The sequence below is a fragment of the Streptomyces sp. CBMA152 genome (assembly GCF_014596475.1).
GTDB lineage: Bacteria > Actinomycetota > Actinomycetes > Streptomycetales > Streptomycetaceae > Streptomyces.
Genome location: NZ_MECJ01000018.1, coordinates 56,242 through 98,212, shown reverse-complemented (window position 1 = coordinate 98,212; position 41,971 = coordinate 56,242). Strand labels below are relative to the sequence as shown.

The 41,971-nt window shown below is 71.2% G+C and carries 36 protein-coding genes and 1 pseudogene (1 of these 37 cut by a window edge); 15 read left to right on the top strand and 22 right to left on the bottom strand.

What is annotated here, in order from left to right:
• The 12 genes from BG418_RS17770 to BG418_RS17715 all read right to left on the bottom strand — a co-directional run.
• The coding region (locus BG418_RS17770; RefSeq protein WP_188274886.1) for a non-ribosomal peptide synthetase at nt 1–3,067 on the bottom strand (3,067 nt) is incomplete at its 3' end.
• A 24-nt stretch (nt 3,068–3,091) separates the two neighbouring features.
• The gene (locus BG418_RS17765; protein ID WP_188274885.1) at nt 3,092–4,765 is read right to left on the bottom strand and encodes a condensation domain-containing protein; all 1,674 of its coding nucleotides are present in this window, start codon (nt 4,763–4,765) and stop codon (nt 3,092–3,094) included.
• Between the two features lie 40 nt (nt 4,766–4,805).
• Nucleotides 4,806–6,311, bottom strand: coding sequence for an AMP-binding protein (locus BG418_RS17760; protein WP_188274884.1), 1,506 nt, complete (start codon nt 6,309–6,311; stop codon nt 4,806–4,808).
• 34 nt (nt 6,312–6,345) lie between these two features.
• Nucleotides 6,346–7,650: a PLP-dependent aminotransferase family protein gene (locus tag BG418_RS17755; protein WP_188274883.1), complete on the bottom strand. Its 1,305-nt coding sequence runs from the start codon at nt 7,648–7,650 to the stop codon at nt 6,346–6,348.
• Nucleotides 7,647–8,738, bottom strand: a complete 1,092-nt coding sequence (locus BG418_RS17750) for an alpha-hydroxy acid oxidase (RefSeq protein WP_188274882.1) — start codon at nt 8,736–8,738, stop codon at nt 7,647–7,649. Before BG418_RS17750 ends, BG418_RS17755 begins: the two co-directional genes overlap by 4 nt.
• Nucleotides 8,735–9,796, bottom strand: a complete 1,062-nt coding sequence (hppD, locus tag BG418_RS17745) for a 4-hydroxyphenylpyruvate dioxygenase (protein WP_223185006.1) — start codon at nt 9,794–9,796, stop codon at nt 8,735–8,737. Before hppD ends, BG418_RS17750 begins: the two co-directional genes overlap by 4 nt.
• A gap of 14 nt (nt 9,797–9,810) precedes the next feature.
• Complete coding sequence (locus BG418_RS17740) at nt 9,811–10,581, bottom strand: thioesterase II family protein (protein WP_188274880.1); 771 nt, start codon at nt 10,579–10,581, stop codon at nt 9,811–9,813.
• Nucleotides 10,578–12,290: a non-ribosomal peptide synthetase gene (locus tag BG418_RS17735; RefSeq protein ID WP_188274879.1), complete on the bottom strand. Its 1,713-nt coding sequence runs from the start codon at nt 12,288–12,290 to the stop codon at nt 10,578–10,580. The genes BG418_RS17740 and BG418_RS17735 overlap by 4 nt, the downstream gene beginning before the upstream one ends.
• Nucleotides 12,283–13,293: a TauD/TfdA family dioxygenase gene (locus BG418_RS17730; protein WP_188274878.1), complete on the bottom strand. Its 1,011-nt coding sequence runs from the start codon at nt 13,291–13,293 to the stop codon at nt 12,283–12,285. Before BG418_RS17730 ends, BG418_RS17735 begins: the two co-directional genes overlap by 8 nt.
• Nucleotides 13,290–14,123 carry a dimethylargininase gene (gene ddaH / locus BG418_RS17725; RefSeq protein WP_188274877.1) on the bottom strand — a complete coding sequence of 278 codons (834 nt, stop codon included), beginning with the start codon at nt 14,121–14,123 and terminating at the stop codon, nt 13,290–13,292. Before ddaH ends, BG418_RS17730 begins: the two co-directional genes overlap by 4 nt.
• A 3-nt stretch (nt 14,124–14,126) precedes the next feature.
• On the bottom strand, nt 14,127–14,339 hold the full coding sequence (locus tag BG418_RS17720) for an MbtH family protein (protein ID WP_188274876.1): 213 nt from the start codon (nt 14,337–14,339) through the stop codon (nt 14,127–14,129).
• A gap of 16 nt (nt 14,340–14,355) precedes the next feature.
• Nucleotides 14,356–14,688 (bottom strand): hypothetical protein, encoded by a 333-nt coding sequence (locus tag BG418_RS17715; RefSeq protein WP_188274875.1) that lies wholly within the window; start codon nt 14,686–14,688, stop codon nt 14,356–14,358.
• Nucleotides 14,689–15,046: 358 nt separating this feature from the next.
• Here BG418_RS17715 and BG418_RS17710 point away from each other — a divergent pair, with 358 nt between their 5' ends.
• Together BG418_RS17710 and BG418_RS17705 are read left to right on the top strand one after the other, a co-directional pair.
• Nucleotides 15,047–16,024, top strand: coding sequence for a LuxR family transcriptional regulator (locus tag BG418_RS17710; RefSeq protein WP_188274874.1), 978 nt, complete (start codon nt 15,047–15,049; stop codon nt 16,022–16,024).
• Between the two features lie 204 nt (nt 16,025–16,228).
• Entirely contained in the window at nt 16,229–19,183 is a 2,955-nt protein-coding gene (locus tag BG418_RS17705) for a BTAD domain-containing putative transcriptional regulator (protein WP_317453686.1), read from the top strand.
• A gap of 76 nt (nt 19,184–19,259) precedes the next feature.
• Here the strand turns inward: BG418_RS17705 and BG418_RS17700 are convergent, their stop codons facing one another.
• Entirely contained in the window at nt 19,260–19,448 is a 189-nt protein-coding gene (locus tag BG418_RS17700) for a hypothetical protein (protein ID WP_188274873.1), read from the bottom strand.
• Between the two features lie 109 nt (nt 19,449–19,557).
• On the bottom strand, nt 19,558–20,382 hold the full coding sequence (locus BG418_RS17695; RefSeq protein ID WP_188274893.1) for an alkaline phosphatase family protein: 825 nt from the start codon (nt 20,380–20,382) through the stop codon (nt 19,558–19,560).
• A 393-nt stretch (nt 20,383–20,775) separates the two neighbouring features.
• Here BG418_RS17695 and BG418_RS17690 point away from each other — a divergent pair, with 393 nt between their 5' ends.
• The gene (locus BG418_RS17690; protein WP_188274872.1) at nt 20,776–22,212 is read left to right on the top strand and encodes an alkaline phosphatase family protein; all 1,437 of its coding nucleotides are present in this window, start codon (nt 20,776–20,778) and stop codon (nt 22,210–22,212) included.
• A 37-nt stretch (nt 22,213–22,249) separates the two neighbouring features.
• Complete coding sequence (locus BG418_RS17685; RefSeq protein ID WP_188274871.1) at nt 22,250–22,876, top strand: hypothetical protein; 627 nt, start codon at nt 22,250–22,252, stop codon at nt 22,874–22,876.
• 40 nt (nt 22,877–22,916) lie between these two features.
• Here BG418_RS17685 and BG418_RS17680 read toward each other — a convergent pair whose 3' ends face one another.
• A complete protein-coding gene (locus BG418_RS17680) occupies nt 22,917–24,341 on the bottom strand; it encodes a serine/threonine-protein kinase (protein WP_188274870.1) in 1,425 nt (474 codons plus the stop codon).
• 136 nt (nt 24,342–24,477) lie between these two features.
• Here BG418_RS17680 and BG418_RS17675 point away from each other — a divergent pair, with 136 nt between their 5' ends.
• The gene (locus BG418_RS17675) at nt 24,478–24,852 is read left to right on the top strand and encodes a PadR family transcriptional regulator (protein ID WP_188274869.1); all 375 of its coding nucleotides are present in this window, start codon (nt 24,478–24,480) and stop codon (nt 24,850–24,852) included.
• Complete coding sequence (locus BG418_RS17670) at nt 24,849–25,937, top strand: hypothetical protein (RefSeq protein ID WP_188274868.1); 1,089 nt, start codon at nt 24,849–24,851, stop codon at nt 25,935–25,937. Before BG418_RS17675 ends, BG418_RS17670 begins: the two co-directional genes overlap by 4 nt.
• Before the next feature lie 65 nt (nt 25,938–26,002).
• Here the strand turns inward: BG418_RS17670 and rph are convergent, their stop codons facing one another.
• The gene (gene rph, locus BG418_RS17665) at nt 26,003–28,600 is read right to left on the bottom strand and encodes a rifamycin-inactivating phosphotransferase (RefSeq protein WP_188274892.1); all 2,598 of its coding nucleotides are present in this window, start codon (nt 28,598–28,600) and stop codon (nt 26,003–26,005) included.
• 384 nt (nt 28,601–28,984) lie between these two features.
• On the opposite strand from rph, the gene BG418_RS17660 reads away from it, so the two are divergent.
• Together BG418_RS17660 and BG418_RS40910 are read left to right on the top strand one after the other, a co-directional pair.
• A complete protein-coding gene (locus BG418_RS17660) occupies nt 28,985–29,515 on the top strand; it encodes a phospholipase A2 (protein ID WP_188274867.1) in 531 nt (176 codons plus the stop codon).
• Between the two features lie 242 nt (nt 29,516–29,757).
• Nucleotides 29,758–30,417 carry a double zinc ribbon domain-containing protein gene (locus BG418_RS40910; RefSeq protein ID WP_188274866.1) on the top strand — a complete coding sequence of 220 codons (660 nt, stop codon included), beginning with the start codon at nt 29,758–29,760 and terminating at the stop codon, nt 30,415–30,417.
• A 155-nt stretch (nt 30,418–30,572) separates the two neighbouring features.
• Here the strand turns inward: BG418_RS40910 and BG418_RS40905 are convergent, their stop codons facing one another.
• Nucleotides 30,573–31,703: a TerD family protein gene (locus BG418_RS40905; protein ID WP_188274865.1), complete on the bottom strand. Its 1,131-nt coding sequence runs from the start codon at nt 31,701–31,703 to the stop codon at nt 30,573–30,575.
• A 369-nt stretch (nt 31,704–32,072) separates the two neighbouring features.
• On the opposite strand from BG418_RS40905, the gene BG418_RS39945 reads away from it, so the two are divergent.
• Nucleotides 32,073–32,375 (top strand): hypothetical protein, encoded by a 303-nt coding sequence (locus BG418_RS39945; protein ID WP_223185015.1) that lies wholly within the window; start codon nt 32,073–32,075, stop codon nt 32,373–32,375.
• 66 nt (nt 32,376–32,441) lie between these two features.
• Here the strand turns inward: BG418_RS39945 and BG418_RS41220 are convergent.
• A pseudogene (locus BG418_RS41220) lies at nt 32,442–33,159 on the bottom strand (transposase); the annotation flags it as partial.
• Nucleotides 33,160–33,380: 221 nt separating this feature from the next.
• On the opposite strand from BG418_RS41220, the gene BG418_RS17635 reads away from it, so the two are divergent.
• Together BG418_RS17635 and BG418_RS17630 are read left to right on the top strand one after the other, a co-directional pair.
• On the top strand, nt 33,381–33,521 hold the full coding sequence (locus BG418_RS17635) for a hypothetical protein (protein WP_188274864.1): 141 nt from the start codon (nt 33,381–33,383) through the stop codon (nt 33,519–33,521).
• Between the two features lie 222 nt (nt 33,522–33,743).
• Nucleotides 33,744–34,034 (top strand): hypothetical protein, encoded by a 291-nt coding sequence (locus BG418_RS17630; protein ID WP_188274863.1) that lies wholly within the window; start codon nt 33,744–33,746, stop codon nt 34,032–34,034.
• On the opposite strand, the gene BG418_RS17625 is transcribed toward BG418_RS17630, so the two are convergent.
• The 3 genes from BG418_RS17625 to BG418_RS17615 all read right to left on the bottom strand — a co-directional run bounded on the left by BG418_RS17625 (nt 34,010) and on the right by BG418_RS17615 (nt 36,646).
• On the bottom strand, nt 34,010–34,576 hold the full coding sequence (locus tag BG418_RS17625) for an SMI1/KNR4 family protein (RefSeq protein ID WP_188274862.1): 567 nt from the start codon (nt 34,574–34,576) through the stop codon (nt 34,010–34,012). The two genes, BG418_RS17630 and BG418_RS17625, sit on opposite strands and share 25 nt — an antisense overlap.
• A 129-nt stretch (nt 34,577–34,705) precedes the next feature.
• Nucleotides 34,706–35,446 carry an ATP nucleotide 3'-pyrophosphokinase gene (locus BG418_RS17620; RefSeq protein WP_188274861.1) on the bottom strand — a complete coding sequence of 247 codons (741 nt, stop codon included), beginning with the start codon at nt 35,444–35,446 and terminating at the stop codon, nt 34,706–34,708.
• A 294-nt stretch (nt 35,447–35,740) separates the two neighbouring features.
• Nucleotides 35,741–36,646 (bottom strand): alpha/beta fold hydrolase, encoded by a 906-nt coding sequence (locus BG418_RS17615; RefSeq protein WP_188274860.1) that lies wholly within the window; start codon nt 36,644–36,646, stop codon nt 35,741–35,743.
• Nucleotides 36,647–36,799: 153 nt separating this feature from the next.
• Here BG418_RS17615 and BG418_RS17610 point away from each other — a divergent pair, with 153 nt between their 5' ends.
• A complete protein-coding gene (locus tag BG418_RS17610; protein ID WP_188274859.1) occupies nt 36,800–38,047 on the top strand; it encodes a glycosyltransferase in 1,248 nt (415 codons plus the stop codon).
• A gap of 28 nt (nt 38,048–38,075) precedes the next feature.
• Here the strand turns inward: BG418_RS17610 and BG418_RS17605 are convergent, their stop codons facing one another.
• Complete coding sequence (locus tag BG418_RS17605; RefSeq protein ID WP_188274858.1) at nt 38,076–39,641, bottom strand: FAD-dependent monooxygenase; 1,566 nt, start codon at nt 39,639–39,641, stop codon at nt 38,076–38,078.
• Between the two features lie 130 nt (nt 39,642–39,771).
• Here BG418_RS17605 and BG418_RS17600 point away from each other — a divergent pair, with 130 nt between their 5' ends.
• The 3 genes from BG418_RS17600 to BG418_RS17590 all read left to right on the top strand — a co-directional run.
• Complete coding sequence (locus tag BG418_RS17600) at nt 39,772–39,975, top strand: helix-turn-helix domain-containing protein (protein ID WP_188274857.1); 204 nt, start codon at nt 39,772–39,774, stop codon at nt 39,973–39,975.
• 43 nt (nt 39,976–40,018) lie between these two features.
• The gene (locus BG418_RS17595) at nt 40,019–40,447 is read left to right on the top strand and encodes a Clp protease N-terminal domain-containing protein (RefSeq protein ID WP_317453685.1); all 429 of its coding nucleotides are present in this window, start codon (nt 40,019–40,021) and stop codon (nt 40,445–40,447) included.
• A 690-nt stretch (nt 40,448–41,137) separates the two neighbouring features.
• On the top strand, nt 41,138–41,971 hold the 5' portion of the coding sequence (locus tag BG418_RS17590) for a hypothetical protein (protein ID WP_188274855.1). Its footprint extends 243 nt past the window's final position; only the first 834 of its 1,077 coding nucleotides appear in the window; it begins with the start codon at nt 41,138–41,140; its stop codon lies off the right edge, out of view.

Genomic DNA, 41,971 nt, shown 5'->3' with positions numbered 1-41,971 from the left:
GGGCGCCGTCGAGGCGGGCGGCCAGCGCAGCGACCGTGGGCGCGCCGAAGATCTCGCGGATGCCCAGCTCCACACCGAGCGCGCCGCGGATCTGCGCGACCAGGCGCATGGCGAGCAGGGAGTGGCCGCCCAGTTCGAAGAAGTCGTCGTCGACGCCGACTTCGGGCAGGCCGAGGACGGCGGCGAACAGGCCCGCCAGGATCTCCTCGTGGGCGGTGCGCCGGGCGCGGCCGCCCGCGCGGTGGCCGGGGGCGGGCAGGGCGCGCCGGTCGAGCTTGCCGTTGGGCGTCACCGGCAGGGCGTCGAGGAGGACGACCGCCGGGACCATGTGCGCGGGCAGGGTCTCGGCGAGGGCGGCGCGCAGGGCCGCCGGGGTGGGCTCGGCGCCGGGGGCGGGCACGGCGTAGGCGACCAGGCGCGGGTCGCCGGGCCGGTCCTCGCGGACCACGGCGGCGGCCTGGGCGATGCCGGCGCAGGCGGCCACGGCGCTCTGCACCTCGCCGAGTTCGATACGGAAGCCGCGGATCTTGACCTGGTCGTCGGTGCGGCCGAGGTATTCGAGGACGCCGTCGGCCGTCCAGCGCACCAGGTCGCCGGTGCGGTACATCCGCTCGCCCGGTGCGAAGGGGCAGGCCACGAACCGTTCGGCGGTCAGGGCGGGGCGGCCGAGGTAGCCGCGGGCAAGCTGCACACCGGCGAGGTAGAGCTCACCGGCCACGCCGGGCGCGGTGGGCTCAAGCCGGTTGTCGAGGACGTACGTACGGGTGTTGGCGGCGGGGCGGCCGATGGGCACGGTGGTGGCGCCGGGGCGGCAGGCCCACAGCGTGACGTCGACGGCGGCTTCGGTGGGGCCGTACAGGTTGTGCAGCTCGGCCGTGGGCAGGGTGCGGAAGAACGCGTCCTGGGTGAGCGGGGACAGTGCCTCGCCGCTGCTGATGACGCGACGCAGCGAGTGCGCCTTCGCCGCGTCCGGCTCGCGCAGGAAGACGTCCAGCATGGACGGCACGAAGTGGGCGGTGGTGACGGACTCGCGGGCGATGAGGTCGGCGAGGTAGGCCGGGTCCTGGTGTCCCTCCGGCCGGGCGACCACGAGGGTGGCGCCGTTCAGCAGCGGCCAGAAGAACTCCCAGACAGACACGTCGAATCCGCACGGGGTCTTCTGGAGCACCCGGTCGTCGGAGGTCAGGCCGTATTCACGCTGCATCCAGGCGAGCCGGTTGACGATGGCGCGGTGGGAGATCAGGGCGCCCTTGGGGCGGCCGGTGGAGCCGGAGGTGAAAATCGCGTACGCGGGGTGGTCGGGGTCGAGGGCGGGCCGGGGTGCGCCGGGCGCCGCGGGGAGCGGGGCGTCCAGGCGCAGGGTCTGCACTCCGGGCGCCTGCCAGTCAGTGCCGATCAGCAGCGCGGGCCGGGCGTCGGCGAGGATGCCGTGGTTGCGGGCCTCCGGCTGGCCCAGGTCGACGGGCAGATAGGCGGCGCCCGCCTTGAGGACGCCGTAGAGGGCGACGACGAGGTCGAGCGAGCGGGGCAGCGCGACCGCGACCAGGCTCTCGGGGCCGATGCCCCGAGCGGCCAGGACGGACGCCAATCGGCCGGCCCGCTCGTCGAGTTCGCGGTAGCTCAAGCTCTCGCCCTCGAAGACCACGGCGGTGGCGTGCGGGGTGCGGGCCGCCTGGGCTTCGAAGAGCTCGGGCAGGGTGGTGGCGGGCAGGTCGGCGGCGGTGTCGTTCCACTGCGTCAGGACGCGGTGGCGCTCGTCGTCGGTGAGGGTGTCGAGCGCGGCGAGGGGGGCTGCGGGGTCGGTGGTCCAGCCGTCGAGGAGCCGCACCAGGCGGGAGCCGAGGTCGGCGGCGCGGTCGCCGTCGAGGAGTTCGGGGTGGTGGCTGAGCCGCAGGCCCAGCGTGGCGCCCGGCTCCACCACCAGGGTGAGCGGGAAGTGGGTGGTGTCGCGGAACGAGATCCGGGTGTCCAGGTCGAGGCCGGGCACATCCAGCCGGTAGTCGCCGAGGGGGAAGTTCTCGAAGACCAGGTTGGTGTCGAAGAGCGCGGCCGGGGAGCCCGCCAGGCGCTGGATCTCGGTGAGTGCGAGGTGGTCGTGGTCGAGCAGGTCGGTGCGCTGGTGCTGGAGGCGGCCGCACAGGTCGGCGAGGGAGGCGGTGGCCTCGATACGGGCCCGGACCGGCACGGTGTTGATGAGCATGCCGATCATGTCGTCGGCGCCGGGCAGTTCGGCCGGGCGGCCGCTGACGGTGCAGCCGAAGACGATGTCGTCCTGGCCGGTGGTCCGGGCCAGCAGCAGCGCCCAGGCGCCCTGGACGACGGAGGTGAGCAGCAGGCCCTGCTCGCGGGCCCGCGCGGTCAGCGCCGCCGTCTGCTCCTCGGTCAGCCGGAAGGTGACGTCCTCGGGGGTGGCACCGGGCGAGATCGGACCGCCCGGGGCGAGCCGGGTGGGCTGGCCGAGGCCGTCAAGGGCGGTGCGCCAGGCCGTCTCGGCGGCCGCCCGGTCGCGTGAGGCGAGGTGGTTCAGATAGGCGCGGTAGGGCCGGACCGGGGGCAGCTCCCCGGTCCCGTACAGCGTGAACAGCTCCTTGAAGAGCAGAGCGAACGACCAGCCGTCCAGCAGGATGTGATGGGCCGTCACCAGCAGCCGGTGGCGCTCTGCTCCCAGCCGCAGCAGGGTGAAGCGCAGCAGCGGGGGCCGACGGCTGTCGACGCCCGACTCCCAGTCCTGCTGGGTCAGTTCGGCGGCGCGGGCCTCGGCCTCCTCGTCCCCGAGGTGGCCGAGGTCGCTCTCCTGCCAGGCCAGCGGCATGTCGCGGCGGACCACCTGGACCGGGTCGCCGTTCTTGCGGTGGGTGAGGGAGACCCGCAGGTTGGCGTGGCGTCGCAGCAGGGTGTCCGCCGCCTCGCGCAGCCGGGCCGCGTCGAGCGCGCCCCGCAGGTCGACCGAGAACTGGGCGATGTAGAGGTGCCGGGAGTCCTGGTCGTACCCCGAGTGGAAGAGCATGCCCTCCTGGAGCGGGGACAGGGGCAGGATGTCCTCGACCGCCGACTGGCTGGTGTTCATGGCTGGTTCACTTCCGGTAGTTCGTCAGAGGGCTTCGAGGGAGGCCGCGAGGTCGTCCAGTTCGTCCTGGTCGATCGCGGCGAGGGTGAGGTCGGCGGCCACCGTGCCGCCGACGTCGGGCCGTTCGGCGTGGGCGACGAGCGCGGCGAGCATCCGGAACCAGGTCCCGGCGAGCGCGCGCACCTCCGCCTCGTCGAGCACGCCGGGCGCCCAGGCCCAGTCGGCGTGCAGGACCGGCCCGTCCGCCGTCTCCAGGACGATGGCGTTGACCTCGACGGCGTGCGCCATGGGCATGCCGGGTCCGGGGGCGTCCAGGCGGGCGCCGTACTCGGGCAGCATCTGCCAGTCCGCGTCGCTGGAACCCGGGAAACGGCCCAGGTAGTTGAAGCCGAGCCGCGGGCGGTCGGCGGCGGCCAACGGCCCGCCCGCCGGGTGCAGATGGCGCAGCAGCCCGTGGCCGAGGCCCTTGCCGGGGATCCGGCGCAGCTGCTCCTTCACCCGCCGCAGCGCGAGGCCTGCGGTGGGGCCGCCGGTCTCGGCGTCGGGGGCGGCGAGCCCGGCGAGGTCGAAGCGGGTGGGGAAGAGGGTGGTGAACCAGCCGACGGTACGGGAGAGATCGGCCTCTTCGGCGATCTCCTCGCGGCCGTGGCCCTCCAGGTTCACCAGGATGTCGCCCGGCTGCTCCAGCCAGTGGGCCAGCGCCAGCGCCAGGCCGGTCAGCAGGATCTCGTTGGCGTCGGCGCCCAGCCGCTCGGCCGTTGCGGTCAGCAGAGGCCGGGTGGTGGCGGCCGGCAGGGCGAGGGCGAGGTGTCCGGCGCGGTCCTCGTGGTCGCGGGCGGGGTCGAGCTCCCGGCGGCCGATCACCGCCGTGCCCGGGCGTACCACCTCGTTCCAGTACGGGAGTTCGCCCTGGCGCCGGTCCGCCTCCGCGACCAGCAGCTGGGACCAGCGGCGGAACGAGGTGGGGACGGCGTCGAGAACGGGTGCCCGCCCGTCGGCGACGGCCTGCCACGCCCGGGCCAGGTCGTCCGTCATGACCCGCCAGGAGATGCCGTCGACCACCATGTGGTTGACGACCAGGGCGAGACGGCCGGGCACGGTGGGCCCGGCGTCGCACCAGACCGCCTGCACCACGTTGCCGTCCGCGAGACGGAGCCGGTCGCGGGCGGCGTGCACCTCCCGCTCGATGTCCCCGGCCGTTTCCGCGACGGCCCGGGTCAGGCACTGTTCGGCCCGTACCGCGCCGACGGGGAGCGTGTGCGGCCCGTCGTCGCTCACGCGCAGCCGCAGCATGTCGTGGCGGTCCAGGAGCGCCTGGAGCACGGCGTGGGCGCCGTCGAGCGTGAGCCCGGCCGGGGTGCGCACCACCATGAACTGGTAGTAGCGGTCGGCCGGTCCGCCGCGCTCACGCAGCCAGTGCATGATCGGCGTGGGCACGACGGCGCCGACGCCGTCCTCCTGAAGGGGGCGTGCGGGCCGGGTCACGGGCCGGGCGGTCGCGGCCAGTCGTGCCACGTCCGGCTGGGAGAGCACGTCGCGGACGCTGACGGCCCAGCCCGCGCGGCGCACGGCCCCGACCACCTGGACCGCGATGATGCTGTCGCCGCCCAGCCGGACGAAACTGTCCTCGGGGCCGATGCCGGGCCTGGCGAACAGATCGGCCAGTACGCCGCACAGGACCTGCTCCTGCGGTGTCACTCGATTCTTCCCTTTCCTCGGGTGGTGGTGTCTTCGGGTCTCAGACGGTCGGGCCGGCGCCGAACAGCGTGCGCAGCCGGGCCCGGTCGACCTTTCCGTTGGCGGTCACCGGCAGCTCGTCAAGTGCCTGGAAGTGCTTGGGGACCATGTACGCGGGCAGGTGGGCCGCGCAGGCCGCGGCGAGCGCCTCGGCGTCGGTTCCACCGGCCCCGGTCCGGGTGTAGGCGGCGGCCAGCCGGGTGGAGCCCGCGACCGTCACCGCCACCACCACGGCCCGGCGCACGCCCGCCACGGCGTCGAGGACGGCTTCGACCTCGCCGGGCTCGACCCGGTAGCCGCTCACCTTCAGCTGGTCGTCGGCGCGGGCCACGAAGTGGAGGTCGGTGCCGTCGAACCGGACCAGGTCGCCGGTGGCGTAGCAGCGGCGCTCGGTGCCGTCCAGATGTGCCAGGGTGCGGAACTTGGCGTCGGTGAGCTCCTGGTCCCCGAGGTATCCAAGGCCCACCGACCCACCGGCGACGAACAGTTCGCCCTCCTCGCCGGGGGTGAACGGCCGCAGCACGCCGTCGGCGTGGGTGAGCAGCTCCGCCCCGGCGACCGCCCGGCCGATCGGCGGGTGGTCGGGCCAGTGGGCCGCGTCCTGGGGCGCCATCCGGTACTCGGTGACGACATGGGTCTCACTGGGCCCGTACTCGTTGACCAGCGTGACGCCGCCGACCGCGCAGAACTCCCGTACCTCGGCGTTGACCACCAGCCGCTCGCCGGCCACCGCGATCTCCCGCAGGTCCGGCATCGGGCGGTCCTCGAAGACCGCGGCCATCGCCAGCGCGTGCAACCCCACGACCGGCAGGAACAGCCGGGCCACCCGGTGTTCGCGGACCACCTCCATCAGCGTGAAGGGGTCCTGGCGCTGCTCGTCGTCCACGACCACCAGGCGGGCCCCGGCGAGCCAGGTGGCGACCAGTTCCTCGTAACCGACGTCGAAGCCGATGGAGGCCGCCTGCAAGGTGTGCGGCGGGCGGTCGTGGGACCAGCGGGTGCGGTGCCACTCGCCGAGCGCGGCCAGGATGCCGGGCGGCACGGCCACCGACTTGGGCTCCCCCGTCGAGCCGGAGGTGGGGATGACATAGCCGACCGGTCCCTCCAGCGGCTCCTCCAGCGCGGTGCCACGTACCTCGTCGATGGTGCACTCGGCCGGGCCGAGACCGGTCGGGGCGGTGTTGTCGGCGCGTACCACCAGATCGCTGAAGCGGGCGATCTTCGCGGCGCGGGGGGCCGGCATGGCGGGGTCGACGCTGACCACGCCCGCCCCGGCCCGCCAGGCGCCGAGCACTGCGGCACAGCGCGCCCACGAGCGGTGGGCGTGGACGGCGACCACCGTGCCCGGCCCGAGGCCGCGGGCGGCGAGTCCGCCCGCGATCTCGGCCGAGAGCTGGTCGAGTTCGGCGTAGGTGTGGTGGACGCCCTGGTCGACGACGGCGACCGAGGCGTGGTGGCGCCGTACGGCGGCGACCAGGAGATGACTCAGGCTCGCGTCGGTGGACATGGAGCTTCCTTCGTGTCGGTCCCGGTACGGGCGGTCAGGCATCCGGCGCTCCCTGGGTGTGCTCGGCGATCAGGGCGGCCAGCCGGTCGAGCCCCGACTCGATCTGATCAGTGGTCAGATAGCTGCAGGAGAGGCGGAGTTGGCGGCCAGAGCGGGCGTCGTCGCCGAAGTGGCGCATCGGAGTGAAGAGCACGCCGTGCCGTACGGCCGCCTCTTCCAGGAGCGCGTCGGTGACGGGGAACGGCACGGTCACCACCACGAAGAACCCACCCGCCGGGGTGTTCCAGGAGACGCCGGGCACCTCCGAGAAGCGGTGGTCGAGGCCCTTCAGGAGGCAGTCGAGGTTGCGGCGGTAGACGGCGATCGGCCGCTCGTTGGCGCGCAGCAGGCTGCCGCCGTGCTCCAGGAGCATGCCGCCGACCAGGGCCTGGCTCACCGGTGAGGTGTTGACGGTGACCATGCTCTTGGCTCGGGCGAGTTCGTCGGCGAGCAGGCCGCCGTCCGCCCCCGCGATCTTCTGGTCCGCCACCGCGAAGCCCACCCGGGCGCCGGGGAAACAGGTCTTCGCCAGCGACCCGAGGTAGACCACCCGCTGTTTGGTGTCGAGCGCCTTGAGCGTCGGCGGCCGCTCGCCCTCGGCTCGGAAGTAGCCGTAGGGGTTGTCCTCCAGGAGCAGGATGTCCTCCTCGGCGGCGATCTCCAGCAGGCGGTGGCGGGTCGTCAGGTCCAGCGAGTGGCCGCTGGGGTTGGAGAAGTCGGGCACCAGATACAGGGCCCGGGGCCGCTCCCCCGCGGCGCGCACGGCCCGGATCCGCTCGATCAGGTCCTCGGGCCGTACGCCGTCGGGGCCTTCGGGGACGGGCCGCACCGGCAGGTCGAGCAGCCGGGCCGCGCCGGTCAGTCCGACATACGTGGGCGTCACCGCGAGCACCACGTCGCGCTCGGAGGCCTTCAGGGCGCGCAGCACCAGCCACAGCGCCTCCTGGGCCCCGACGGTGACCACGACGGCCTCCGGGTCGACGGTGATGCCCTCGTCCAGTTCGAGCTGACGGGCGATCAGCTCGTGGACGACGCCCTTGGTCCGCCCGTACTGGAACAGCTCGCGGCGCACCCGCGCCTCGTCGTAGCCCTTGTGCTCGGCGAGGTGGCGCGCGTAGGCGTCCAGGTAGCGGTGGAGGTCGGCGAGGTCGAAGGTCTCCTCGGTGGGCCGGCCCGGCGCGAAGGAGATCGCGTCGGGGTAGCGGCCTGCCACCTCGTTGAGGAAGGTCATCGACACAAGCGCGGGGTCGGCGAGCGAGGCGTGCAGATCCGCGCGGTCGAGCAGTACGGGTGAGGTCATCGGACCGCTCCCCGCACGTCAAGGCGCCGGGCGTCGGTGGGTCCGGCGCAGCCGGAGAGCGTCAGCGCGGCCCGCAGTTCGCTCTCCACCAGCCGCAGCACGTCTCGTACGCCCTGCTCGCCGTCGACGGCCAGGCCCCACAGGACCGGACGGCCCAGCAGCACCCCGTCCGCGCCGAGCGCCAGCGCCTTGAGGATGTCGGTGCCACCGCGGATGCCGCTGTCGAGCAGCACCCGGCAGCTGTCGGGGACGGCTTCGCGGACGGCGGGCAGCAGCTCGATCGAGGTTGCCGCGCCGTCCAGTTGGCGGCCGCCGTGGTTGGAGACCACCACGGCGTCGGCGCCGAGGGCTGCGGCGCGGGCGGCGTCGCGCGGGTCCAGGACGCCCTTGACGATCAGCGGCAGCCGGGTCTCGGCGCGCAGCCGGGCCAGGTCGTCCCAGTCGAGGTCGTCCGCGAACGCCTCGGCGGTGTGCTCCGCGACGGCGGAGCTGCCGGCGTGCGCCTCGTGGGCCCGGCCGGTCGCGTCCCGGCCGAGATGGGCGGGCGCCACCTCGGGCGGCAGGGCGAAGCCGTGGCGCAGGTCCCGCAGCCGGCGCCCCATCACGGGGACGTCCACGGTCACCATCAGCGCCGAGCAGCCCGCCCGTTCGGCCCGCCGGACCAGTTCGGTGGTGGCCGCGCGGTCCCGCAGGCAGTAGAGCTGGAACCAGGTGTCCGCGCCGAGAGCGGTGATCTCCTCGACGGGCACGCTGCTGAGTGTGCTGAGCACGAACGGCACCCCGGCCGCCTTGGCCGCGCGGGCCGTGGCCACCTCGCCGTCGGGGTGCAGCAGCCGCTGGTACGCCATGGGGGCGACGGCGAGGGGCAGCGCCGCAGCTCGGCCGAGCAGGTCGGCCCCGGTGGTGCGGCCCGCGCCGCCGGTCAGGACCCGGGGCACCAGGCTGACGCGGTCAAGCGCGGCGCGGTTGGCGGCGAGGGTCAGCTCCTCGCCGCTGCCGCCCGCGAGGAAGTCCCAGATGTGCGCGGGCAGGCTCCGCTCGGCGAGGGCGGCGAAGTCCTCGGTGCGCACCGGTGCGTCGACGCTCACCGCAGCACGTCCTCGGTGCTCAGGCGCTCGGCCTCCACCGCCTCGTACAGGGCCTTGATGTTGCCGTTGCCGAACGTGCGGGCGCCGAACCGCTCGATCACCTCGTGGAAGAGGGTGCGCCTGGGGTGGGTGGAGCGGGTGAAGATCTGGAAGAGCTGGCCGTCGTGGTCCTCGTCGACCAGGATGTGCAGGCCGTGCAGTTCCTCGGTGGTGTGCCGGGTCAGCTCCAGGCGGTCGGCGAGCATGGCGTAGTAGGTGTCGGGCACGGAGAGGAACTGCACGCCGCGCTCGCGCAGGGTGCCCACCGCGTGGATCACGTCGCGGGCGGCGAACGCCAGGTGCTGGACGCCGGAGCCGCCGCGCTCGTCCAGGAAGCGGTCGATCTGCCCGGGCTGGGCGCTGGTGTCGGGCTGGATCAGGGTGAGGGTGACCTCTCCGGTGGCGCTCTGCACCACCTGGGACTCCATCGCCTGCGCGCCCACCTTGATCAGCTCGCTGAAGATGTTCCGGAAACCGAGCACCTGGGTGTAGAAGTCGACCGTGCGCTCCAGCTCCCCGGCGCGCAGACAGACCGCGAAGTGGTCGAGCTCCTCAAGGAGTTCATCGGCGGGGGCCACTGCGGCGTCCGCCAGGAGGGTGAAGCCCGGCGGCAGCGCGTCGGGGCCGGGCTCGACGAGGGTGTGCACGACGTCGCCGAAGCCCGCGATGACCGCGCTGGTGCGGCCGTCCTCATGGCGTCTGGGCACGGCGAGCGGCACCGCTCCCCGCGAGACCGCCTCGGCGAAGGCGGCCGGGACGTCGGCAACGGTGAGCGCGATGTCGGCGACTCCGTCGCCGTGGGCCAGGACGTACTCGGCGCCCCGGTGGTGCGGCGAGCGGGCCTGGGTCAGTACGAGGGTGATACGGCCCTGGCGCAGCGCCAGGGACTCGGCCTCCTCGGAGGCCGCGCGGGCCACCGGGCGGAAGCCGTAGGCCTCGGTCAGCTCGGCGGCGGCCGTCGTCAGGTCGGCGACGTAGTGCTCGACATGGCTGATGCCGAAGGCGGGTGCGTAGGTCATGGTGGTGCCGTTCATCAGTGGGTGGCGGTGGCGGGAGTGCCGAGCGCGGCGATCCGGGTGGGCAGGGCGTTCCAGACGGCGGGGGTGTAGAAGTGCCCGCCGGGCAGGACGTCATGGCGGAATCCGCCGGTGGTCAGGCCCGCCCAGCGCGGGCCGAGGTCGTCCCCGATCACCGGGTCGTCCGCCCCCGAGAGGACCTGCAGGGGCACGTCGACGCGGGTGCCGGGGGCGAAGGTGAAGGTGTCGCGGGCCTGGATGTCGGCGCGCATCAACTCCACGGCCATCTCGGTGAGTTCGGGTTCGTCCAGGACATGCGCGGGCAACAGACCGTGGGTGCGCATCCAGTCGAGGAGTTCGCCGTCGTGCTGGCCCTGGGCGGGGAACCGGTCGCGCTCGGTGAGGCCCTGGTCGGGCGCGTTGCAGGCGGAGACGACCAGCGACTGCGGCACCGGGGCGCCGGCCGCCGCGAGGCGGGCGGTGACCTCGAAGGCCATCCAGCCGCCCATGCTGTGCCCGAACAGGATGTACGGGCCGTCGGCCGCGACGGAGGCGACGGCGTGCGCGGCGTCCGCCGCGAGCTCGTCCCAGCTCTGCGCGCACTCCTCCAGGAAGCGGCCCTCGCGCCCCGGGTAGCAGACGGCCACCAGGTCGGTGTCGTCGGGCAGCGCCGGGATCCAGGGGTGGAAGGAGGCCGTGCCGCCACCGCAGAAGCCCAGGCAGACCAAGGTGCGGGCGGGGTTCGGGCGCTGGGTGAGGCGGACCACGGTGGTGTCGGGGGCGCTCATGCGGCACCGCCCGCCCGGACCGACTCCGCGTGCCGGGCCAGATCGCTCAGCCGGGGGAAGCGGTAGACGTCCTTGGTCGGCAGGACGATCCCGGTGGCCCGCTTGAGCCGGGAGACCACCCTCAGCGCCACCAGCGAATGCCCGCCCAGCGCGAAGAAGTTCTCGTCCGCGTGGACGCTGTCGCGGCCCAGCACCTCGGCCCACACCTCGGCGATGAGCTGCTCCAGCTCGCCCTCGGGCGCCCGCCCCTCAGCGGTGGCGACCGCTGTGACCTCGGGCAGCGCCGCGGTGTCGACCTTGCCGCCGGGGGTCAGCGGCAGCGCCTGGAGCCGCACGAACGCCGACGGCACCACATGGCCGGGCAGCGTGGACGCGCAGTGCGCGCGCAACTCGTCGTCGCTCACCACCGCGTCCGGCGCGGTGACGCAGTACGCCGCCAGCAGGGTGTCCCCGTCCGGGCCGGTGCGCAGCGCGGCGACGGCGGCACTGACCTCCGGGTGCTCGCGCAGCCGGTCCTCCACCTCGCCCGGCTCCACCCGGAAGCCGCGGACCTTGATCTGCCGGTCGGTACGCCCGAGGAACGCCAGCGTGCCGTCCGGGCGGTGGCGCACCCTGTCGCCGGTGCGGTACATCCGGCTGCCGTCGGCCGCGAAGGGGTCCGCGACGAACCGTTCGGCGGTCAGCCCCGGCCGTCCGGCATAGCCGACGGCCAACGCCGGGCCCGCCAGATACAGCTCACCGGTGCCGACCGGCGCCAGCGCCTCGTCGAGCACATAGGCGCGCACATGGGCCAGCGGCTCGCCGAGGTGCGGCGCGGGGCCGGTGACCGGGGTCGCGGTGGCGTCGACGGTGCACTCGGTGGGCCCGTAAAGGTTCCAGGCGTCCTCCCCTTCGGCGAGCGAGCGCCACATCCGCTCCGGTATGGGCTCACCGCCGAGCAGCAGTCGCAGCCCGCGCCCCTGCAGCCGGGGGCCGACGAGCTGCCAGTGCGAGGGGGTGAAGTCCACTTCGGTGACGGAGTGTTCCTCCAGCAGCGCCACCAGACGGGCCGGGTCGGTGCGGTCGTCGTCGGAGAGCAGCACCAGGGTGTCGCCGCGGCAGATGCGGACCCACTGCTGCACCGAGGCGTCGAAGGACAGACTGGCGTTCCAGCCGACCACACGGTGACCGGCCGCGTAGACGCCGCGCTCCTCAAGAGCCTGCGCCAGCGCGCTCACGGCGCCCCGGGTGACCTCGACGCCCTTGGGGCGGCCGGTGGAACCCGAGGTGTGGATGACGTACGCCGGGTCGAGCGCGCCCGGGGCCACGTCGTCGAACCGCTCCGCGCCGAGCCCGTCCGGCCCCAGCACCGGCAGGCCGTCGGCCCACGTCACGGTGTCGGTGTCCGAGACCACCGCGCGCAGCCGCGCGTCGGCGGCGACGAAGGCGAGCCGGTCGTCGGGGTAGGCCGGGTCGAGCGGCACATACGCGGCGCCCGCCCGCCACACGGCCAGCGGTGCCACCGCCCAGTGCACTCCCCGGCGCGCGCTGATACCCACCCGGTCACCGCGGCCGACGCCCAGCGCGCGCAGCCGTCCGGCCAGTTGGGCCGTGCGCTCGCTCAGCTCGGCGAAGGTGAGGGAGGCGTCCGGGGCGTGGATCGCGATCCGGTCCGGTACCTCGGCCGCGGTGGCGAGGAAGCGCGCCACCAAGTCCTGCGGCTCAGCCATGGGACACCGCCGGGGCGGGGTCGACGGTCGGGGCGCAGTCGCTCACCGCGACCGGGTCGCCCATGGCGACCAGGATGCGGCGATCGCCGCGGTAGGGGTCGCGGGCGTGCGCGGCCAGGACGTTGTCGACGAGCATCAGGTCGCCCGGCTGCCAGGTGCGGCGCACCGTGGCCCGCTCGTACGCGGCGTTGACGGCCGCCAGGTCCTCGGCGGTGAGGGGGATGCCGTCGCCGATGGCGGTGGAGAACGGCAGGCCGTCCGCGCCGAGCTCCTCAAGGAGCACCTCGCGGATGTCCTCGTCCAGCGAGAACTCGCTCCAGAACGCCAGGTGGTTGAACCACACCTCGTCGCCGGTGTGCGGGTGGCGGATGATGCCGGGCCGCAGCTGCTCGGTGCGCAGATGCCCGTCCTCGCGCCACTGGCAGGAGATCAGGTTCTCGGCGCAGTACCGCTCGACGTCCTCGGCGCGGTCGGCGGCGAACGCGGCCTGCCAGGCGACGGAGAGGGTTTCCGAGTAGTTCCGCGTCAGCACCCAGCCGTGCGCGCGCATCCGCTCGACCAGCTCGGGCGGGAGCAGGCGCAGCACCTCGCGGCAGTCGGCGACCGGGGTGGCGCCGCCCTCCTCGGGCGCGGTCAGGCAGCCGAAGAGCAGCAGCCCGGGGAAGGTCAGGGTGTAGCTGTTCTCGTTGTGCGGCCGGATCGCCTGGGCGGCCGGCAGGTCGGTGGAGGAGAAGACCCCGCCGCCGTAGTCGCTGCGCGGGGTGGCCTTCTCTCGGTACGGGGTCGCGGTCGGGATCAGCTCATCGCGGACCAGCGCGAAGTCCTCCACGCTGTGGACCGGGAGGCCGCGCAGGTAGATGGCGCCGAACCGGTGGAGTGCGGCACGCAGTTCCTCACGGTGGGCGGCGAGCCAGTCGCGGGCGGCCGCCGCGTCGGCGAGCTCGGGCGCGTCGGCGGTGGCCGGGGCGCCCGGCTCGGTGTGCCAGTGCAGTGCGGTGGTCATCGCGTACCGCCCGAGGCGTGGCGCAGCTCCAGGGTGCAGCACTTGACGCTGCCGCCGCCCTTGAACAGCTCCGACAGGTCCACGCCGATCGGGGTGAAGCCACGGTCGGCGAGCCGGTCCGCGAGGTTGCCCGCAGTCTCCGACAGCAGCACGTTGCGACCGTCCGAGACGGCGTTGAGCCCGAACACCTCGGCGTCGGCCTCCTCGGCGAGCAGCGCGTCGGGGTACAGCTCGCGCAGCACCTCGCGGCTCTCCGGGGAGAACGCGCCCGGGTAGTACATGACTTCGTCGTCGTCGAGTACGGCGAGCGCGGTGTCCAGGTGGTAGAAGCGCGGGTCGACCAGGGTCAGGCTGACCACGGGCGCGCCGAGCACCTGCTCGGCCTCGGCGTGCGCGGCCAGGTCGGTGCGGAAGCCCGTACCGGCGAGGATGCGGCCGCCGGCGACCAGGTAGTCGCCTTCGCCCTCGTTGGTGTGGCGGGCGGCGTGCACCACCTGGTAGCCGTGCTGCTCGAACCACGCCTGGTAGGCGGGGGCTTCGTCGGTGCGCTCGGCGTGGCGGAAGTTGGCGACGAGGACGCGGTCGTCCAGGACGGTGGCGCCGTTGGCCGAGTACACCATGTCGGGCAGGCCCGGCACCGGGTCGATCAGCTCGACGGTGTGGCCGAGCTCCTGGTAGAGCGCGTACAGCCGCTCCCACTGGAGTACCGCGAGCGCGGTGTCGGTCGGCTTGGCCGGGTCCATCCAGGGGTTGATCTTGTAGGAGACGGTGAAGTGGCTGGGGCGGCACATCAGGTAGTGCCGGGGCCGGGCGGTGCGCTGTGTCGTCATGGCTCAGATCTCCTTCGTCGCGGCGATCAGGCTGGCCGGACGCAGATCGGTCCAGGTCGTCTCGATGTGGTCCAGGCACTCCTGGCGGGCGGCCGGGCCGTGGCTGGTGTGCCAGCCGGCGGGGATCGTGAGCGAGGCGGGCCACAGCGAGTGCTGGTTCTCCTCGTTCACCAGGACGAGGTAGACGGCCTCTTCGTCCTCGAAGGGGTTGGTCACGAGTGCTCCTCTTGTTTCATCGAAAGAAGGTCGGCGAAGGAAGGTCTGCCGAGGGAGGGGTTGGTCGAAGGGGCGGGGCGGCGGCGATGCGCCAGCCACCGGGCAGGGGGTATGTCGCCAGCGCACGGCGGCAGATGGCCAGCGCCGTGTCCCGGGCGGTCCGCTCCCCGCTCGCCACGGTGAACATCCCGAGGTGGAGGCGGCCCGGACGGCCGGCCTGGACGCTGATGTGTTCCAGGCGTTCGCCGCGGGCCGCCGCCGTCCAGAGCAGGTCGACGATGCGGGCGCCGTCCGCCGTGCGGACCGCCGCGGCATCGACCGCGTCGAGGGTGATGACGGTCAGCTCCACGCCGGAGTACGTCAGTTCCGGACGGGGCCGTCATCGGCCACCGCGGAGGTCGTACGGACGGCGCGCAGGGAGGAAGAAGTCATGGAGGTGCCCTCGTCTGAAATGGGAGGAAGAAGATCCGGGAACCGCCCGGCGCTGCGCCGCGGCGATGACTCCATCCTGACCGGCGTCCACCCCCCAGGGAACACGTTTTGGCTGGTCAGAAGCGGACAGGCCGCTTTGTGACACCGCGCCGTGCCCCTCGCGTATACGTGTAGACGCGAGGTCTATGGGCTGTAGATGGCCGCGTTCCACACTGGGCGCGGATCCGCCGGAACAGCGGATCCGCTGGGGAATCGGCACACGATAGGGGTAGGGGATGTCCGCGACGCTCGGTATGGAGGCGCTGGACCGGACGGTGTACCAGAGGATGCTCGACCAGCCGGTCGAGGGCGTGGCCGAGCTCGCCGCCGAGTTGGCCGTCGCACCGGACGACATCCGCGCCTGTCTCGACCGGCTGTTCGCGCTGCGTCTGGTGCAGATGTCGTTCGAGGCGCCCGGCCGGTTCACCGTGGTCGACCCGGTGCTCGGGGTGAAGCGGCTGCTCGACCAGCAGCACGACGAACTGCTGCGGCGCCAGCACGAGATGGCCAGCAGCCATCAGGCGCTGGTCCGCATCCTCGCCGGCTCGGGCGGCCCCGCACAGGGGGCGGACGGGGTCGAGCGGCTGGCCGGGCCCGACGCGGTGCGGCGGCGGCTGGAGCGGCTGACCCTGGAGGCCCGGCACGAGATCCTCACCTTCCTGACGGACGCCCCCCGGTCACCGGCCGCGCTGGAGGCCGCGCGCCAGGGCGACACGCTCGCCCTCCAGCGCGGGGTGACGATCCGCACCGTCGCCCTCGACAGCGTCCGCGACGACACGGCGACCTTGGACCACACCCGCGAACTGGCGGCCCTGGGCGGCCAGTTCCGCACCGTCGCCGCACTGCCGACCCCGCTGGTCGTCGTCGACCGCTCGCATGCCCTGGTGGCGATGGACCCGGCCGACAGCCGCCAGGGCGCGCTCTGCCTCTCCGCCCCCGGCATGATCGCTCCCCTGCTCGCCCTCTTCGAGCGGGTCTGGGGCGGGGCCGCCCCGCTGGGCGACGACGCGGCCGGGGCCCGCTACGTACCGAACGAGCAGGAGCAGGCCCTGCTCACCCTGCTCGCCCACGGCCACACCGATGAATCCGCCGCGATCCAGCTCCACATCTCGGGGCGCACCGCCCGGCGGATCATGGCATCGCTCAACGAGCGGCTGGGCGCCCGCAGCCGCTTCGAGGCGGGGCTGCGTGCGGCGCGGCTCGGCTGGATCTGACCGGCGGGCCCGACACGAACGCGGCGGGCGAAGGCACCCGACACCCACGGTCCGGCCCGGGGCCCGACATAAACACCCCGTCAGGATGATTCACCGCAGGGCGTCCTCTGACCGTAGGATGACGCTCCATTTACTTACCGGCCGCCGCGATGACCAGCGGGAACTCGGCCGATGAGAGCCATGCGGGAACACCCCGGGGGGACCGTGGAATTCTTCGTGCTCGGTGCGGTGGGCATCCGCGTCGACGACACCGTCGTGCCGGGAGGCTCCCCCCAGCAGCAGGCGACACTGGCCGCGCTGGCGCTGCGCGCCGGACATGTCGTCCCGGTGCACGAGCTGATGAGCAACGTATGGGGCGAGGCGGCACCGGGCTCCGCGGTGATGATCCTTCGGACCTACGTCTGGAAGTTGCGCAAGATCCTGGAGAACGGCGGAAGCGCCCCCCAGGTGCTGGCCTCCGCGGGCGACGGCTACCGGCTCACCGCCGATCCGCTCTCCGTCGACGCGCTGCGCGCCGAGCGGCTGGCCACCGAGACGGCGCGCGCCCGCCAGGCCGAGCGCTACGACGAGTGCGCCGAGCTGCTCTCCGAGGCCGTGGCGCTGTGGCGGGGCGAGCCGCTCGCCGGGGTGCCGGGGCCGTTCGCCGACCACCAGCGCTCCCGGCTGGCCGAACTGCGGCTGCATCTGCTGGAGGAGCGGTTCGACCTCGACATCCTGCTGGGCCGCCATGCCCAGGTCGTCCCGGCGCTCACCGGGTTCATCAAGGAGCAGCCGCTGCGCGAGCGGCCGTACGGGTTCTTGATGCGTGCCCTGTTCGCCGCCGGACGCCAGGCCGACGCCCTCGCCCTGTTCGCCACCGCCCGGGATGTGCTCGCCGCGGAGCTCGGCCTCGACCCGGGCCCGGAGCTCCAGGCGCTGCACCAGCGCATCCTGGAGGGCGACCCCGCGCTGCTGGCGACGGTGCGGGCCCAGGTCCCCGCCGTACCGGCGGCCCGCCCGGAGGAAGCCGACGGCGCCGGGCGCGGCGCCACCGCCGCCTTCGCGCGCCCGGCGCAACTCCCCGCGGACATCGCCGACTTCAGCGGCCGCGCGAGCGCGCTGGACGCCCTGCACAGGACGCTCGCCGACGAGGACCGCACCGCGCTGGCGGTCGCCACGGTGAGCGGGATGGGCGGCATCGGCAAGAGCGCCCTGGCGCTGCGGGTCGCCCACCGGGCCAAGGACGCCTACCCCGACGGCCAGCTCTACGCCGATCTGCGGGGCACCAGCGCGGACGCGGCCGCCCCCGCCGCGGTCCTGGCCAGCTTCCTGTCCGCGCTGGGCGTGCCCCGCCAGGAGATACCCGGCTCGGTCGAGGACCGGGCCCGGCTGTTCCGTACCGTCCTCGACGGCCGGCGCGTCCTGCTGCTCCTGGACGACGCCCGGGACGCCGCCCAGGTCAAGCCGCTGCTGCCGGGCGCCGTGCGCTGCGGGGTCGTGGTCACCAGCCGCGCCCGCCTCGCCGGTGTGCCGTCCGGCAGCCATGTCCAGCTGGCCGGGTTCACCCCCGGCGAGGCCCTCTCGCTGCTGCGGCACATCGCGGGTGCGGAGCGGATCGACCAGGAGGAGTCCGCCGCGGTCGCGCTCGTCGGCGCCTGCGCCCATCTGCCGCTGGCGGTACGCATCGTGGCGGCCCGGCTGGCCGCGCGGCCGGGGTGGACGGTGGCGCATCTCGTGGCCCGGCTGGCCGACGAGCGGCGACGGCTGACCGAGCTGCGGGCCGACGACCTGGCGGTGGCCGCCGTCTTCGAACTCGGCTACCGCCAGCTCCCCCAGGAGCAGGCCCGCGCGTTCCGCTCGCTCGCCCCGGTGACCTGGCCGAGCATCTCTTTGGAGGCGGCCGCGGCAGCGCTGGACCTGGGCGAGGGCGACACCGAGGAGCTCCTGGAGGCACTGGTGGACGCGGCGCTGCTGGAGTCCCCGGAACCGGGCCGCTACCGCTACCACGACCTCGGCCGGGACTTCGCCCTCCATCTGCCCCGGCCGGAGGGCGACCCGGACTCCGAATTCACCGTGGCCTGCCGCCTGCTCCACCATCTGCTGCGGCGGGCCGCCGCGGCGTTCGAGCGGATGGTCCCCGGCGACCCGGTGCACAGCACCATCGCCACCATGACCGCCGAGCCCTACGACGGATTCGCCGACCTCGCCGAGGCCCGCGCGTGGGTCGTCGCCGAGGCGGAGTGCGCTATCCGCACCGTCCAGCTGCTGCTGAGAAGACCCGGCAGTCCTGATCCGGCCCTGCTGACGACGGCCGCCGACCTCCTGGTGGCGCTCAGCTCCTTCGGTCAGGACATCCCGTACGCGAAGATGGCCGCGACGTCCACGGCGCTCGCCGACACGGCGACCCGCGCCGGAGTCCATCGCGCGGCCGGCCGCGCCCACTTCATCTGCGGCAACGCGGCCCTCCAGGCGACCCGCCTCGGCCAGGCGCGCACCCACTCCGAACTGGCCGCCGAGGCCTGCCGACGGGCCGGTGACCGGGCCATCCTCCAGCAGGCGTACAACGACCTCGGGGTCATCGCCCAGTTCGAGCAGCGTTACGACGACGCGGCCGCCCACTTCGACCAGGCGCTCGCCCTGGCGCGGGAGCAGGGCCAGCGCACGGCCGAGCTGTTCACCACGCTCAACGCGGCCCTGGCCCGGATCCGCGGCGGTCGCGCCGCCGAGGCGCTGCCCTCCTGCGAGGAGGCACTGAGCGCCCTGCGCGCCATGGCGGACCCGCACGGGGTGGCCCACGCACTGTGCGTACGCGGGCAGGCCCTGCACGAGCTGGACCGTCCGCACGAGGCGCTCGCCAGCTACGCCGAGTGCCTTCAGCTGTGCGAGGCCGAGCGGATTCCCGGCCAGCGGGCACAGGCCCACTACCGGTCCGCCGAGACCCTGCGCGTCCTGGGCCGCATCGAGCCCGCGCTCGAAGCGGCGGGGCGGGCGGTGGCGTACTTCCGGACCGTGCCGGACCGCGCCCGGGACCGGGGCTACGCCCTGCTGATCCACGCCCGTACCTCGTGCGACGCCGGACACCTCAAGGAGGCCGAGGCGCACGCCGCCGAGGCGCTGGAGGTCTTCACCGCGGCCGGTCTGCCGGAGGCCGCGCAGGCAGCGGCACAGCTGAAGTCCTGACCACGCGGCACCCGCAACGCCCTGTCCCCGGCCGCGTCACCGCACAGCCGGGGACCTTCGCGTGCAGCGGGGACCGTTACGCCCTGGTGTTGTACTCGTCGGTCCCCTTGCCGTGGTCGCCGGGGCCGTCGGCGGAGATGCTCCACGCGGTGGCACCGGAGGAGGACTCGGCGACGGCGGGTCCGAAGACGCCCACGAGCAGGGCGAGGACGGCCGGAACGAGAACGGCGATACGGCGGTTCATGAACTTCTGGTTGCGCTGCACGAGAGGACCTGCTCATTTCGTCTGGACGGCCATCGGCTGAACCCGGCCTGCGTTCGGTGTGCTGCGCCGACTATGGCAACCGGGCATCTACGTTTCATATACGCGGTACTCAGGTGGTCCAGATCCCCGTGATGTCGGAGGAGTTTCCGGCCTCGCCCGCGTGCGCGGTGCCGTACATGTCCTCGATCGTGCGCAGCAGGTTGTAGTGGTTGTACGTCGTCGAAGACGAGGAGCCCGGCGTGACCTGCTGACCGTAGAGGACGGTCGGGATCCTGTTGCCGCTGAGCCGGTTGTCCTCGTCGAAGGTGACCACCAGCAGGCTGTTGTGGCTCTGCGCCCAGTCCGCGTACGCGCCCAGGTTGTTCTGCAGCCAGGTGTCGCCGGTCGCCACTGAGCAGTCGTGCATGTCGCTGCACAGGTTCGGCACGACGTACGACACCTGCGGCAACGTGCTGTAGTCGGTGGGGAACTGGTCGAAGGTGTACGCCGAGTCCGTGGGCACGTTGGAGAAGCCGAACCACGGGTTGTGCTTCTGCGCGTAGTCGCCGCTGCGGCAGTCGGTCGCCCCCTGACCGGGCAGCGACTCGTTGTAGCTGGCCCATGTCTTGCCGGCGTCGATCAACTCGGAGGCGAGGTTGGGCGCGGAGGAGAAGCCGGGGGTGACGCAGCTGTCGTCCGTGATGCCCTGCGTGGAGCCGGAGAACATCGCGTAGTAGTTCGGCTGGCTCGGGTGCGTCTCGGCGTACGAGGCCGTCAGATTGGCACCACCGGACGCCAGCGAGTTGATGTACGGCGCGCTTGAACTGCCGATGACCTGGCCGTACCCATGGTTCTCGAAGACCACGACCACCACGTGGTCGGGGGTCGGAACCCCCGCCGCGGCCTGCGAAGTACCACCGAGACCGAGCCAGAGCCCGGCCGACGCGGCGGCCATGCCCAGAGCGGTCAGGAACGCGGTGCGGGTGCGGCGTGGGGATTCGCCGAACACAACTACCTCCGGAGATGAGGGGACTGGCGGCGGTGCACCAGGAGAGTAGAAGTGTCCATGCCAACTCGAAAGGCTTCAGCGGGTGAAGACCGGGCGAACGTCTCGGTGCCGGTTCCTCCCGCCGGGCCCGGAGGTCCCGAGGAAGGGCGGACCACTGGCGCCTCTTTTAGCACGCCACTACTCTTCCTTGACGATCAAATAGCACTGCGTACCAGCACTGTTCACCCATGCGCCAGGGGTAGTTGGGTTTGGAGTCGGGATGCGTGTGGGCTGTGGGTGGACAGTGCCTCGGGCGGCGGGGAACGTCTTCGCCGCGCGTTGCCTTCTGTTAGGAGCAACATGGCAGGGTTCATACGCGGGCGCAGAGGACAGTGGCGTCTTGCGGCGGGGACGGCCGCCGTTGGCGCGATCGCCGCGGTCACGCTGACGCCGACCTCGGCATCGGCCCATGACGAGCACCACCCCACGGCCCACAAGATCGGCCACGTGTGGACGATCATCCTGGAGAACAAGTCGTACGAGGCCACCTTCACCGGCCTCAACCAGAACAGCTACCTGTGGAAGACGCTCCCGTCCTACGGCGAGCTGCTCACCCAGTACTACGGCACTGGCCACTACAGCCTGGACAACTACATCAGCCTGGTGTCCGGACAGTCCCCGGCGCCGGAGAACCAGGACGACTGTCCGCAGTACACGAACGTCTCCCCGGGCACCCCGGCCACCGACGGCCAGGTCAACGCCCCCAAGGGCTGCGTGTACCCGTCCTCGGTGAAGACGCTCTTCAACCAGCTCGACTCGAAGAAGATGCCGTGGAAGGTGTACGCCCAGGACATGGGCAACACCCCCAGCCGGGAGAACGCCTACCAGTGCGGCATCCCCGGCAGCCCGGACGGCAAGGGTGTCCCCCTGCCCGGCGGCGCGACGCCGACCGACCAGTACGTGGCCAAGCACAACCCGGCGCCCTGGTTCCACTCGCTGATCGACAACCCCAAGGACTGCGCCAGGGTGGCCCCGCTGAACGGGCTCCCCGCCACGGCGGGGCACCCGGCCGTCTCCAGCCTGGCCCAGGACCTCAAGAGCGAGAAGAGCACGCCGCGCTTCTCGTGGATCAGCCCGAACAACTGCTCCGACGCGCACGACGCCACCTGCAAGGGTGACAACCTCTCCGGTGACCCGAACAACCACCAGGGCGGCCTGTACGCCTCGGACAAGTTCCTGGAGAAGGTCATCCCGCAGATCATGGCCTCCCCGGCGTACCAGCACGACGGCCTGATCCAGGTCATCTTCGACGAGGCGTTCCCGCCCTACAAGATGTACGGCAACTCCATCGCCGACTACACCGGCAACTCGGACAAGACGCTGAACACCCCGACCGACACCGCTCAGTCGGTCGTGGCGTGCTGCAACGAGCTGCCCGGCCCGAACACCACTCAGCCCGGTTTCCAGGCGTTCGGCCAGGACACCACCCCCGGCGGCGGCATCACCGGTGCCGTGTTCCTCTCCCGCTACATCAAGCCGGGCTCGGTGAGCGAGCAGCCCTACAACCACTACTCGTGGCTGCGCAGCATGGAGGACCTGTTCGGTATCCGCAGCGGCGGCGCCGACGGTCACGGACACCTGGGTTACGCGGGCGCCGACGGCCTGCGCCCGTTCGGAGCGGACGTCTACAACAACCCCTCCGGCAGGGCCCTGGCCCCGGCACCCTCGGGCAGCATCGTCTACCCGGCCGTGGCCCGCGCCGACGACCCCGAGCACCCCATCATCAAGAAGCCCTGACCCGGGCAGCTGACCGAAAAGGAATGACCTGCCGCTGATGACCGCTGCGCGTACTGCGGCACCCCGCCGGGCCGGCCTCCGCCGGCCCGGCGCGTGGCGCACCACCCCCAAGACCGCCCTGGCCGCCCTCGCCTGCACCACCCTCGCCCTGGCGCTGACCGCATGCGGCGGGCACTCCACGCCGACGGCGACCGACGATGCGGCGGACACCGTCAAGAGCCTGGGCGCTGTCCCCATCCCCGGCCCGCCGACGGCACAGGCCACCCCCACCGCCACCGACAAGCACCTGCAACTGCTGGCCATGGGCTACTCCGTGCACGCCCAACTGCCCGGCGCCAGTGCGGTGGTTACCGCCGGCGGCCCGACGGAGGAGCCGATCGCGAAATCCGGCGGAGTCCCCGACCACGCCAACGGCACGATCACCATCACCGTCCGCGAAGCCACCGGCGCTCTCACCCTCAACGCCACCGACTTCACGTCCCGCGACGAGAACGGCACGGCCATCGCCCTGTCCACCCGCGGACCGTCGAGCATCACCGCCCGTCCCGGACAGACGGCGACGCTGACCCTGACCGGCACCTACAAGGCCGGTGCCGCCGCACTCACCTGGCGCCACGACGGCAAGACCGTCGCGGTCTGGGATTTCAACATCGAGCTCGACTGACGCGTGAACCGGGCGGCGCGGGTGCTGGTCATCGCTGACGTCAGGAGGGGCGGCTGCCCGGGACCTTCCACCATAGGAGCCAGGCGCCGGTGCCCAGGAGCACCATGTTGGCCGCGATCTCGGACGGCGCTTCCCCGAAGCCCGTCTCGACCATTCCCTCGCCGAACAGTCGGGGCAGCACCAGTTCCTTGGTGGCGAAGTACAGCGCCAGGTCGAACGCGACGATGATCGGCCAGGCCACGGCCGGGTGCCAGCGCGGCCGAGGCACGGCGTGGATGAGGGAGATCACGCCGGTGAGCATGAGAACGGTCGGCATGACGTCCGACGGCACCGTGTCGAGGTAGTTCCACGGCAGTGTGCTGCCGACCACCCACAACAGCGTCATGCAGCCGATGAACCGCGACGCCATCGCCCCGACGATCGACGCCGTTCCCCCAGCCCTGGCCGGGGCGTCGGCCGGGGCCGTCGGGGAGAAGTGGAGGCCGAGCCCACTGGGCGACACGGGCTGCGGCGGGGGCCAGGCGCCGACCGTCGGCGCGTGTGACGGCGGTGGCGGGAGCTGGACCGCGGCAGGGGCACCCGGGGTCAGCGGTGTCGGCGCCGGATCCGCTATCTCGGTCGGGGTACGTACCGGCACGGCCGCTCCCGTACGTACCACTTCCTCCAGCGCGTGGAGCGCCTGCGCGGCCGAGGGGCGCCGTTCCGGGTCCTTGGTCATCAGCGCGGCGAGGAGCGGCCCCAGAGCGCCCGCTCGGACCGCCGGTCGTGGTGACTTGGTGGCGACGGCGATGCAGAGCGCACTGAACGTCTCCCCGCTGAAGGCCTGTTCGCCCTCGACGGCGCTGTAGAGCGTCGCGCCAAGCGACCACAGGTCGTTGGCGGGCGTCGGCGGCCTGCCCTCCAACTGCTCGGGGGCCATGTAGGCAGGGGTGCCGATGACCGCCCCGGTGCGGGTGAGCGCCGTGGTCGCGTCGGCCATGTGCGCGATGCCGAAGTCCGTGATGATCACCCGGTCATCCATCAACAGGACGTTGTCCGGCTTGAGATCACGGTGGATGATGCCGGCCGCGTGGGCCAGCTGGAGCGCCTTCAGTATCGCCGTGCCCATCTCGGCCACCCGCCGGACCGGCAGCGCGCCTTCGCGCGCGATCAGCGCCGCCAGCGACGTTCCCGTGACGAGCTCCATGACGATGACGGGTGTGCCCTCGTGCTCGACCACATCGTGCACCGTGATGATGCCGGGGTGGTTGAGCCGTGCGGCGGCACGCGCCTCGCGCGAGACACGCTGAAGGAAACCCTCGCGTTGCTCGCTGGTGAGGCCCTGCGGAAGCAGCACCTCCTTCACGGCCACGTCCCGGTCGAGGGCCATGTCCCGCCCTCGCCACACCCGGCCCATGCCGCCCTGGCCTATGAGCTCCACAAGCTGGTATCGCGCTCCGACCAGCGCCCCGTTCTCTGTCGTCACAGGATGCACCCTAACGTCACCTTCACCTGGGCGAAGGCCAGTTCGACACCGATCGGCAGCCGACACCCCCTGGACAACTCTTCCGATCTTTCGACTATTCTCAGAATCGAACTAGTTGAGTTGCCGGGGAGGGGCTGTGCCGGACATCCAAGCCGCGTGGCTGCGCGCGTCGTTGCCGCTGTGTCTGCTCGGCGTACTGGCGACCGAGGGCGAGAGCTACGGCTACGCACTGATCCAGCAACTCGGCGCCGCCGGGCTCGGGGGCCTGAAGGCAGCCACCCTCTATCCGGCGCTCGGCAGGCTGGAGGAAGAGGGCGCCGTCGAGGTGCGATGGAGCGCGGGAGACGGCGGGCCGGGGCGCAAGTACTACCGCCTCACCGCCGCCGGACACACCCGGCTCACACAGGAGTACCGGTCCTGGCGGGCCCTGGACGACGTGGTGAGCGCGCTGGCCGGGGGCCGCTCTCCCGCACGGACGACACCCGGCGACCACGAGGGCGGGAATCGATGACGCGCGGCACCGAGCAGCGGCCGGTCTGGACACACAAGGACGACGAGCGGTGGGCGGCGCAGTTCGAACTCGCGCTGGTCTACCACCACAACCCGCCGAAGGGGCTCGCCGACGAGGTACTGGCCGAGGTCCACGAGATCGCGGCGGAGGCCGGGCGGCCCCTACGGGAAGCGGTCGGCGAACCGGACGCGTACGCCGATACGGTCGCGGCGGAGCGCATCAGCGAGACGCGGCGCAGCGCCGACGGCCTGGACGGACTCGCAGCGGGCGACCGGTTCACCGCAGGGCTGGTACTGGCGGGTGTTCAGGCAGTGCTGTTCGGCATCGTGCTCTGGGCGAGCGAGGGATTCTGGCTGACGGCCGGATGGCCCGAGCTGACGGGCGGGGCGCTGCTGGCAGTGGTTTCCGTGGCGGTGTCCGGAGTACTGCCCGAACTACGGGCCGCCGCACGGCTACGGGCCTGGCGCATCGCGCTGGCGGCAGTCTGCGTCCTCATGGTGACAACGGCTGTCCTGTTCACCTCGATCCCCTCCGGATCGCTGGTCGAGGTGCCCGCGCCCGCACTGCTCGGCGTCGGGGCATTGCTGGCCTTCGCGGGGTTCCGGCTGCCCGACGAGCGGGCCGGGCGCTGGTTCCTCGGGCGGCGTGCCGCGGCGGAGCCGGTCGGTGACGACGCCTGGCTGGCGCGCCTGGAAACCCTGCTCAGAGGGCGGCACGGCTACCGACCCAGCGCGGCGGCCCGCTGCCGGGAGGAGGCCCGGGACCATCTGCGGGCGTCCGGCAGCGGCGCGGCCGAGGAGTTCGGGCCCGTCGAGGTGTACGCGATGCGGTTGGCCGACAACCCCGGACGCACGAGCCGCTCAGCACGCGCCCGGCTGATCCCGGCGGCGGCCATGTGCGCGCTCAGCGTCTGGTGCGGGTACGACCTGCTCACCGACCCCGAGCCCCGATCGGTGTTGTTCTGGGTCAAGGCCGCGGCGCTGCCCCTGGCCACCTGGACGTGGGGCTCGACGCTCCTGGAAATCCGCTCGGCGCTGCGCCACGCCACCCCCAAGGACACAGCTGAGCACTACGGCGCCAAGTAGGCCCGGGGACTGGCACGGTGGCTTCCGCTCCGTTTCCAGTCCCCACCGCTTCCCGCCGAGGTCGGTCAGCCCAGGATCTCGACGTACCCGTCGCTTCCGTGCACGCGGATCCGCTGCCCGTCCCGGATCAGCCGGGTGGCCTGCTCCACACCCACGACGGCCGGCAGGCCGTACTCCCGGGCGATCACCGCGCCATGGGTCATCAGACCGCCCACCTCCGTCACCAGGCCCGCGATGCCGACGAACAGGGGCGACCAGCTGGGATCCGTATAGGACGTGACCAGGATGTCGCCCGCTTCGAGTTCGGCCTGCGCCATGTCGAGGATGACGCGGGCCCTTCCTTCGACGGTCCCGGCGGAAACCGGGAGGCCGACCAGGGCACCGGCCGGCACGTCGTCGCGCCGGTACGCCCCGGTGACGGCCTCGCCGTCCGAGGTGAGCACCCGGGGCGGTGTGAGCGCGCAGTACGACCGGAACGCGTCCTTGCGTTGCTGGATGAGCCGGTCGTCCACCTGTTGCGAGCGCACGACGTCATGGAACTCCTGGAACGTGAGGTAGAAGACGTCCTCCGGCTCAGCAAGCACGTTGGCCTGCACGAGGCGCTCGGCCTCCGCCATCAGGGCTTGCTTGTAGACGAAGTAGCGGCTGATGATGCCGTACTTGGGGTACTCCCGGTACCCGATGAAGGTGCGGACCCGGTCGATCATCCGCTTGGCCTCATCGGCTTTCCGGTCCCCGTCCGGCAGGGCCCGCAGGCGTGACAGCACGTCCTGTTCCTTCTCCAGCGCCTTCTGCCGACCTTCCTCGAAGCGCCGCTCGGCGGCGCCCGGCGCGAAGTTCCTGACGTTGTCGAGGATCACGGGCACGATGGTGGTGGGGCGTTCGCTCCAACGTGGCCGCGTAATGTCGATCTCGCCGACGCAGCGCATGCCGTACCGGTCGAGGTAGGCCTCGATGGCGTCGCGCGCTTCGGTCCCGCCCGCGAGCTTCGCCAACTCGTCCAGGAAGCCCTCGTCCTCGACGCCCTGCAGAAACGCCACCACCTCCGCCCGCGGGCGGATCACGTCCGCGACGTCGAGCAGCGCCAGCCCCATCTCCGACGTGACGTTGCCGGGGGCGGACAGCGTGAGCGTGTCAGCCGCGTTCTTCTCGCCCAGCCACTCCCCCAGCTTGTCGTTGAGCCACCACGTGGCCTCCATCCCCGCCATGATCGCCTGCATGCTCAACGGGTCCCTCAGGACCCGCTTGTGCTCTTCGAAGGCCTCCAGCAGGAAGTCGAACAGCGCCGGTCCGCTCTTCGTGCGGATGTCGCGCTTCAGCGCGTCGAGAGACGCCTGGCTGCGCTCGATCAGCTGGGTGACGATGGCCGGATGGGTCTCGATCGGGGCGGACGCGGCGCCGGTCGGGGGCCCGCCGGGACCCGCGTCCGGGAGCGACGGGACGAAGTCGTCGCGGTCCAGTACGGTCTCCAGCGCGTCCCTGACCAGCGGATCGCCTCTCCCCATGAGGTCCAGGAGTGCGGCGCGGCTCGCGGGTGAGGCCAGGCGCTGGGTGACGTCGACGAAGAGCCTCCCGCCGGCCTCGTGCATCGGTGCCATGGCCGTCAGCTGCCATACGGAGAGCCCCAGGGGCTTCATGGGATCGGTCATCATCTGCTGATGACCGACGGAGACGTAGAGGTGATTCTCCTGGTCACGCGCCTCGGGGATGGGGAACAACGTCGTGATCGGCCGACTCTGAACGATCTGGAAGCCGTCATCGGCCAGGCACCATTCGATGTCCTGCGGGCGTCCGAAGTGCGCCTCGATCCGCCGCCCGAGCTGCACGAGCCGCACGACCTGCGCATCCGTCAGCGCCGGCTGCTCCTGCCGCTGCGAGTCGATCGCCACTTCCTCCGTACCGCCGGCCGGCAGGGCGTGGATGGCACGCTGTTTGGCGGCGATCGTCTTGGCGACGACTTCGCCGTCCCGCACCTTGAAGGCGTCCGCGTTCACCAGGCCGGAGACCAGGGCCTCGCCGAGGCCGAAGCCGGCGTCCACGGTGGCGACCTTCCGGTTGCCCGTGACGGGGTCGGCCGTGAAGAGGATCCCGGCCGCCTGCGGGAAGACCATCTGCTGCACGACCACCGCCATGTGGACCGTACGGTGGTCGATGCCGTTGCGCTGACGGTAGGTCACGGCCCGCTCGGTGAACAACGAGGCCCAACACCGGCTGACGTGCTGGAGGATCGCCGTCGGCCCCATGACGTTCAGATACGTGTCCTGCTGCCCGGCGAAGGAGGCCGTCGGCAGGTCCTCCGCCGTCGCGCTCGATCGGACGGCGTAGGCGGTCTGCTCGCCGAACCGGGCGAGCGCGCGGGTGATCGCCGCCTCGATCTCGCCCGGGATGACAATCCCTTCGATCGTCCGGCGAATCTGCGCGCTGATCGTGCGGATCTCCTCCCGGTCGTCCGCGTTCAAGCGCGACAGCTGATCGAGCCGATCCGCGATCGACGGCGCTTCCGCCATGATCCGCCGGAAGGCGTCCGTCGTCACACAGAAGCCGCCCGGCACATGGACGCCTTCGATCCCCGACAGGCCGCCCAGATGCGCGCCCTTGCCACCGACGACGGCGACCTGCGCCGCGTCAACCTCTTGAAGATCCAACACGTACTGCTCAGTCATCGCGATACCTCCGAGGCACCCGTGCCCCATTGCATTTCCGCAGGTTGTGGCTTCGGCCGACGATTCTGCGCTACCACCCGGGCCTTGCCGCAAGCCCCCCAGCGCGCTATAACTTGAGAGTGGCAAGGAGAGCTCTCTCCTTGCCTTTCCTTTTGCGTACAACGCCACGCCGGCATGGCCAACTAGACGTCAGGTCCTATGCGTTCAGTGGTAGTACGCGATGAGCGAGCGCTTGACGGACGATCAGCAGGGCGTCCGGCTCTCCGCCGACACACGACCTGGCACGAATGCACGAGCGTCGACAGTAGTTACACATGGCTACTCTCGACTACGCGGGGTAATTGCTCGTCGTTCCCGCACCCGCATCTGCCAGACAGGAACAGCATGAGACTCCACACCCGACGGCGCGCTGCGTCACGGTTCCTCGCCGGACTCACCCTCTGCGGATCGTGCGTGCTCGGCGCGTTGCCGAACGCCGCACCCGCCGCAGCGTCCACCGCCACACCAAGGGAGGCGTCCTGGGCGACCCAGGCCAGACCCACCGATCAGGTGCGCGAGCGGGCCGACTTCCTCATGGCGAGGACCTACCGCGAGTTCCCCGCCTACGCGCAGCAGCACGAGCAGCCCTTCGACTGGGACACCGACGGCTGCTCTCCCCCAACCCCCCGCTTGTGGGCGCAGGTCTTCCACGACGCATGCGTCATCCACGACTTCGGCTACCGCAACTACGGCGGTCAGCGCCTGCGTCTGGACCCCACCGAAGCCCGGCGCAAGAGCATCGACGACCGCCTCCTTGAGGAAATGCTCCGGATCTGCCACGACCGGCCGGACGCCCTGGCGAACTGCGCTGACACAGCACGGACGATGTACCAGGTCGTACGCCAATTCGGAGGCCTCGCCTTCAACGGTGTGTAGGCGCTACCGACCGCAGAGAACGTGATCGTCGACCACAGCGACAGGAATCTTCCCTCCCCCTCGGCTCTCAAGGCCACATGCCCTGCATCGACGGCGGCGGTACGCGAGGAGCCGAGAGGGTAGGGCGGCATGCCGGGTCCAGGTACGGGGGCCCGGCGATTCAGTCGCGACGAGCAGAACCAGTAGAGTCCCGCCAGCGTCGTACGGCGTGTGTGCCAGTGGCCTGACCTGTGGGGGACTACGTGAGCGGCGAGATCTACTTCAGCAACAACTACCGGGATCTCTGTGAGCGCAACGGCACGGGAGCCGGTTTCCAGTTCGAGTTCTCGTGTGCCCGCTGCTACGACACCTGGCGGTCGCCGTTCGAGCCGTACACCGGAGAGCGGGCCGCCACCTGGCTGAGCAAGGGGGTCGACGTGGCCTGGGGGCTGCTCGGCCGTACCGGCAGCGGGCTGAAGTCCGCGGCCGACGGGCTGGCGGGCGCCGGCTACGGACGGGCCCGCGACGTTGCGTTCGAGCGCGCGATCGGCAATGCGCAGGGCCACTTCAACCGCTGCGGCCGCTGCACCGACTACGTGTGCGGTCGTTGCTGGAACGCGGCCCAGGGGCTGTGTCTGCGCTGTGCCCCGGACACCGCGGCCGAGGCCATGGCAGCCCAGCAGCGCGGCCTCAACGATATGGCCGAACAGCGGGCGTATGCCGCGGGACAGCAGGCCGGGCAGAGTTACGACCCCAGCGCGCCCCGCCAACTGGTGTGTCCCCACTGCCGAACCGAGACCCGCGGCGCGGCCTACTGCTCCGGCTGCGGCTATCACTTGGCCCAGTCAGTCTCCTGCGCAACCTGCTCCGCCGTCGTACCGGAAGGTGCCGCCTTCTGCCCGGGATGCGGCACCCGGAGGTAGGAAGAACGTCCCACCGCGCGCGTCATCCACCAGAGGTCGGACCACCTGCCACGGTGAACAGGCCTGGCTCACACGCACTGGTGACGCGGACGGCCCCACGACGCTGTTGGCTCCGGACCGGAGCCAACAGCACCTTCCGACGTCGACCGAGTGGGTTAGTCCTCGTAGTAGTTGTTCACGATGACGTCCGGCTCGTCGTCACTGAACGCCTCGTTCAGGAGTGCGCCGCCCACCAAACCGGCCGCACCCGCGCCTATGAGCGCACCGGTGCCGAAGCGGCGCCCCTGGCCCTGACCCTGCTGGCCGCCTGCCTGCTGCGGGTAGCCCTGCTGCGCGGGCTGCGGGTAGCCCTGCTGCGGATACCCGGCTTGGGGGTAACCGGCCTGGGCCTGGGGGTAACCGGCCTGGGGAGCCGAGTAGTACGGCGGAGGCGTCGTCTGCACCCGCTGGGCACAAGCGCCGCACGCCTGGATCGGACGCGGCACGCCCCACTGCGGCGACCAGGTCACCGAAGCTGTGCCGGGTCCGTGGTTCGGGTCGAAGAAGCAGGTCATGGAAGGTCCCCCCGAGGGTGATGGTGGCACGGCCGCAGCTGTCTGCTGCGACGCGGTGAACGTGGTCGGCTGATACGAGGGCGGCGGGGGCGGAACCGGTGCGGGGGCCGGAACGGGCGCCGCCGCAGGCACGGGAGCCGCCTGGGGCTGGGGAGCGCTCTCGCGCAGTACGTCGACCCCGTAGTCGGTCGCAATGCCGGCGAGCCCGGAAGCGTATCCCTGGCCCACCGCGCGGAACTTCCATTCCGCACCATGCCGGTACAGCTCCCCGAACACCATCGCGGTCTCCGCCGAAGCATCGCCCTTGAGGTCGTAGCGGGCCAGCTCGCGCCCGCCGTCCCGGTCGAGTACGCGGATATGCGCGGCGGCGAGGTGACCGAAACTCTGTCCGCGCCGCGTGGCCTCGTACAGGGAGACAGCGAAGACGATCTTGGCGACCTCGGCGGGGACCCGCGCCAGGTCCACCTGGATCAGCTCGTTGTCCTCGCCCCCGGCGCCGCCACCTTGGTGGGTGACCGAACCGTCCGGGCTCTCCACGTTGTTGAAGAAGACGAAGTGCCGGTCGGAGAGGACCTTGCCATCCCGGCCGCACACCAGCGCGCTCGCGTCCAGCTCGTAAGCGTCGCCCGACGCCGCTCCCAGCCGCCACCCCACGCCGACGGTCACCGCGACAAGGCCGGGCGCTTCCTTGCTCAGTGACACATTGCCGCCCTTGGCCAAGGGCACGCTCATAAGCTCCTCCAGTTCGGCTTGTTTCTCCCGCTCACCGCGATCAACGCGCCACGCGGCCACACGGTTCCTCACTTGCGCAATTCGAGAACTTACACGCCAGGTACGCACCACCTTCGCCCACCCGGCGCCGTCCAGCTGCCCACCGAACACCATGGACGGCCACCCACCGTCACGAAGGGGCTCCGCCTGGCAGGCCGACTCGAAGTGAAGAAGCGGTCGGTCCGGCGCCGGAGGCCGGGTCAGCTGCCGCAAACTCTTCATCCTGGGAACCGACTGCCCACTCCACGGAAGGCGCTCTCCAGGCGCCGCCCCCACCCCTCATACGACGTACGTCTTGCGTCCCCGCATCATGAACCAGTGACCACATGGATGCGCTGTTACTGGGACGAGGAAGACATCTGGTTCTACCTTGAGGTCGACGCCGAAGGCTGGGTGACTCGGCAGATCGAGCTCGAAGGGCCCGAGCTGACGCCTATCGCCGCTGCCTCCCTGGCGGAATGGCAGCAGGCCCAAGAGGCAGGCCGCCTTGACGAGTACGAGAGAGGGTTCGGGATGACAGCAGAACTACCCGTCTCCGAGTGGGAAGGCCACGATCCGGTGCCGCTGACCTCCGAGGAGTTCGAGGAGGTCTGGGACAGCGCGCGTCGGCAGATCACAGCCCGGCCCCGCTGACCTCTCGACCACGCGGGCGCCAGTTCTTGGCATCATCTCGGCAAGGCCCCGGCTGGAACGCAGGGGCGGTTTGGGCCGCGCCTTCGCGGCGGCCGCCTCGCCTGCGTCGGTGATCGCCTGCTCGTCCCCGGTGCCGGCGCGCTGTTGGCGGCGGCGTTCCTTGTCCTGGGCGTGCTTGCGGGCCTTGGTGGCGGCCTCGGCCTCGATCTGGGCGCGGGCGGCCTGCAGCCTGGCCAGGCGCTTCTCGCGGCGGTCCAGCTCGGTGTCCTTGCCGTCGACGCCGAACCGCTCGTCACCGCTCATCCTCAGTGGCGTCGACGTGCTCGGCGTCGGCGATCAACGCGGCGGCCTTGGCCTCTGCAGGGACTGGGTGAACGGGTCGGCGAGCGCGTCCCGGTGGCGGCGGCGGAACGGGCGATCGAGCGGAAATCCGGGGCCTGGTCGGCGGCCAGGAACCGGAACGCCACGTCGTCCCCGCACTTGCGCTCGATCGCCCGGGAAGAACGCACGCCGGTGGTGTAGCCGTAGATCAGCAGGCGCACCATCAGCCGTGGGTCGTAGGGCGGGAACCCACGCTTTTTGGTGTAGTTGGCCAGGACCGGCGCCAGATCGAGGACTTCATCGACCAGGTCGGCGACGAACCGGGCCGGGTGGCCTTCGGGCCGCCAATCGTTCAGCGATGGTGGCAGCAACAGGACCTGGTGCGAGTCGAACGGAACTTCTTGCCCACCTCGATCGCACGGGCCCGCGGCCGCTTCGGTTCGACCGGCTCGGCCTTGAACAGCTCCTCCTGATCACGCATACGGGGATCATTCCGCATGAACGACCACGATCCGCAGGCGGGTTGCACGCTCCTGGGACGATGAAGCAGCCCCGCCGGGCCGTGGCCGAGCGAGGGTGCAGTGGTTCAGCGGATGAGGGGACGGCTACTGCGACGACGGCGGGGATTCCCGTCCGGAGAACTCTGGCGCGCCGCCTGGCGACGGGTGACGCTACGGTACGCGCATGCATGTTATCGGTGCCGGATTCCGCACTCTCATGAACGCACTCATCAACGGCGATCCGCTGTGGCCTGCGGTGACGCTCTTCCTGGTGTCCATCCCGATCGCGATCGTTGTCGCCGCGGTGCGCGCCTCCCATAGGTAGCGCAGCAGACCGGCTGAGTGGCCCCGCTGCCCCTCGGACGTTGCGGCGGGCGGACTCGCGCTCCTGGGCAAGGCGGCGCAGTGGCTCCATCAGGACGGTGAGCGGGAGAGCCCGCACTCGCCACCGGCACACAGGACCAGACAAACGCCCGGTTACCGGCGATCACAGACGCCCGGCCAACTGCCCGTTACTGACCCACGCTCCCAGTCGATCACCGCCACCGTGGGCGCCGGAGGAAACCCGGCCACAGCCGACTTCGGCACAAACGGCATCCCGGCCGTTCGGGAGCTGGCTCCGCGCTGCGACAACATTCCCAAGGGCATCGCGCCCGGCTGCGTGCTGCCGTTCTTCAAGCCGACAAACAACGTCGACACCAACCTGTACCCGGCTGCCGGTGCCTGCTACTGGCTGATGCAGCAGAAAATGCCCACCCATCCCCACACATGCGGTCTTTACGGCCGGATGACAGTTCAGCCGGTGAATTCCACCTATGGATGCTCCGGGTCGGAATAGTCCGGCACCCGCCATACGAGGGCGCCGTACTCAAGGCCCGGCCTGGCGCCGCCGAAAAGCCCCGGTGCCTCCAAGGCATCCGCCATCCCTTCCAGATAGCTGGTCAAGGACTCGTACTCGACCTGACGGTTGGCGTGCTCGTCCCACGACCACAGCTCACCTGTCCCAGCGTCCAGGAACAGGCCGTTCGCCCAGTTGTGTTCCTCCAGCGTACATACGGGGATCCAGTGGTGATCCCACAGATCGCTCGGTTCGTCCGGGTCGTCGCGGAAATCGTAGTTCTTCCCCCAGTACCCGTGAAGCTCGACGACCTGAGCAATGCCAATGAGCCGCGCATTGTCCATAAGGAACGCCTCGCCCCGCACGATACGGACACCGTCGCGCAGGACCCATAAGGCCTTCAGATCGGCCGGAATCCTGACCCCGAGCGCCCCCTCTGCACTGCTGATCTCCTCCTGCGAGGCGCCCGACTCAAGGGAGGCGCACGACGCGGGGGCATGGGCACGCAGCCATGTCTCGATGCGCTGCCACGCGTCGGTCACCTGCCGTACCGCTATCTCGTCCGGGCGCGGGCCTGGCGCCTGGGGCTGGTCCTTGGGAAGTGCGGAGGGGGCTGGCTGGCTGGCGAGGAACTCCGCGAATGCCGCCGCTCGACCAAGGAGGCCAGGCGCTCAGCGTGTGGCGGGGGCGGGCGCGGTCAGGCTGTCGGCTCCCGGTGGTACGGGGACGGCGGCGAAGAAGGCGTCCTGCTGGGCCTGGAGTTCCTTCTTGCGGGCCGAGGTGGTGGAGGGCAGGCGCTGTTCCTCGTACAGCAGGTGGGTCACTTCCTGGGCGTGCTTGCTGGCGGGGGTGTGGAACTGGACCTCGAAGAGCTGGCCTGAACGTGGGGCGCGCCAGCCGGTGTTGAGGCCCTTGTAGCCGCTGGTCCGGCTCCAGGTGTTGGACCACTTGGTGCTGTCGTTGCCCCAGGCCGACAGGATGGCGGACGCGCGGGTCACACCGGTGGTGTAGGTGTCGTCTGGCCACTGGAGGGTGTACCGGACGGCGTCGCCGATGCCGGCCAGGACGGTGTCCACGTTCTGCTCGGGGTGGTCCTTGAGGGACGTGGCGACCTTCCGCTTGAGCGAGTCGGGGGACTTCAGGCGCTGCGCGAAGCCGACCAGCTCCGCGCCCGTGGCGAGCGAGGCGGCGCGCACGTCCGTGCTGATCGACTCCTCGGCATGGCGGGCCCGGTTGACGTAGGCGTCGACCTTGGCGTTGTCGGTGCTGTTCAGCGAGAGCCCACCCGCTCCCTTCCAGCCGTGGTCGTCGTCCGCGGCGGCCGCCGTGGGCCCGGCCGACAGTGCGACGGCTGTGGTGAGCGCGGCCGCGAGTAGGCCCTTGCTGGTGGAGGAGATGATGGTGACCGTCATATAACGTCCGCCTTCACGCTGGTGGGATGCCTTGCGACAGGCACAACCGCCGAGGCGGAGGGAGAGTTACTGGCGAAGGCGAAGGCGCGGTGCGTGACGCCGCGACCGGTCTTGCCGCACCCCGCCACTGACGCACCGGTCCCGACCCACCGCGTGAGCGACCACGCCCCGCCGCTGCGGTAAGCAGCGGCGAGGCGCCGCACAGCCGAGGTGAGGGCAGCGGAATGACCGGGGGCTCCGGGGCCACCACAGGTCGCCATCACCTCGGGCTCACGTAATGAACAGGCCTGCGCCTTATGAAGCGCCCTGCCCGACCCGGGCGAAGTCTTCGACCGGATTCAGGTAGGGCAGGTCCTCCAGCGGCTGGTCGGTGAAGAACCGAGCCATCAAGTCGGCCAGGTCACCGTCCCGTTCGATCTGGACGAGATGGTCGGCGTCCTTGATGGTGGTGAACCGGGCCCCGAGGGTCTCGGCGACACCGCGCCCTACGTGGGGCGGGGTGATGGTGTCGTGCTCGCCCGTGAAGACGAGCACCGAGTCGGCGCCCGTCGGGCCGGGCAGGCTCCACGGATGGCTCAGGAGACGTTCGTGATGGGTGATGTCCATGGCCAGTTCACGCTCGGTCAGGCTCGCGAACCTCTGCCGCATCAGGCGCGCCACGGCGGCCCGGCGCCGCACGATCCCGTGGCCGGGTGGGGCCATGAACTGCTCGACCATGTCCTGGGCCATGGTGTCGAACAGCCCGTCGTCCACCATGCTGCGCCAGCGTTTGGCCGCCGCCGTGTACTCGGGGGAGATGTCGGTGGCGGTGCCTCCCAGCATCAGGCGTGCGATGTGGTCGGGGTGGCGTTGGGCGAAGCGGAGTGCGATGGCGGCCCCGAAGCAGGCGCCGAACACGTTGACGCGGCCAAGACCGAGGGCTTCGGTGGTGTGGCGGACGGTGTCGGCGAGGAAGTCCATGCCGTACTCGACGGGGAGGGGGGCGGCGTGGCCGTATCCGGGCAGTTCGAGGGTGACCACGGTGGTGTGCGGCAGGAGCCATCGCTCGTAGCGCAGCCAGGAGTGCCGGTCCTGTGAGGAGCCGCCGAGGACGAAGAGGGCTTCGGTCGCGGAGGATCCCGTGGCGGTGCGGGCGATGTACTCGAAGCCGCGGAAATCGAGCGTCAGGTCGGTCACTTGAGGGTCGATGCTGTGAGACATCCCGCCTGCATACCGGCACCCCGCCGGGCGCGGGCCGGTTTCCCGTCCAGGTCACCCATGTGGGCGTCAAGCCGCCGCCCCCCGTCGGCTCTCCCGGGTGACGAAGGGCGTTCTGTGCCGTCATCGGCCGGGCGGCTGCGCATACTCGGGCGTATGCGGATCCTGCTGGTGACCTGGGGCTCGGCCGGCGACGTACTCCCCTATGCCGGCCTGGGCGCCCGCCTCAAAGCCTTCGGCCACGAGGTGGTGGCCGCCACCTCCGAGCGCAACGCGCCCCGGTTTCGCGCCCATGGCATGCCAGTCCACGTCCTGCCGCTGGCCCGCCAGGAGGAGTCCGCGCTGGCCGCCGACCGCTTCGACCGGTGGCAGAGCCCCGCCCGGATCAGACGCAGAACGCGCAACGCCCAGGACATCGCCCAGGTGATCGCCCGGGAAGTCCTCGACGCGGCCACCAGCGGCAAGGGCGCCGACGTGATCCTCGCCCATCCGCTGCCGCATCCGGTGTGCGCGCTCATCGCCCATGGCACCGGCCGCACCTGCCTCGGGATCTACACGGCGAGCCCGGCCATGCTCCTGCCCCGGCTCAGTGCCCAGGACACGGCCACCGCCCACGGGTCACACGGATATCGGTTTGCCGAAACGATGGCGTGGACAGCGATGCATCCGCTGTACGCACCCGCCCTGAGCTGGCTCCGGCGGGAACTGGGCATGCGGAAGAAGACGGCCGACACCGCCCGCGGCATCCTGCGCGGCGCGCGCGTCCTGCACGGCTACAGCACCGCCCTGCTGCCGCCGGGACTCACCCTCCCCGACGGCCACACCTGCACGGGCTACTGGTGGCCGGCTCCCGAGGACACCTGGCAACCCGACCCCCGACTCGCCGACTTCCTCCAATCCGGCCCCGCTCCCGTCTACTTCGGATTCGGAAGCGTGTCCCCGGGAGACGTTGAACAGCTCAGCAGCACCATCAAGAACGTCGTGCGCCGGCTACGTGTCCGCGCGGTGGTCCAGGCAGGCTGGCAGGGTCTCGACATCACCGACGACAACACCCTCACCATCGGCGAGTGCCCCCACGAGTGGCTCTTCCCGCGCATGGCCGCCCTGGTCCACCATGCCGGCCCCGGGACCGTGGGCGCCGGGTTGAAGGCCGGAGTCCCTGCCGTGCCGGTCCCCCTCGCACTCGACCAGCCCTTCTGGGCCCGCCGCCTCACCGCCCTCAAGCTCTCCCCCACCTACATCAACGCCCGCCGCCTCACCCCAGACGCACTGGCCGACGCCCTGCACGCGACGCTGCACGACACGCGATACCGCACCCGGTGCACCCAGCTCTCAAAGACCATCCAGAGCCAGAACGGAGCAACCACCGTGCTGAACGAACTGGCCCGCGTCGCCAACCACTGAACGCGGGGGCAAGCCCCCTCGGCGCGGCTCAGGTTGCTGCGCCGAACCATGTAGTCAACGCCTTGTGCAAGTCGTGGCGCGTCAACTGGCCGGGCGTGTCGTCGTCTGTGGCCCACGCCAGGTATCCGTCGGGGCGGACGAGAAGGGCGGCGGCCGGCAGTGAACGATCTGCGGACGGGGCAGAGATCACGTCCACCCGGTCCGTCCAACCCTTGAAGGCCTCGGCCGTCGTGGCGTGTGCGGTGAGGTCCACGAGCACGGGGCGCGCTGCTCGCAGCCGTTCGAGGATCTGTGTCCAACTGCTGGTGAGGTGCGACCGAAGGTCGGGAAGCCACCGTCCCACCAGTGGATGCCCGATGTCGTGCCCCATGTCGTACTGGACGTCGGTTCCGGCCAGGAGCGCTGCGATACGTGCGCGGTTGTTCTTGTCGCCGAGCAGCTCCGCCAGCAGGTCGCGGGCCGCGGTGATGTCGCCTCCTGGACGCATCAACGCGACCTGGGCGCGGGTGTGCATGAGGACCCGTTGGCTGACCGGTGCCCGCTCGCTCTGGTAGGTGTCCAGCAGTCCGGGAGGTGCCCAGCCGTGTATCTGGGCGGCGAGTTTCCAACCGAGGTTGATGGCGTCCTGCATGCCCAGGTTCAACCCGGGCCCGCCGACGGCGGAGTGCACGTGCGCGGCGTCTCCGAGCAGCAGGACGCGGCCGGCGCGGTAGGTGTCGGCCTGCCGGGAGTTGATGCCGGTGAGACGGCGCAGCAGGTGCGGTCCGGGGGTGGCGGGTGGGCTCATCGGCAGGTCCGTGCCGAGGACACGACGCACGCCGGCACGGAGCTCGTCGAAGGTCATCGGTGTGCTGTCGTCGACCGGTGGTTGGTCCCACTCGAAGGTGGCGACGAGGTGGACTCCCGAGCCGGGCGGCATCATCGCGAAGGTGAGCACGCCGTTGGGCATGCGGTTGTGGGCGTACGGCCGAAGGCGCATGCCAGGGTCGGGCAGGACCAGTTCCCCGGTGGCGGGATCCAGCAGAGCGTCGGGGATGACGGCGTGTCCCGCGCGGGAGGCGAAGTGGTCGTCGGTGGTTCCGGGGAAGGCGATGCCGGCCTGTTTGCGGACCGTGCTGTGGCCGCCGTCCGCTCCGACCAGGTACCGGGTGCGCATCCGGTGGGCGCCCTGTGGCCCTCGGATGTCGAGGGTGACGCCGTCGTCGTCCTGGTGCAGGGCGAACAGTTCGTGCCCGCGGCGGATCTCGACGCCGAGTTCCCGGGCGCGCTCTTCGAGGACCTGCTCGATGCGCGCTTGGGGGACCTGGAGGACGTGCAGCGGGTTCTCGGGCAGGTCGCGCAGGTCCAGCGGAAAGCCGCTGAACTGGTAGAAGGGCAACGGCTGCGCAGGCCCGACACGACCGGCGAGGGGCTCGTACAAGCCGCGCAACTCCAGCGCCTGGACCACGCGGCCGACGAGCCCGTTGGCCCTGGGGGCCTCGCTGCGGGCGTGCAGCCGTTCCAGGAGCACCGGACGTACGCCCGCGAGCCGTAACTCGCAGGCCAGCAGCAGCCCGTTGGGACCGCCGCCGACGATGGTCACGTCAGCGGTCATCGAAGGTCTCCTTCAGCTTGTCGGGCGGGAGGCGTTCCCGTCGCGACCTCATGTCAGTCTGGATTGACAGCCCGAAGTGCCTGTCAGTCTGGATTGACGAACAAGGGGTTGTCAATCCAGACTGACAGGCATGGAAACGGGAGATCTCTCAGAACGCCTCAGGTCGCACGACCCCGCAGTGGGACTGCGGGCCGTGGGCGCGCTGCACCGGCTGGCCGCGCAGGTCGAAGCGGCCGCAGTCGCGCGCGCCAGGGAGCAGGGATGGTCCTGGGAACAGATCGGAGACGCCCTTGGCGTTTCCCGGCAATCCGTCCACGCCAAGTACGGGAAGTGAGACAGCCATGTTCGAACAGTTCGCAGCAGGTGCCCGTGCCGTCGTGGCTTCGGCACTCGACGAGGCCACCCTGCGCGGCGACCGCCGCATCGGAACCGAGCACCTCCTCCTGGGGCTGCTCCACGAACCCCGCCCGGCCCAGGCCCTCGGAACCGACCTGGAGACCGCACGCGCCGCACTCGACGCCCTCGACCGGTCCGCGCTGGCCGCGGTCGGCATCGACGCCCACGGGGTCGAACGGCCGCCGATCCCCGCCTCGCGCAAGCGCACCCCCTTCACCTCCGGTGCCCGCGCGGTCCTCCCCCGCGCCGTGGCCGAGACGAGGAAGGCCGGCAGCCGACGCATCGCACCGGAGCACCTCCTGCTGGCCCTGCTCGACTGCGAGCGACCGGATCCGGTGGCAGAGCTCATGACCCACCTCGGCATCGACCGCGCAGCCGCCCGCGAACGTGTGCGGCGGGTGGCTGACTGAGTGGCTGGGCTTCAACACCGGCGGTGAGGGACAGTGCGGCAACCAGGCGTTCCGTGTGTCCTGTCGGCCGCAGCCCCGCGTTGGTACACGCGGGGCTGCGGGAGGACGTCCGCAGTCGAACGCCGAGGCCGAGCTGGATTCTCATACGGGGCGGAGCCCGACCGGGGCATCCGGCTGCACCCTGTCGCCCACTTATGGGCCGGATTCCGATATTCGGTGACTGCAGTTTCCACCAGGAATCCTGATTACCCATGGGTGATTTCTCCCTGTGGATTACTACAGATGACACGACCGGCGGCCTCAACCAACCTGACCCGGGCAGGGATTGGCGATCCACCAGGCCCCACATCTGCTAGTCCACTTCACAAAATTCCCCTGTAGATGACAGCCTGCACGCCTGTTAGAGTCCGCATGCGCGACTCGCGATGAGGGTGGCGACGCGGCGGATCCGAACCCCTGGTTCGCCACTTGCTGAGCAGCGGTATGGACGTCCACAACTCCACCTGCCACTGAACGCGGCGTACAGCCGCGATAAATCCAGCCACCGATGAACACCGGCTACCCCATTACGCAGAAGGCCGTCCGGAGAGCCGGAGCAGTCGACGGCACTGGCTCTCCTATGCAATGCCGCTTCCGGGCAACGCCGCCGCGCCACCTTCATCGCCTTGGAATCAAAAGGGGAGAATTTCAATGAACAAGGGACTTCTGCGGCGCCTCGTCGCAGGGAAGGCGCTGGTCATAGGCGCCCTCCTGACCCTCGCGGTGCCAGGAGCCGCGTACGCCAACACCGTGAGCGTCACCGTGAAAACCCCTGGGGCCACTCTCGGACCCACCACCATCGACTCTTCCATCTCCACCAGCGCCCACTGCGCCAGCGGTCTCGTTTCCGGCGGCGGGATCGACCAGGCCATCGGCACCGGCACGGGGGTGAACGGCAACCATGTACTGGGCAGCGAGCCCAGCCCGGACGGCACCACCGAATACACCGGCTCGACCGGGGTCGTCGGCACCGACGTGGCGTACTGGATCGCGAAGGGCGCGAGCGGAGGACAGGTCATCTCCTCCTTCTCCACCAGCCCTTACGCGATGTGCCTCACCAGTAACCTGATCAACCACACCCAGGTCGTCATGAACAAGATCAACGCACCCAACACCTCGGCGACGGTGGGCCTCGTGACGGCGACCTGCCCGGCCAACACGGTCCTGCTCGGTGGCGGCGCCCAGGTCACACCGGGCAATACCGGCAACTTCAAGCCGATCGCCGGCTTCCCCACCTTCAACAACGCCGCACACGACTTCGGTAAGAAGGCCGCAGCCGACGGAGAGACCAACCCCGACTCCTGGACCGCCGTCGGCTGGGACAACAGCGCAAACGCCAGCAACGAGACGTACGCGTACGCGATCTGCAGCGGTAACGGCATCGGCGTCAGCGGCGTCACCGTCAAGGTCCGCTACAGCGAGGTGAGCGGCCCGAACACCGGGAGCACGGGCCAGAACGCGACCGTCAACTGCGGTAGCGGGGAC

Coding starts and splice junctions, on each gene's coding strand:
- BG418_RS17760 (WP_188274884.1), bottom strand. CDS start 6,311: ATGTCCACCGACGCGAGCCTGAGTCATCTCCTGGTCGCCGCCGTACGG.
- BG418_RS17735 (WP_188274879.1), bottom strand. CDS start 12,290: ATGGCTGAGCCGCAGGACTTGGTGGCGCGCTTCCTCGCCACCGCGGCC.
- BG418_RS17730 (WP_188274878.1), bottom strand. CDS start 13,293: ATGACCACCGCACTGCACTGGCACACCGAGCCGGGCGCCCCGGCCACC.
- BG418_RS17695 (WP_188274893.1), bottom strand. CDS start 20,382: ATGGCCGCCGCGTCGGCCGGGCTCTGGCTCGGTCTCGGTGGTACTTCG.
- rph (WP_188274892.1), bottom strand. CDS start 28,600: ATGACTGAGCAGTACGTGTTGGATCTTCAAGAGGTTGACGCGGCGCAG.
- hppD (WP_223185006.1), bottom strand. CDS start 9,796: ATGACCTACGCACCCGCCTTCGGCATCAGCCATGTCGAGCACTACGTC.
- BG418_RS17710 (WP_188274874.1), top strand. CDS start 15,047: ATGTCCGCGACGCTCGGTATGGAGGCGCTGGACCGGACGGTGTACCAG.
- ddaH (WP_188274877.1), bottom strand. CDS start 14,123: ATGACGACACAGCGCACCGCCCGGCCCCGGCACTACCTGATGTGCCGC.
- BG418_RS17600 (WP_188274857.1), top strand. CDS start 39,772: ATGGAAACGGGAGATCTCTCAGAACGCCTCAGGTCGCACGACCCCGCA.
- BG418_RS17615 (WP_188274860.1), bottom strand. CDS start 36,646: ATGTCTCACAGCATCGACCCTCAAGTGACCGACCTGACGCTCGATTTC.
- BG418_RS17610 (WP_188274859.1), top strand. CDS start 36,800: ATGCGGATCCTGCTGGTGACCTGGGGCTCGGCCGGCGACGTACTCCCC.
- BG418_RS17605 (WP_188274858.1), bottom strand. CDS start 39,641: ATGACCGCTGACGTGACCATCGTCGGCGGCGGTCCCAACGGGCTGCTG.
- BG418_RS17685 (WP_188274871.1), top strand. CDS start 22,250: ATGACCGCTGCGCGTACTGCGGCACCCCGCCGGGCCGGCCTCCGCCGG.
- BG418_RS40905 (WP_188274865.1), bottom strand. CDS start 31,703: ATGAGCGTGCCCTTGGCCAAGGGCGGCAATGTGTCACTGAGCAAGGAA.
- BG418_RS17690 (WP_188274872.1), top strand. CDS start 20,776: ATGGCAGGGTTCATACGCGGGCGCAGAGGACAGTGGCGTCTTGCGGCG.
- BG418_RS17635 (WP_188274864.1), top strand. CDS start 33,381: ATGCATGTTATCGGTGCCGGATTCCGCACTCTCATGAACGCACTCATC.
- BG418_RS17670 (WP_188274868.1), top strand. CDS start 24,849: ATGACGCGCGGCACCGAGCAGCGGCCGGTCTGGACACACAAGGACGAC.
- BG418_RS17620 (WP_188274861.1), bottom strand. CDS start 35,446: ATGACGGTCACCATCATCTCCTCCACCAGCAAGGGCCTACTCGCGGCC.
- BG418_RS17660 (WP_188274867.1), top strand. CDS start 28,985: ATGAGACTCCACACCCGACGGCGCGCTGCGTCACGGTTCCTCGCCGGA.
- BG418_RS39945 (WP_223185015.1), top strand. CDS start 32,073: ATGCGCTGTTACTGGGACGAGGAAGACATCTGGTTCTACCTTGAGGTC.
- BG418_RS17740 (WP_188274880.1), bottom strand. CDS start 10,581: ATGAGCGCCCCCGACACCACCGTGGTCCGCCTCACCCAGCGCCCGAAC.
- BG418_RS17755 (WP_188274883.1), bottom strand. CDS start 7,650: ATGACCTCACCCGTACTGCTCGACCGCGCGGATCTGCACGCCTCGCTC.